The following is a 46,928-nucleotide window of genomic DNA, read 5'->3' on the forward strand; positions in this document are numbered from 1 at the left end:
CGGAACAAGTCCGAGGCCGGGGATGTCAACATATCTGGCGTTGACTTTTGGCACGCTGTTGAGTTCTCAAGGAACGGACACTTCCTTCGGACCGCCTTCCAGCGGACCCTCCGGGCGTTTCGCTCTTCGTGTTACCAGCTTATCAGATGTTTTCCGCCCCGTTTTACCGGAGACTTTTTCATCGGATTTGCTTTTGCCTTTCGGCGCTCCCGAACTCTATCAGAGTTCCTCCGCCGCATTTCCCGCTCCGAACTGAATTCGGAGGAGGTCTGCCCGGCGGTGGGGCAACTCGGAGAACATTACGCACCGAGTCGCCCCACGTCAAACCGGGGCCGGGCGGACGGGCCGGGCGGGTGTCAGACCTCGACGACGACCGGCAGGATCATCGGCCGGCGGCGGTAGTTGTCCGCCACCCACTTGCCGATGACCCGGCGCACCATCTGCTGCACCTGGCGGACCTCCAGCACGCCGTCGCCCGCGGAGCGCGTGAGCGCCTCCTCCAGCTTGGCGACGACGGGCACGAACGCGCTGTCGTCGATGCCGGAGCCGCGGGCCTGGATCGTCGGGCCGCTCACGATCTTGCCGTTGGTGGAGTCCACCACCACGAAGACCGAGATGAAGCCCTCCTCACCGAGGATGCGGCGGTCCTTGAGCGAGGCCTCGGTGATGTCGCCGACCGACGAGCCGTCGACGTAGACGTAGCCGGCCTGCACCTTGCCGACGATCCGCGCGACACCGTTCTCCAGGTCGACGCAGACGCCGTCCTCGGCGATGACCGTGCGCTCCTTCGGGATGCCGGTCTTGATGCCGAGGTCGGCGGCGGCCCTCAGGTGGCGCCACTCGCCGTGCACGGGCATCAGGTTGCGCGGGCGGCAGATGTTGAAGAAGTACAGGAGCTCGCCGGCCGAGGCGTGGCCGGAGACGTGCACCTTGGCGTTGCCCTTGTGCACGACGTTGGCGCCCCAGCGGGTCAGGCCGTTGATCACGCGGTAGATCGCGGTCTCGTTGCCGGGGATCAGCGAGGACGCGAGGACGACGGTGTCGCCCTCGACGATGCGGATCTGGTGCTCCCGGTTGGCCATCCGCGACAGGGCGGCCATCGGCTCGCCCTGCGAGCCCGTACAGACGAGCACGACCTTGTCGTCCGGCAGGTCGTCCAGCGTCTTCACGTCGACGACGAGGTTGCCGGGCACCTTGAGGTAGCCGAGGTCGCGGGCGATGCCCATGTTGCGGACCATCGAGCGGCCGACGAACGCCACCTTGCGGTTGTGCTTGTGGGCGGCGTCCAGCACCTGCTGGATGCGGTGCACGTGGCTCGCGAACGAGGCGACGATGATCCGGCGCTTCGCGCTGGCGAAGACGGTGCCCAGCGCGGCGGAGATGTCCCGCTCGTGCGGGATGAAGCCGGGCACCTCGGCGTTGGTGGAATCCACCAGCAGCAGGTCCATGCCCTCCTCCGCCAGCCGGGCGAAGGCCGGGAGGTCGGTGAGCCGGCCGTCCAGCGGCAGCTGGTCCATCTTGAAGTCGCCGGTGGCGACGACCATGCCCGCGGGCGTGCGGACGGCGACGGCCAGGGCGTCCGGGATGGAGTGGTTGACCGCGATGAACTCGCAGTCGAAGGGGCCGATGCGCTCGCGCTCGCCCTCCTTGACCTCCAGCACGTACGGACGGATCCGGTGCTCGGCGAGCTTGGCCTCGATCAGGGCGAGGGTGAGCTTCGAGCCGATCAGCGGGATGTCCGGGTTCTCCCGGAGCAGGTACGGGACGGCACCGATGTGGTCCTCGTGCCCGTGGGTCAGGACGATGCCGTCGATCTTGTCGAGGCGGTCCCGGATGTACGTGAAGTCCGGGAGGATCAGGTCGACGCCGGGCTGCTCGTCCTCGGGGAAGAGGACGCCGCAGTCGACGATCAGGATCCGGTCGCCGTACTCGAAGACGGTCATGTTGCGGCCGATCTCCCCGAGGCCGCCGAGCGGGGTGATGCGGAGGGCGCCCTGCTTCAGGGCAGGGGGCGCGCCGAGTTCGGGGTGCGGGTGGCTCAAAAGACTCTCCTCACGACGCACGCCATATGCCCGGAAGGTCCTCCCCCGGAGACATATGGCGTGCATCCATCGTCGGTTTCCTACGTACCAGGTGCCTTCGCGCCTTCGGTCCGGTCCAGCGGCAGGCCCTCGGGGGCCCGGCGAGCCGGGGCGCGCACGTCTCTGTCTGCTACAGGTGTACCCCGCCGGCGGCCAGATCCTGCTTCAGTTGCGCAATCTCCTCGGGCGTGGCGCACACCAGGGGCGGACGCAGCGGGCCGACGGGGTGTCCCTGCAGCTCCAGTGCGGCCTTGGTGAGGATCACGCCCTGGGTGCGGAAGATACCGCTGAAGACGGGCAGCAGGCTCTGGTGGACGGCGGTGGCCTTGGCGGTGTCCCCGGCGGTGAAGGCGTCGACCAGGGCCCTCAGCTCGGGGGTGACGAGGTGGCTGACCACGCTGACCACGCCGACGGCTCCGACCGAGAGCAGCGGCAGGGTCAGGATGTCGTCGCCGGAGTACCAGGCGAGCCCGGAGCGCGCGATCGCCCACGAGGCGGCGCCGACGTCGCCCTTGGCGTCCTTGTTGGCGACGATCCGGGGGTGCTCGCCGAGCCGGACCAGCGTCTCGTGGCTCAGCGCGACACCGCTGCGGCCCGGGATGTCGTACAGCATGACCGGCAGCCCGGTGGCGTCCGCGAGGGCGACGGTGTGCCGGTACAGGCCCTCCTGCGGGGGCTTGCTGTAGTACGGCGTGACCGAGAGCAGGCCGTGGGCGCCGGCGGCCTCGGCCTGGCGGGCGAGCTCGACGCTGTGGCGGGTGTCGTTGGTGCCGACGCCGGCGATGATGTGCGCGCGGTCCCCGACCGCCTCCACCACGGCGCGGACCAGCTGGGCCTTCTCGGCGTCGCTGGTGGTCGGGGACTCGCCGGTGGTGCCGTTGAGCACGAGACCGTCGTTGCCGGCATCCACGAGGTGGGCGGCGAGGCGCTGGGCGCCGTCGAGGTCGAGGCCACCGTCGGCGGTGAACGGGGTGACCATCGCGGTCAGGACCCGGCCGAAGGGCGTCTGGGGGGTGGAGGTCGGAGCCATGTGTCCAAAACTACTCGTAGGCCACTGGGGGGCGGTCACGCCGGTCCACGGTTCGGACAGAATCCGGGGCGGCCGGCGGCGGGCCGAAGGGGTTCGAGCATGGGATTCCGGTACTGCCCGCTCGGGGGTTCGGGCAGCACCGGAATCCGTGTTCCGAGCGTAGGGAGCGCCCGGAATGCCCGCAATCCGGACATGCCGGGCGCACCGCCCGTATGCCTATCGTCCCAGGTCAGGGGGCGACCCGGCCGTGCTTCTCGAAGGCCGCATGGGTGAGCGGCATGAGCTCGGCCCACTTCGCCTCCATCCGCTCGGCGACCATCTCGATCTCCCGCTGCGGGAAGGACGGCACCGTCGCGTTGTCCCGCTTGGTGCGGAGCGAGAGGAAGTGCATCAGCGAGCGTGCGTTGCAGGTCGCGTACATCGACGAGAACAGGCCGACGGGGAGCACCGCGCGGGCGACCTCGCGGGCCACGCCGGCGTCGAGCATCTCCTGGTAGGCACGGTAGGAGGCGCGGTACGACTCCTCCATCGCCGCGCTGGTCACCCGGTGCTGCTCGGGGGTGCCCTCCACGAACTCGTACCGGCCGGGGCGGCCCTGCTGGACGAGCTTGCGCCCGGCGTCCGGCACGTAGAAGACCGGCTGCAGCTCGCGGTAGCGGCCGGACTCCTCGTTGTACGACCAGCCGCTGCGGTGGCGGTGGAACTCGCGGAACACGAAGATCGGCGCACTGATCAGGAAGGTCATCGAGTTGTGCTCGAACGGGGTGCCGTGGCGGTCGCGCATCAGGTAGTTGATGAGGCCTTCCGAGCGCGCCGGGTCCTGGCCGACGGCCTCGATGGACTGCTCGCCCGCGGTGGAGACCCGGGCCGCCCAGAGCACGTCGGTGTCGGTGGCGGCGCTGCGGACGAGTTCGACCGTGACGTCGCTGCGGAACGTGGGGGCGGTGCCGTCGGTCACGCGGTGCTCCTCGTGTCGAGAGTGGTGCTGTGCAGCTTGATGGCGTGGTGCATGGCCTTGCGGGCGCGCGGGGTGTCCCCGGCGTCGGCGTAGGCCACGGCGAGGCGGAAGAAGACCCGCCAGTCGCCGGGGGCGGCCTCCGCCTCGTCCTTGCGGCGGGCGAAGACCTCGTCGGCGGAGGCCCGGTCGATGCGGCCGCCGGTGGTGCGGCGGAGCTCGTCGACGGGGAGGCCGCCCTCGGCCTCCAGCTCGCGTGCGAGCTGCTCGCTCGCCCGGCCGAAGCGGACGGTCTGGAGGAGGAACCAGACCCCGATCGGCGGGATGACGAAGGCGCACACGCCCATGCCGATGCCGAGCGGCTCGCCGGTCGCGAGGAGCTGGACGCCCTCGCCCACGCAGAGCAGGGAGACCAGCAGCAGGGCCGCGGCGAGCAGGAAGAAACCTGTACGGGAGGTCATGCGGGGCTCACAGGTCCAGGAAGTGTTCGAGGCCGAGGGTGAGCCCGGGTGTGTCGACGACCTTGCGGACACCGAGCAGGATGCCGGGCATGAAGCAGCTGTGGTGCAGCGAGTCGTGCCGGATGGTGAGCGTCTCGCCGGCGTCGCCCAGCAGCACCTCCTGGTGCGCGAGGAGGCCGCGCAGCCGTACGGAGTGCACCGGGACGCCGTCCACGTCGGCGCCGCGGGCGCCGGCGAGGCCGTGGGTGGTGGGGTCGGCCTGCCGGGGCAGGCCTGCGGCGTCGCGGGCGGCCGCGATGAGCTGGGCGGTGCGGGTCGCGGTGCCGCTGGGGGCGTCGGCCTTGTTGTTGTGGTGCAGTTCGACGACCTCGACGGTCTCGAAGTACTTCGCGGCCGCCTGGGCGAACTGCATCGACAGCACGGCGCCGATGGAGAAGTTCGGGGCGATCAGCAGGCCCGTGCCGGGCGCGTCGTCGAGCAGGGCGCGCACGGTCGCGAGGCGCTCGTCCGTCCAGCCGGTGGTGCCGGTGACGACGTGCAGGCCGTTGCGGAGGCAGAAGTCCAGGTTGCCCATCACCGCGTCGGGGTGGGTCAGCTCGACGACGACCTGTGCCCCGGCGTCGGTGAGCTCGGTGAGCTCGGACTTGCTGTTCAGTGCGGCGACCAGCTCCAGATCGGCGGCGGCCCCGACGGCCCTGACGGCCTCCGAACCGATCCGGCCGGTGGCGCCGATCACGGCGACGCGCAGAGTCATGCGGTTTCCTCCTGGGCGAGCTGGGCGGCGATCGCGGCCGCCCGCTTGTCGTTGACCGGGCCGATCAGGGCGAGCGACGGCCGGTACGCCCCCAGCACATCACGGGCCACCGCGTGGACGTCCTCCAGGGTCACCGCCGCTATCCTCCCGAGCATCTCGTCGACGGAGAGGTGGGCGCCGTAGGCGATCTCGGCCTTGCCGATGCGGTTCATCAGCGAGCCGGTGTCCTCCATGCCGAGCACGGTGGAACCGGAGATCTGGCCGATGGCGCGCTGCAGCTCCTCCTCGGTGATGCCGTCGGCGACGACCTTGGCGAGCTCCCGGCGACAGATGCCGAGCACCTCCTCGACCCGCTTGGGCTGGCAGCCGGCGTAGATGCCGAAGATGCCGCTGTCGGCGTACGAGGACGAGTACGAGTAGACCGAGTACGCGAGGCCGCGCTTCTCCCGGACCTCCTGGAAGAGCCGGGAGCTCATGCCGCCGCCCAGGGCGGCGTTGAGGACGCCCATGGCCCAGCGGCGCTCGTCGTGCCGGGGCACGCCGGGGACGCCGAGCACGAGGTGGGCCTGCTCGGTGGGACGGTTGAGCACCTCGGTGCGGCCCGCCGTGCGCACGGTCTTGACGCCGCGGCGCACCTCGGCGGGGTGGCCCTCGGACTTCGCGAGGACGGCGGCGAACGCCTCCTCGACGAGCTTGACGACCTTGCGGTGGTCGAGGTTGCCGGCGGCGGCGACGACCAGGTGCTCCGGCTTGTAGCGGCGGCGGTAGAAGCCGGCGATCTGGTCGCGGGTGAGGTTGGTGACGGTCTCCTCGGTGCCCAGGATGGGGCGGCCGAGCGGGCCGGTGCCGTAGATCACCTTGGCGAAGAGGTCGTGCACGACGTCGCCCGGGTCGTCCTCGGCCATCGCCATCTCCTCAAGGATGACGCCGCGCTCGGCATCGACGTCCTCGGGGCGGATCAGCGAGCCGGTGAGCATGTCGCAGACCACGTCGATGGCGAGCGGGAGGTCGGTGTCGAGCACCCGCGCGTAGTAGCAGGTGTTCTCCTTGGCGGTGAACGCGTTCATCTCGCCGCCGACCGCGTCGAGCGCGGCCGAGATCTCCAGGGCGCTGCGCCGGGCGGTGCCCTTGAAGAGCAGGTGCTCCAGGTAGTGGGTCGCGCCGTTGAGGACCGGTGTCTCGTCCCGGGAGCCGACGCCGACCCAGATGCCGAAGGTCGCGGAGCGGACCGTCGGGAGGGTCTCGGTGACGACCCGCAGGCCGCCGGGGAGGACGGTGCGGCGGACGGTGCCGGCGCCGTCGACGCCCTTCAGCAGGGTCCGGGTCGTGCCGGGGCGCTGCTTCGCCGCGGGGGCCTGAGCCACCAGGTGTACCTCTCAGATCGGGGAAGAACAGGGCGCGGCCCGCACGCCGCGAGGGGCGTGCGGGCCGCGGGCTGACCTAGTGCGTCACTCGGACGCGGCGGCGTCGCCGCCCTCCTCGCCCTCGACCACGGGGATCAGGGAGAGCTTGCCGCGCGGGTCGATCTCGGCGATCTCGACCTGCACCTTGGCGCCGACCGCGAGCACGTCCTCGACGTTCTCCACGCGCTTGCCACCGGCGAGCTTGCGGATCTGCGAGATGTGCAGCAGACCGTCCTTGCCCGGCATGAGCGACACGAACGCACCGAAGGTCGTGGTCTTCACCACGGTGCCCAGGTAGCGCTCGCCGACCTCCGGCATGGTCGGGTTGGCGATCTGGTTGATCGTGGTGCGGGCGGCCTCGGCGGCCGGACCGTCGGAGGCACCGATGTAGATGGTGCCGTCGTCCTCGATCGTGATCTCGGCGCCGGTGTCCTCCTGGATCTGGTTGATCATCTTGCCCTTGGGGCCGATGACCTCGCCGATCTTGTCCACCGGGATCTTGATGGTGATGATGCGCGGCGCGTACTGCGACATCTCGTCCGGGGTGTCGATGGCCTCGTTCATCACGTCGAGGATGTGCAGGCGCGCGTCCTTGGCCTGCTTCAGCGCGGCGGCGAGCACCGACGCCGGGATGCCGTTCAGCTTGGTGTCGAGCTGGAGGGCGGTGATGAAGTTGCGGGTACCGGCGACCTTGAAGTCCATGTCGCCGAACGCGTCCTCGGCGCCGAGGATGTCGGTCAGCGTGACGTAGTGCGTCTCGCCGTCGATCTCCTGCGAGATGAGGCCCATCGCGATGCCGGCGACGGCGGCCCTGAGCGGCACACCGGCGTTCAGCAGCGACATGGTGGAGGCGCAGACCGAGCCCATCGAGGTGGAGCCGTTGGAGCTCAGCGCCTCGGAGACCTGGCGGATCGCGTAGGGGAAGTCCTCGCGGCTCGGCAGCACGGGCAGGATCGCCCGCTCGGCCAGCGCGCCGTGGCCGATCTCGCGGCGCTTGGGCGAACCCACGCGGCCGGTCTCGCCGACCGAGTACGGCGGGAAGTTGTAGTTGTGCATGTAGCGGCGACGCGTCTCGGGGGCGAGCGTGTCGAGCTGCTGCTCCATGCGGAGCATGTTGAGCGTGGTGACACCCAGGATCTGGGTCTCGCCGCGCTCGAAGAGGGCCGAGCCGTGGACGCGCGGGATGGCCTCGACCTCGGCGGCCAGGGTGCGGATGTCGGTGACACCGCGGCCGTCGATGCGGACCTTGTCCTTGATGACGCGCTCGCGGACGATCTTCTTGGTCAGCGCGTTGTAGGCCGCGCCGATCTCCTTCTCGCGGCCCTCGAACTCCGGGAGCAGCTTGTCGGCGGCGATCGCCTTGATGCGGTCGATCTCGTTGTTGCGCTCCTGCTTGCCCGCGATGGTGAGCGCCTGGGCGAGCTCGTCCTTGACCGCGGAGGTCAGGGCGTTGAGCACGTCGTCCTGGTAGTCCAGGAAGACCGGGAACTCGCCGGTGGGCTTGGCGGCCTGGGCGGCCAGCTGGGCCTGGGCGGCGCAGAGCACCGTGATGAACGGCTTCGCGGCTTCGAGGCCCGCGGCGACGATCTCCTCGGTGGGGGCCTCGGCGCCGTCGGCGACCAGCGCGATGGTCTTCGTGGTGGCCTCGGCCTCGACCATCATGATCGCGACGTCGCCGTCCGGCAGCGCGCGGCCGGCGACGACCATGTCGAAGACGGCGTCCTCGAGCTCGCTGTGGGTCGGGAACGCGACCCACTGGCCCTTGATCAGCGCGACGCGGACGCCGCCGATCGGGCCGGAGAAGGGCAGGCCGGCCAGCTGGGTGGACGCGGACGCGGCGTTGATCGCCACGACGTCGTACAGGTGGTCGGGGTTGAGCGCCATCACGGTGACGACGACCTGGATCTCGTTGCGCAGGCCCTTGACGAAGGACGGGCGCAGCGGGCGGTCGATGAGGCGGCAGGTGAGGATGGCGTCCTCGGAGGGCCGGCCCTCGCGACGGAAGAACGAGCCGGGGATCCGGCCCGCGGCGTACATGCGCTCCTCGACGTCGACCGTCAGCGGGAAGAAGTCGAAGTGCTCCTTCGGCTGCTTGGAGGCGCTGGTGGCCGACAGCACCATGGTGTCGTCGTCCAGGTAGGCCACGGCGGAGCCGGCGGCCTGACGGGCCAGACGGCCGGTCTCGAAGCGGATGGTACGGGTGCCGAAGCTGCCGTTGTCGATGACGGCCTCGGCGTAGAACACGTTCTCTTCCACCTGGAAGATCTCCTCTTTCGTACGTGTCCGGCGGAGCGTCCCCTGCGTCTGCCTGCCCGGCCCTGCGGGCCGGTCTTCGATCGAAGCCTCCGGGTGTCGTCGAGGACTCCCGGCGGCCACTACCGAGGACCGGCGCCTTTCGGCTGCCTGGTCGGCGGTCGCGTGTGGACGCTCCCCCGGATGCGGGCGGCCTCCGTTTGAAGCCTGCGGCCCGCGCGTGGTGTGGGTGCTGCCCGGTGCCGTCCGCGAGACGCGCGGTCGGGCATCAACCCGGGCATGCCCTCCACCTTACAAATTCACACCCTACAGAGCGCGCCATTACCACGCGTGTGGCTGCGGTTATCTCCTGTGAGGCGTTGCCGCGGCTGCGAGGCCGCGGCGGATGCGCCGAAGGGCGGCTCCCCTGAGCAGGGGAGCCGCCCCACGGAGCGGTGTCAGCGAGCGCCGCCCGCGGCGCCGCGGCGGATGCCGAGGCGGTCGACGAGGGTACGGAAACGCTCGATGTCCTTCTTGGCCAGGTACTGCAGCAGCCGGCGGCGCTGGCCGACCAGGATGAGCAGGCCACGACGCGAGTGGTGGTCGTGCTTGTGGGCCTTGAGGTGCTCGGTCAGGTCCGAGATGCGGCGGGAGAGCATGGCCACCTGGACCTCGGGGGAACCGGTGTCGCCCTCCTTCTGGCCGAACTCGGCGAAAATCTGCTTCTTGACGTCGGCGGCGAGAGCCACGGCATCTCCTTCAGGGGTGGCCGAGCGATCCCGGTAGACGACACAGGATCTGACAGAACTCGGACTGCCCAAGCGTACCAGCGCCCGCCGGCGTCCCCTGTCACGGGGCGCGGGCGGGCGGCGGAGGGGGTGCGCGGGGTCAGCTGGTGGCGCCGCGGACCAGGGCGTAGACGTTCAGCACGGCCAGGGCCAGCGGGACGAGCGACATCAGCATGAGGCTGTCGACCATGTCCAGGATGCGGCCCCAGAACGGGGAGACGCCGACCCGCGGGACGATCAGGGCGATCGCCGTCAGCAGGGCCGCGCCGACCGCGATGGACGCCGACAGCCAGACGGTGCGCAGGTCGAGCGAGCTGCCCGCGCCGCCCTGCTGCAGCTGCTCCAGGATGAACAGCGGGGTGTGCAGCGACAGGCCGAGGACGAGCAGGGCGAGGCCGGCGAGGCCGGCAATCGTCAGGCTGAAGACCTGCGCGGTGTAGCGGAACAGCCGGGCCCGCAGCATGGTCGAGATGCCCACGGCGAGCGCGAGCAGCTCGGCGGGGACGGAGTCGCTGAAGCCGAGGACGGCGCAGGCGCCGACGACGGTGGCCGCGCAGCCGCCGACGAGGCCGACGAGGACCTCGTGGCCGCGGCGGGCCTGGTGGGCGATCCGCTCGTACTGGACGGCCTCGGCGCGGCTGGTCTCCTCGCCGTAGCCGGTGCCGCGGGTGCGGGTCTGGCCGGGGGCGCTGAAGCCGACGGGCAGCCGGGCGAACCGCGCCGACAGGGCGGGCAGGAAGCCGACCACGGCGACGGCGGCGACGCCGGTGACGGCCGCGATGTGGGTGGCCGGGGTGCCGTCGAGGAGGACGGCGGCGAAGGTCGAGAGGGTGCCGGCCGCGGTGAGGAAGGAGGAGGCGACGAAGATCGAGTCCTTCTCCGGGAGCAGGCCGACGAGCAGCACGGAGGCGACGAGCGCCGCGACGCAGCCCACGAGGAACTGCAGGCGGCCCGGGCCGTCGCCGAGGGCGACCGGCACGGCGCCGGAGCCCGCGATCAGCGCGTGCGGGAGGGCGCCGAGGCCCAGGGCGAGGCCGGCGGCGTGGTCGTCGTACACCCGGGCGCGGACACCGGCGAAGGTGACCAGCACGATCGCGGTGACGCCGGAGAGGATGCCGGGCAGGCCGTGCATGTCGTGCCGCAGGTCGGAGTACCAGAGGGCGAAGCCGAGCAGGGTGAGCAGCACGGCGGCGCCGATGAGGCCGAAGGCCCGCATCAGGTCGGGGCTCCAGAAGCGGCGGTCGGCCTCGACCGCGCTCGCGATGGCGTCCGCGACGTCGTCGTAGACGGCCGGCGGGAGCGACTCGGAGAACGGGCGCAGGCTCAGCAGGTCGCCGTCGCGGACCTGCTGGGCCGCCAGCGGCATGCCGCTGTCGAGCACGGTGCCGTCGCGGCGCACCAGGTGGAAGCCGGTGGGCGTGCCGTCGACCTGGGTCTGGCCGGTCAGGCGCAGCACCTCGGGGTAGATGTCGGCGAGCGGGACGTCCTCCGGCAGGGCGACGTCGATCCGGCTGTCGGGTGCCACCACGGTGACGCGGCAGAAGCCGGTGGTCGCGTTGGCGCTCATGCGGTCACCTCGCACCGGTCGGCGGGTGCTCCCCGCAGGGCGCGCCCCGTCCCTGTCCGCTCGCTACGCTCGCTCACCGGCGCTCCCCCTCGTTGGATGTGCCTGTTCGTCAGCTTCTGTTCTGCTGTGCGCCGCTGCAGGGATCGGGACCGACACGATCCGGCCGACAGGCGGCGCGGCGTTACCCTACCGCCCGCCGGGGGTGGTGGGTGCGCCGGGGGCGGGGGCGTCCGGGCGGTGCGGGCGGCGGGTCGTCCGGGCCCGGCCGACCGGGCCCGGCCTGCGTCCTTCCGGTTCAGCGGTCGGTGGTGGCTGTGCGGTCGTGCCGGTCGTGCCGGTCGAGGCTGTCGCGGACGAGCTGGGCCAGGTGCACCGCGCTTCGGCCGTCGCCGAGTTGGGCGATCTGGACGCGGCAGCCGTAGCCGTCGGCGAGGACGGTGGTGTCGGGGGCGGCGGCGCGGACGGCGGGCATGAGGACGCGTTCGGCGGCGGCCACCGAGACGTCGTAGTGGCCCTGTTCGAAGCCGAAGTTGCCGGCGAGGCCGCAGCAGCCGGAGTCGAGGACGGTGTTGTCGAGGCCGAGGGCGGCCTCGACGCGGCGGTCGGCGGCGGTGCCGAGCACGGCGTGCTGGTGGCAGTGCACCTGGGTGACGGCGCGGCCGCCGAGGTGGGGCAGGTCGGTGCCGTCCTCGTCCAGGAACTCGGCGAACGTCCTGACGCGGGACGCGAGTTCGCGGGCGGCCGGGTCGGTGGTGCCGAGCAGGCGGGGCCACTCCTCGCGGAGCGCGGCGGTGCAGCTGGGTTCGAGTCCGACGATCGGCACGCCGGGCGGCAGGGCGGCCAGGCTGCGGCGGGCGACGGCCCGGGCGACGCCGAGCTGGCCGGTGGAGATCCAGGTGAGGCCGCAGCAGACCGGCCCGTCGGGGAGCCGTACGTCGTGGCCGAGGCGCTCCAGCACCTCGACGGCCGCTCGGGCGGCGTCCGGCTGCAGGTAGGCGGAGAACGTGTCCGGCCAGAGGATCACCGGGGTGGTGCCGGGCCGGGCCGGGCGGGTGGCCCGGCGGCGCCGGAACCACGCGGTGAAGGTCTCGGCGGGCAGGGCCGGGAGATCGCGGCGGGGGTCGATGCCGCCGAGGCGCTTCAGCAGGGCGGCCGCCGGGCGCAGCCGCAGCAGGGCGCCGGCCGGCCGTGGGGCGAGTGCGGCGGCGCGCAGCCAGAGCGGCAGCCAGCCCATGGACCAGTGGGAGGCGGGGCGCAGCCGGTGGCGGTAGTGCTGGTGGAGGAACTCGGTGCGGTAGGTGGCCATGTCGACGTGGGTGGGGCAGTCGCTGGCGCAGCCCTTGCAGCCGAGGCAGAGGTCGAGGGCCTCGCGGACCTCCTCGGACCGCCAGCCGTCGGTGACGGCCTCGCCGCGGAGCATGTCGGCGAGGAGCCGGGCGCGGCCGCGGGTGGAGTGGCGTTCCTCGCCGGTGGCCATGTAGCTGGGACACATGACGCCGGTGGTGGTGTCGGTGCACTTGGCGACGCCGACGCAGCGGTGGACGGCGTGGAGGAGGCTGCCCCGGTCGTCGTCGTAGGGCTGGGCGAGGGGCAGGAGGTCGCGGCCGGTGAAGCGGAGGTCGGTGTCGAGGGGGCGCGGGTCGACGATGTTGCCGGGGTTGAGGAGGTTGCCGGGGTCGAGGATCCGCTTGAAGCGGGCGAAGAGGTCGATGATCTCCGGGGGGTACATGCGGGGCAGGAGTTCGGCGCGGGCCTGGCCGTCGCCGTGTTCGCCGGAGAGCGAGCCGCCGTGGGAGACGGCGAGGTCGGCGGCCTGTTCCATGAAGGCGCGGAACTCCGGGAGGCGCCGCGGGTCGGTGAGGGGGAGGTCGAGGCGCAGGTGGACGCAGCCCTCGCCGAAGTGCCCGTAGGGGATGCCGCGCAGGCCGTGGCGGCCGAGGAGGCGGCGCAGGTCGCGCAGGTAGCCGCCGAGGTGTTCGACGGGGACGGCGGAGTCCTCCCAGCCGGGCCATGCCTGGGTGCCGTCGGGGAGGCGGGTGGCGGTGCCCGCTCCGGCCTCGCGGACGGCCCAGAGCCGGCGCTGTCCGGCGGGGTCGGTGACGACGGAGGTCGCGGCGCGGGCCTGGCGGCGGGCGGTGGCGGCGAGGTCGTGGGCGGCGTCGAGGGCTTCGCGGGGGGTGTCGCCGCCGACCTCCAGGAAGAGCCAGCAGGCGCCGTCGGGGAGGTGGTCGAGGGCGGCGGGGCGGGGGCCGGCGGCGAGGAGCGCCGCCACGAGGTCGGCGGCCATGCCCTCGACGGTGAGCGGGCGCAGCGGCAGGAGTCCGGGGACGGCGTCGGCGGCGGCGCCCTCGTCGGGGTAGCCGGCGACGACGAGGACGCGGGCGGCGGGTTCGGGTACGAGGCGGACGGTGGCGCCCAGCAGGACCGCGCAGGTGCCCTCGGTGCCGGTGAGGGCGCGGGCGAGGTGGTGGCCGCGTTCGGGGAGCAGCGCGTCGAGGGGGTAGCCGGAGCCGCGCCGCGGCAGGTCGGGCATGGCGCGGCGGAGCAGGGCCAGGTGGTCGCCGGCGAGATCCTGGAGGGCGCGGTGGAGTTCGCCCGCGCGGCCGGGAAGGGTGCGCAGGCGGGCGCGGGCGGCGGTGTCGAGCGGTCCGCCGGCGGTGAGTTCGGTGCCGTCGGCGAGGAGCAGGTCGAGGGTGCGGACGTTGTCGGAGGTGCGTCCCCAGGCGACGGAGTGGGAGCCGCAGGCGTCGTTGCCGATCATGCCGCCGAGGGTGCACCGGCTGTGCGTGGACGGGTCGGGGCCGAAGCGCAGGCCGTACGGGCGGGCGGCGCGCTGCAGGTCGTCGAGGACGGTGCCGGGCTCGACGACGGCGGTGCGGGCGTCGGGGTCGACGGACAGCACCCGGCCGAGGTGGCGGCGGAAGTCGAGCACGACGGCGCCGGGGCCGATCGCCTGGCCGCCGATGCTGGTGCCCGCCCCGCGCGGCACGATCGGCACCCCGGCCTCGCGGCACAGGGCGACGGCCGTCCGGACGTCGTCGGGGTCGGCCGGGTGCACCACGCCGGCGGGCAGCTGGCGGTAGTTCGACGCGTCGTAGGCGTACACGACGCGTTCGGCGGTGCCGAACCTCACCTCGCCCCGCAGGGCGGCGGCCAGCTCGTGCGCGAGGTCGGCCGTGCGGGGGTCCGCCTGGGTCATCGGGGTTCTCCGGCTGCGGTGCGGGCGGGTGCGGGCGGGTGCGGGGCGGCGGGCCGGGGTGGGCCGCCGTCCAGTCTCCAGGATGGCGCGGCGGGCGGGGCCGGGCGCGCCGGGCCCCGCCCGGGGCACCGGTGCCGCCGGTGCCGCCGGTGTCTCTGATGCTTCTGGTACCTCTGATGCCGGCGATGCTTCCTATGCCTCTGATGTCGCGTCATCATGCGGCCCTGTCCCGCCGGGCCGCCCGCACGGGCGTTCGCCGGTGCGCGGGGAGGGCGGCCCTGCCCGCACGCCGGGAGCCCGCCGATCCGTGGCCGCCGCAAAGCCAACCCTCGTCCCCGAACCGTCCAGCCGGACCAGTAGGATCGGCGCTTGCGCAAGGCGCACGGGGGCGGGCACGATGCGGCGGCCCCGCGCCTGCGGTCGGCGGAGCGGGGGCGGCGTCATCCATCGGAGCGCCCGGACCCGTGGACGTATTGGGTTGCGTGAGGGTTGGTGCCAGTGAGCGAGCGGGCGGAGCGAACCGTCACGAGGTGCGTGTTTCGCACAGCGGCCGCCGCGCGGCGGGCTCGCGTCCTGACAGCGACGGACGGGGAAGAGGCGGTCGCATGAGTGTGGTGACGGTGAAGCGTCCGGCGCGGGCATATCCGCCCGCGGTGCCGGACGAACCGGTGGAGCTGGTGGCCCCGCCCGAACTCCCGCGGTCGGGCGGCGAGGACTGGATGATGTCCCTGCTGCCGCTGCTGGGCATGGGTGGTTCGGCGGCGTTCTTCTTCTCCCCGGGCGCGCAGGGCCCGATGAAGATCATGGGTGTGCTGATGGTCGCCTCCACGGCGGGCATGGCGGTCGCCCAGATCGTGAAGGCCCGCCGCGGCGGCAGCGCCGGCACCGCCGACGAGCGCCGCGACTATCTGAAGTACCTGCAGCAGATGCGCCGACAGGTCCGCCGGACCGCCGAACGCCAGCGCGGCGCCCTGCTGTTCACCCACCCCGAGCCCGACCAGCTGTGGTCGATCGTCGCCGAGGGCCGGCGGCTGTGGGAGCGCCGCCCGACCGACAACGACTTCGCCCAGGTGCGGCTCGGCCGCGGGCCGCAGCAGTTGTCGACACCGATCGTCGCGCCGCAGACCGCGCCGATGGACGAGCTGGAGCCGCTGGCCGCGGAGGCCATGGGCACCTTCATCAAGGCGCACGGCACCCTGCAGGACCTGCCGCTCGCGGTCTCGCTGCGCGCCTTCTACCACATCACCGTGTGCGGCGACCCGGACACCGTGTACGGCACCGTCCGGGCGATGATCGCCCAGCTGACGACGCTCCACTCCCCCGACGACCTGATGGTCGGCGTGGCCGCCGCCCCCGGTGCGATCGACGAGTGGGAGTGGGCCAAGTGGCTGCCCCACACCCAGCACCGCAAGGAGAACGACGGCGCCGGTGCGCGCCGTCTGATCGCCGCCGGGCTGGGCGAGCTGGAGGAGCTGCTCGCCAAGGAGCTGGAGGGCCGCAAGGGCTTCTCCCGCGACAACGTGCCGAGCGCCGACAAGCCGCACCTGATCGTCGTCATGGACGGCGCCGCGGTGCCGCAGGACTCGGTGCTGGCCGGCGCGGAGGGCGTCGAGGGCGTCACCGTCATCGAGGTGGTCCCCGGCGACCTCGACGAGCCCAGCGGCCACCTGGTCATCACGGTCGGCAAGGACGACCTGCTGCTGGAGTCCGCCTCCGGCGCCTCCTACTCGGGCAGGCCGGACACCCTGTCGTCCTGGCAGTCCGAGGCGCTCGCCCGCCAGCTGGCCCCCTTCCGGGTGTCGGCGGGCGGCGACGACGGCGACCCGTCGCTCGTCTCGATGGACTTCACCGAGATGATGAACACCGGCGACCCGGGCTCCTTCGACCCGGCCCGGCACTGGCGGCCCCGCCCGATGGCGGAGAAGCTGCGCGTGCCGCTCGGCGTCGGCACCAACGGCGAGTACGTCTGGCTGGACATCAAGGAGGCGTCGCTGCAGGGCATGGGCCCGCACGGCATGTGCGTCGGCGCGACCGGCTCCGGCAAGTCCGAGGTGCTGCGCACCATCGTGCTGGCCCTCGCGGTGACGCACTCCTCCGAGGTGCTCAACCTCGTGCTCGCCGACTTCAAGGGCGGTGCCACCTTCGCCGGCATGTCGGAGATGCCGCACACGGCGGCCGTCATCACCAACCTGGAGGGCGAAGCCACCCTCATCGACCGCATGCGCGACGCGATCGAGGGCGAGATGAACCGCCGCCAGGAGCTCCTGCGCGCGGCGGGCAACTACGCGAACATCAACGAGTACGAGCGGGCCCGCGCCGCCGGTGCGGCGCTCGACCCGCTGCCCTCGCTCCTGATGATCATCGATGAGTTCTCCGAACTGCTCACGGCGAAGCCGGACTTCATCGACCTGTTCATCCAGATCGGCCGCATCGGCCGGTCGCTCGGCATGCACATGCTGCTCGCCTCGCAGCGTCTGGAGGAGGGCAAGCTCCGCGGCCTGGACACCTTCCTCTCCTACCGCCTCGGTCTGCGCACCTTCTCCGCGGCCGAGTCGCGCGCCGCGATCGGCGTCCCCGACGCCTACCACCTGCCGCCCATCCCCGGTGTCGGCTACCTGAAGTTCGGCTCCGACGTCATGGAGCGGTTCCGGGCCGCGTACGTCTCCGGCCCGTACCGGCCGCCGGGCCAGCAGCGCACCAGCGGCGGCCAGGTCATCACCGCGCAGCCGGTGCTCTTCACCGCCGCCGAGGTCGCGATCGTCGAGCCCGTCGTCGAGGAGGTGTACGAGGAGGTCGAGGAGATCGACGACTCGCTGCTCGACACCATGCTCGACACCTTCGTGCACCGCATGATCGGCCAGGGCCCGCCGGCCCACCAGGTGTGGCTGCCCCCGCTGGAGGAGGCGCCCAGCATCGACGGCCTGGTGCCACCGCTGCAGGCCACCGCCGAGCGCGGCCTGACCTCGCCGGAGTACGGCGCACTGGGCCGCCTGGTGGTGCCGGTCGGCATCGTCGACAAGCCGCGCGACCAGCGCCGCGACGTGCTCTACCAGGACTACTCGGGCGCGGCCGGCCACGGTCTGATCGTCGGCGGTCCGCAGTCCGGCAAGTCGAACATGGTCCGGGCCCTGGTCTCGGGCTTCGCGGTCACGCACACCCCGGTCGAGACGCAGTTCTACCTGCTCGACTTCGGCGGTGGCGCGTTCGGCGCGCTCGCCGGCCTGCCGCACGTCGGCGGGGTCGCCGGACGCCTGGACGTCGAGAAGGTCCGCCGCATGGTCAGCGAGGTCCACGGCGTCCTCAACCGCCGCGAGGAGCTCTTCCGGGCCACCGGCATCGACACCGTCACCACCTACCGCACCCGCCGCGCGGCGGGTCAGCTGCCGGACGAGCAGTTCGGCGACGTGTTCCTGATCATCGACGGCTGGCTGACCTTCAAGCAGGAGTACGAGGCCCTGGAGCCGGTCATCTCCGACATCGCCCAGCGCGGTCTGACGTACGGCGTGCACGTCGTCGTCACCGCCGCGCGGTACGCGGAGGTGCGGCCCGCGCTCAAGGACCTGCTGCAGAACCGCACCGAGCTGCGGCTCGGCGACTCGATGGAGTCGGAGATCGACCGCAAGGTCGCGGTGAACGTGCCGGCCGGCTCCCCGGGCCGCGGCATCACCGCGGGCAAGCTGCACTTCCTCTCCGGCCTGCCCCGCCTGGACGGCTCCTCGTCCACCGTCGACCTCTCGGACGGCGTCGCCGACCTGGTCGCCCAGATCGACGCGGCATGGACGGGCCCGCGCGCCCCGCAGGTGCGCATGCTCCCCGCCGTCCTCGACGGCCAGGCGCTGCCGAAGGGCTTCGAGCACCCCGAGCTCGGCATCTCCTTCGGCGTGGACGAGGTCGAACTGGCCCCGGTCTTCGTCAACTTCGAGACCGACCCGCTCTTCATCGTCTTCGGCGAGAGCGAGTCCGGAAAGTCGGCGATGCTGCGGATGCTCATCAAGCAGATCACCGAGCGGTACACCCCGGAGCAGGCCGGCATCGTGGTCGGCGACTTCCGCCGCTCGCTGCTCGGCGTGGTGCCGCAGGAGTACCTGGTCGAGTACGCGGCGGCCGCACCCGCCATGTCGGCGATCGTCGAGATGCTCCGCGGCGCCTGCTCGCGGCGCCTGCCCGGTCCGGACGTCACGCCGGAGCAGCTGCGCAACCGCAGCTGGTACAGCGGCAAGGACATGTTCGTGATCGTGGACGACTACGAGCTGGTCGCCACCGGTTCGGGCAACCCGATGGCGCCGCTGGCGGAGTTCCTGCCGTTCGCGCGCGACATCGGCCTGCGCATCATCATCGCCCGCAACGCCGGCGGTGCCGGCCGGTCGCTGTTCGAGCCAGTCATGCAGCGCATGCGCGAGCTGGGCGGCCAGGGCCTGCTGCTCTCGGGCGACAAGAACGAGGGCGCCCTGCTCGGCACGGTCAAGCCGCAGCCGCTGCCGCCGGGCCGCGGCGTGTTCGTCTCCCGCCGGATCGCGGCGGGCCAGACGGTGCAGACGGGCTGGCTCCCCACCCTGTAGCAGTGACCCTGCGTGACCACAAGGGCCGGACTCCTCGGGAGTCCGGCCCTTGCCGCATCCCAGGCCGCGGACGGTGCCAGAACGTTACCTGTCTTTTTTCCGCCGCCGGCTGCGGTTCCCGTAGGCCCCCGGCCCGCCCCGCAGTCCGCGGAGGGCCACCTGCACCCCGCATAGTGAATCGACACGTCTCCTTCGATACACATGCCGTTTACCGGGGTTAACCTTGGAATCAAGGTCGACTTGCCGGAGTTGACAAGACGGACAAAGGCGAATATTGCCGCACGTGACCATCGGATCGCATGCCCATGCGTCGGAGCGCAACGGATTCCGAAGCAGATCGCGCGTTGACGTGGGCAAATCCCCACGGTTCCATGGCCACTCGGGAGCGATCGAACACCATGCCCGTCAACGCCCATCGGAGGCGATACCGCTCCCTCCCCCAAGCTCCGCACAGCCGATCGGATTCCCATGACCGACACGCTTCGCCCGCCACTCGCCGTAGCCGAGACCGCGGCAGGTACGGGCACTCCCAAGAAGCTCACCCGTTCGATCGGTGTCGTGGGCGGCACGCTGCTCACCCTCTCCTGCGTCACGCCGGCGTCCTCGCTGTTCGTGATCGTGCCGGAGCTCTTCTCCACGATCGGCACCTTCACGGCCCTGTCGATCGCGATCGGCGCGCTCATCTGCATCGCGGTGGCGTTCTGCTACTCCGAGCTCGGCACGCTCGTCCCCAGCGCCGGCGGCGAGTACGCGATGGTCGGCACCCTCGCCGGCCGCTTCGCGGGCTGGCTGGTGTTCATCCAGTCCCTGATCGTCGTCATGATCGTGCCCTCGCTGATCGCCATCGGCACGGCCGACTACCTGGCGCCCATCGTGCACATGGACGCCCGCTGGGCCGGCGCCGCGGTGATGCTCGCCGCCACCGTGGCGGGCCTCCTCGACCTGCGCGCCAACGCCTGGATCACCGGCATCTTCCTCGTGCTGGAGGTCATCGCCTCCGCCGTGGTCGCCTTCCTGGGCTTCGGCCACGCCGAGCGCGGCGTCGGCAGCATGCTGCACGGCTCCGTCGTCACGGACGGCGCGACCAGCGGCGTCGGCATCGCCGCGATGCTCGCCGCGATGGGCACCGCGCTCTTCGTCACCCAGGGCTTCTCCACCGCCATCTACCTCTCCGAGGAGCTGGAGAACCCCCGCCGCAACGTCGCCCGCACCGTGCTGTGGACCCTCGGCCTGTCGGTCGTCGTCATCCTCGTGCCGGTCGTCGCGATCACCATGGGCGCCCCCGACCTCGCCGCGCTGAGCGCCGGCGACATCTCCGCGCTCGTCGCCGGCTGGAGCAACTCCGCCGTCGGCACCTTCATCAGCCTCTGCATCGCGCTGGCCATCATCAACGCCGGCATCGTCATGGTCATCCAGAACTCCCGGGTGCTCTTCGCCTCGGGCCGCGACAAGGCCTGGCCGGAGCCGGTCAACAAGGCCTTCGGCACCCTGAACCGGTACAGCGCCCCCTGGGTCTCCACGCTGGCCGTCGGCGTCCCCGGCGCGGTGCTCTGCTTCGTCCCGCAGGACCAGCTGACCAACATCACCGGTGTCGCCGTCGCCGCGCTGTACCTGCTGGTCGCCGTCGCCGCGCTGTTCTCCCGCAAGGGCCACCACAAGCACGCCCCGGCCTGGCGCCAGCCGATCTGGCCCGTCCTGCCGGTCCTGCTGATCGTCGGTCTCGGCTACCTGCTGACCCAGCTCGACGTCACCGCGCTGCTGTGGACCGCCGGCATCACCGCCGCGGCCAGCCTCTACTGGCTGCTGTACCTCCGCCCCCGCCAGGACAGCCGCTGGGTGATCACCCTGCCCGAGGACGAGCAGGTCTGACCCGCACCCGCACGTGCAGGAGGCCCGGCACCCCGAGGGGGGGTGCCGGGCCTCCTGCGTCCGACAGGACCGCTCAGTCCTCGCGGCGGCGGCGGAAGTCCCGCAGCACCACCGAACCGCCCGCCAGCGCCGCCACGGTGAGCGCACCGCCGCCCAGCACGAACGTGCCGGTACGGCGGTCGCGGTCGGCCTGGGTCTCGGCGAGGCCGAGCGGCTGCGCGACGACGGGCACCCGGTCGATCGTGACCTTCGCGTCCTCGTGCGGCTCGTCGTCCTGCTCCCCGCCGCCCTGCACGGCCTTCACCGGGTCGACGACGCCCCAGCCGACGAACTTGTCCGGGCCGCGCTGGGTGCGCTGCGCGGTCTGCATGATGCGCGCCCGGATCTGCGCCGGCGTCCAGTCCGGGTAGGCGCCCTTCAGCAGGGCGGCCACCCCCGCCACGTACGGCGACGAGAAGCTCGTGCCGTTGTCGACGCACTGCCCGCCGGCCGGCACGGTCGAGAGCATGTCGACGCCCGGTGCCGCGATGTCGACGAAGGCGCCGTACTCGGAGAACGGCGCACGCTCGTTGTTGCGGTCCGAGGCGCCCACGGCCAGCACGGTGAGGAAGGCCGCCGGGAACGTGTCGCCCTCGCGCCCGTCGTTGCCGGAGGAGGCGACGATCACCACGCCCTTCTTCTCGGCGCGGTCGACGGCCGCCTGCAGTTCCTTCTTCTTCGGGAAGTCGGCCTGGTCGCCGTCCGCCCGGACGTCCTGCGAGATGTTGATGACGTCGGCGCCCTTGCCCAGCGCGTCGTCGATCGCCCGGATCAGGCTGTCGACGGATCCGCTGCCCTGGTCGTCGTTCTGCTTCAGCGAGAGGATGACCGCGTCCGGCGCGAGGCCGACGAAGCCCGTGCCGTTGAGCGGCCGGGCCGCGATGATGCCGGCGACCTTGGTGCCGTGGCCGACGGTGTCCTTCCGCCCGCTGTCCTTCTCCCCGCCCGGCTGGTCCGCGAGGTACGAGCCGCCGTCCTCGACCTTGTCGCGCAGCTGCGCGTTGCGGTCGTCCACGCCGGTGTCGATCACCGCCACCTTGACCGGGGTGTCCTTCTTCCGCCCCGGCACGTCCTTGGCGAACTTGCCGGTGCGGCCCTCCTTCCACAGCTCGGTCAGCAGGACCCGCTGGAGCGCCCAGGGCATGCCCTGGACGTTGGCCGACGGGAACGTGCACTCACCGGCCGCGGCGATACCGATGGGCGACCAGTGCGCGGAGCCGTTCGCACCGGACGGCGAGGCGGACGGCGACGCCGCGTACGCCGGGGCCGCGGCGAGCGCCCCGACCACCCCCAGCACCACGGACACCGCGGCTGCCCCGCGGAACGTACCCAACGACACCTGAACTTCCCCTCTGATCCCCGGATGCCGTGCGCGTCAGTGACGCGCGGAGGGCGGGCGCCCCCGGACGCCCGCCCTTCTCGGAAGAACCGTGCCGCGCGGCGACCGGCTCAGCTCCAGACGCTGGTGTTCTTCTGCTCGGTCGACTGGTAGCTCTGGGCCGCGTTGTCGAGCGAGGTCGAGATCTGGCCCAGGACCTGCTGCAGGTCGGCGGCCTTCGCGTCCCACTCGGCCTGGCGGGCGCGGTAGCCCTCCTGCGCGGCACCCTCCCAGCTGGAGGCGATGCGCTGCACGCCGGCCTTCAGCTCGTCCAGCTGCGACTGGATGCGCTGCGCGGTCTGACGGATCTCCGAGGACGCGTTCGTAATGGTGGAGAAATTGACGAGAATGTGGTCGGACATGATGTCTCCTTGTCGATGGAATCGCCAAGACCCGGCACGCGGGCCCGAATCGGCTGCGGCCTACGAACCCGCGAGGATCAGAAAGAGCCGCCGAGACCGGACATCGAGGACTGCTGGTCCTGCTCGGTCTGCGCGTACAGCTTGGTGGTCGCCTCGATCGCCTGCTTGATCTCGTCGAGCACCCGGTTGAGCGCCGTGGCGTCCTCGTTGAAGCGGGTCTGCATCTGCCCGTAGGCCTGCGCCGCCTGACCCTGCCACCCCGCCTTGATCGAGTCGACCAGCGAGTTGAGTCGCTGGATCTCGCCCTGAACCTGAGCGTTCACCTCGCCGATGCGATTGGCGAAGGAGCTCATTTCCTCAGCGGTAGTCCTGAACTGACCAGCCATGATCCACCGTCCCCCATGAGACAGACATTTGTGTTCGGATAGTCCTGACACGGCCTACCCGGGAACGCCGCGATGCGGTGTCCCCCAGCACTGTAGCCGCCACCTGCAAGCCACCCAACACCGGGCGCCGTACAGTTACCAGACCATGACAGTGCGGCAAAGAGCGCATTCTGACAGACCGTCACGCAGTCTGCGCGGTCTCCGCGGCCTTCGTGCTCAGCGCTCCGCCGGCCGGCACGAGCACCGACCACGCCAGCGGAACCCTGCCCGGCGTCACCGACTTGTAGCCGAGACGTGCCTGCGCACCGCTGTCCTCCGCACCGGCCTGCTGCTGACCCGCCGCGGGCGCCGGGGAGGCGCCGGTGCCGCCGTCGCCGTTGGCCTGCAGCGAATAGCGCAGCCCCGTCTCGGTGATGAGGAACGTCGTGCCGGAGGTGTCCTGCTCGCCGGGAGTGGTCTGGCCGTCCACGGCGCGGTACAACAGGCCGTGCCCGGGCGTCACATGGGCCGAGGCCGACCCCAGCGACACCTTCGCCGGGTATTCGGTGTGCGCCCACACGGTGCGCTTCACCGCGCCCTCGACATAACCCTCGAAGGTGCTGCAGATCACCGAACGGGTGCCCTTGGGACCGGTGTTGAGCGGCAGCGCGGGCTTGGCGTCGGGCAGGTCGCCCTTGTCGAGCATGGTCGTGTCGACGTTGCCGGCCAGCTCCGCGTTCTCGGCGGGCGACAGCTCGGCGGCCTTCGGCGTGGCACCGTCGTACGGCACCTTCAGCCTGGGGTCGTTGCGGATCACCTCGGCCTGGAACGGCGTCACCGCGTACAGCCGGTCCTTGCCCACCACGTAGTAGGTGTTCTGGAAGAACATCAGCCGGCCCACGTACGCCTGCTTCTTGTCGGTCAGGGCGACGGTCGACCTGACCTTCGTGCTGCCGAGGTCCTTGATCTCCGGGAAGTCGATGATCTCGCCGGCCTCCAGGGTGTCCAGCCAGTCCTTGGTGACCTGCTGCGGCTGCACCTTGTCGCCGAACAGCCCCGACTCCAGCGCGGACCGTTCGATGCCCTTCAGGTCGGTCTGGCCGACGGCGTGCTTCACGCCGTTCATGTCGACGAGGAACTTGCTGCCGACGTCGCCCTTGCTCAGCGGCGGCGCCTGCACGAACAGGTCCTGGCCCTCCTGCAGCACCAGGTCCTTGCGCTCCAGCTCCTTCGCCTCGTCGCCCGCGGCGATGAAGACGGCCTGGTTGATGCCGGCCTGGGTGCCCTCGGCGCCCGGGCGGTCGCAGACCGACCACTTCTTCGTCTCGCCCGCGTCGGCGGCGGACGGCAGCTTGTCCGGCGCGTACGGGATGCCGATCGTCGCGCCGTGGTTCTTGTACTTGTCGAGCACCTTGTCGGCGACCGGCACCACCTTGGAGCCCGCGGGCAGCAGCAGCCGCGCCGAGGACATGTTCAGGACCTGGTGCAGCACCTTCTCGTGGGTCTCCGGGTCCTCCAGCACGACGTAGCGGGTGGTGGAGTCCTTGCCCTGGATAATGTTCTTGCCGTCGTCCCAGTTGAGCGGCGCACTGGGCTTGATGACGCCCCACATGCCGAAGCCGGCGACCACCACGGCCGCCACCACGAAGCTCGGCAGCACCGCGCGGACCGGACGCGGCGCGTCCTCGTCGTTGCCACCGCCGCCGGGCTGGAGGAACGCACCGACCGTCCGCTTGCGGGCGAAGTTGTACGCGTTCAGCTCGTCCCTGCGTGATGCCATGCTCGTCCCCGTCTCCCCTGTGTGACCGCGTCTGTCCGGCCGTCAGCGCACGTTCGCCGTGCGCGAGTCTGCCAGCCTCCCCCGGCCCCGGGCCGAGGCACCCCCGAGGGCACCGGACGTACTCAACCCTCTACGATGCGGCAGCAGACGGTGAGTACGGTAACGGGTACGGTACGCCGACCGGCCGACCGGGCCGTGACATCAGAGCAGAGAGGTCCATCGGGGGATGCCAAGCCAGACCGCTCCAGCCCGACGCAGCGCTCCGCACGGCCGCAGGGCCGGCGGACGGCGCCCCGACCCGGACGGACGCCGCAGCCGTCCCGCACCCACCTCGCCGGTGGCCGTGAAGGTGCATCCCCGGCCCGGCCTGCTCGGCAAACGCCTGCGGCTGCAGCAGCTGGTGCTGCTGGAGGTCGCCGCGGCACTCGTCGCGGTCGGCTGGACGATCGACCCGGCCATGGCCGGCGCCTTCGCCGTGCCCGCCGCCCTCCTGGTGATCGTCGGCCTCGTCCCGCTGCGCGGCCACACCCTGCCGGGGGCCCTGCGGGTGCGCTCGGCGATGAAGGCCCGCCGCCGCGAGGCCCAGTACAACGTGCCGCCGCCCGGCACCGACCCCGCCCTGGCGCCCGCGCTGGAGGTCGAGCCCGCGCTGCGCACGTACACCCACGCCACCGAGACCGACCTCGGCGACGGCCGGCCGATCCGCCGCGAGACCGGCATGGTCGGCGACGGCACCTTCTTCACGTCGGTGCTGCTCGTGCAGGCCAAGGACCTGCCGCTGCGGCCCGTCCGCACGGCCCTGCCGCTGCCGCTCGACGTGATCTGCTCCGCCCTCCAGGTCGACGACATCGGGCTGGAGTCCGTGCAGCTCGTGCAGCACACCCAGCCCGCCCCGGCGCCGCACCTGCCGGACCAGTCGCTCGCGGCCCGCGCCTACCACCAGCTCCAGGACGGCCCCGCCACCCCGGCGCTCCGGCTCACCTGGGTGGCGCTCAAGCTGAACCCGGAGACCGCGGCCACGGCCGTGCTCGCCCGCGGCGGCGGCGAGGAGGGCGCCCGCAAGACCCTGCAGCGCGTCACCGACCAGCTCGCCGGCCGGCTGAACGCCGCCGGGTTCACCGCCACCGTGCTCGACGAGCGCGAGCTGATCGCCGCCCTGGCGATCTCGATCTGCGCCAACCCGGTGGCCGTGGCCGGCCGCCAGGGCAGCGGCGGCGGCGGCGCGGCCGCGGCCCGCCGCACCCAGGAGAGCAGCAAGTTCTGGCGGATCGACGACCGCTGGCACAGCACGTTCTGGATCTCCAAGTGGCCGCAGCTCAGCCGGCCGGGCGGGGCGCCGGGCCGGATCTCCGCGCCCGACCTCGTCAACCTGGTCACCGGCACGCCCGCGCTGGCCAGCACCTTCAGCCTGACCGCGAGCCGCGGCACCGGCGGATCGGTCGCCGTCAGCGGCCACGTGCGGGTCACCGGCCGCAGCGAGAGCGAACTCGCCCAGGTCGGACGGCTCGTGGAGTCGCGCGCGCACAACGCCGGGATCGGCCTGACCCGGCTCGACCAGGAGCAGGCACCCGGCCTGCTCGCCACGCTGCCCCTGGGAGGGACTTCCTGATGGCCTATCAGTCCTACCCCACCCAGGCCGCGCAGCCCGCCGCCGAACCGGCCCGCCCGGCCCGTGTGCGGCCCGGCTTCGGCCTGCGCGGCCCGCGCCGCGAGAAGCACGTGCTCACCACGGAGGACCTCGGCGCGCTGTCCTTCCCCGTCGGCGACGACGGCGTCGTCATCGGCGTCGACCCGCAGCAGCAGCCCGCCGTGATCGGCCTCTTCCGGCCGAACCCGTACGACGTGGTGCTGGTCGGCGGCATGTGGACGGCCCAGGTCATCGCCCTGCGCGCGGCCGCGACCGGCGCCCGGGTGGCCGTCGAGACCGGCCGGCCCCAGGCGTGGGCGCCGATGGCGCAGGCCGCCGGCGGCGGCCAGCCGTGCGTGACCGTGCACCAGACCGGCCGGCTCGGACCGCAGGGCGCGTCGGTCGCCTCGCCGGTGCTGGTCGTCCGCGACCTCGGCGCACGTCCGCCGCGCAGCCGGCTCTCCGCCGCCCCGTGGCAGACCACGCTGACCCTGCTGCCGTACCTCGGCCCCAACGCCGGCCGGGTGCTCAACGCCGCCGACCTGGTCGGCGTGCAGCGGATCTCCCCGCAGGAGACGGAGATCGTCGCCCGCATCCTGTCGCTCGGCGACCACGAGGTCGCGGCGCTGCCCACGCTCGGCGAGAACATCACGCTGTGGGCGACCCGCATGCAGCGCCAGTACGTGATGACCAACCCCGGCGAGGCCGAGGCCCAGGTGCTGGGCGGCCCGCGCCGCATGGACTGAGCACCGTCCCGGGGCCGACGGGTCCGCGGCGGCAGCTGCCGCCGCGGACCCGTGTCCGTGACCGCCCGTTTCGGGCCGCCCGTGCAGGGGACGGGGAAGAGAGGGTGAACGTCTCGGCGTTCACCCTTCAGGTGGTTCTGCGGGCGGCGCACCGCCGTGCCCGCAGCGGTACCGCATCCGGTACCGCCTTCAGGTGACCGCGGATCACGTCCTAGTCTTGGTGCCCGACCCACCGCGAACAGCGGCGACGAAAACGAGGGAGCCCCAGTGAGCAGCGATCGGGACGGCGTCTACGTCGGCGACAACGCGGCGGAGGACGACGACGACTGGTCCGACGAGCCCGACTACGCTCCCCCGTCCTGGTACACGCAGAGCGCGGGTGCGCCCGAGCAGGCGGCCCCGGCGCCGGTGCCGGCCCCCGCCGTGCCGCAGAACTCCACGGCACCTCCGCCGACCCCGGCCCCCGGGCCTGCTCCTGTCCCGGCGCCCGCTCCCGCGCCGGTGCAGAGCCATGTCCCGGCACCCGCTCCCGTCCCGGCTCCTGCTCCCGTCCCGGCCCCGGCGCCCGCTCCCGCGCCGGTCGTCGCCGCGCCGGCTCCGGTCGTGCACGAGCAGCCGCCCGCCGTCGAGCAGCCGGCGCCGGTGCCCGCGCCCGCGCCCGTCCCGGTGGCGGAGCAGATCGCGCCGGTGGCGGAGCAGCCCGCGCCGGTGGTCGAGGTGCAGGCCGTGCAGCCCGCCCCGGTGCAGGAGCAGCCGGCGCCGCAGCCCTGGCCGCCCGCCCAGGAGCAGGCCGTGCAGGCCGCTCCGGCTCCCGTGCAGCCCGCGCCGGTCCAGCAGGCCCCCGTGCAGCCCGTGCCCGTGCAGCAGCCCGGCCCGCCCGTGCCGCCGCCGGGCCCGGTGCCGCCGTACCAGCAGTACCAGCCGCAGCCGCAGCCCGGTCCGTGGCCGCCCCAGCCGTACCCGAACGCCGGGCCCGGACCCGGCCCCGTGCAGCCCGGGCCCGTGCAGCCCGGCCCGCCCGGTCCGCCGGTCGACCCGCGGACCGGCGGCTGGCCGCAGGCCCAGCAGCAGCAGCCGCCGCAGCCGCAGCAACAGCAACAGCAGCCCCAGCCGTACCAGCAGGGCTACCCGCAGCAGGGCGGGGTGCCGCAGGCTCCGGTGGCGTTCCAGCAGCCCGGCCCGCAGCAGTCGACGGCGCACGGCGCCGCGCTCGGCTACACCGCGGCGGTGGAGCTCTCCTCGGACCGGCTGCTGAAGGGCCAGCCGAAGGTGCAGCGGCAGCAGCCGCGGTTCCAGTTCGGCGGCAAGCAGGCGCAGGCGGACCGGGCGCGCCGGCTGGAGATCATCCGCACGCCGGTGATGAGCTGCTACCGGATCGCGGTGATCAGCCTCAAGGGCGGTGTCGGCAAGACCACCACGACGACGGCCCTCGGTGCGACGCTCGCCAGCGAGCGCCAGGACAAGGTCATCGCGATCGACGCCAACCCGGACGCCGGTACGCTCGGCCGCCGGGTGAAGCGCCAGACCGGCGCGACCATCCGCGACCTGGTGACCGCCATCCCGCACCTGCGCAGCTACATGGACATCCGTCAGTTCACCTCGCAGGACCTCAACTCGGGCCTGGAGATCCTGGCGAACGACGTCGACCCGGCGGTCTCGACGACCTTCGACGACTCCGACTACCGCCAGGTCATCCAGGTGCTGGGCCAGCACTACCCGATCATCCTGACGGACTCCGGCACCGGTCTGCTCTACAGCGCGATGCGCGGTGTGCTCGACCTCGCCGACCAGCTCATCGTCGTCTCCACGCCGAGCGTGGACGGCGCCTCCAGCGCCTCCACCACGCTGGACTGGCTCTCCGCGCACGGCTACGCCGACCTGGTGCAGCGCAGCATCACGGTGGTGTCCGGGGTGCGCGAGACCAGCAAGATGATCAAGGTGGAGGACATCGTCGCGCACTTCCAGACCCGCTGCCGCGGTGTCGTCGTGGTGCCGTTCGACGAGAGCCTGGCGGCCGGCGCCGAGGTCAACCTCGTGATGATGCGGCCCAAGGTGCGGGACGCCTACTTCGAGCTGGCCACCCTGGTCGGCGAGGACATCGCCCGCGCGCAGCACGCCCAGCAGGCCGCGTGGGCGCAGCAGCAGGGCTACCAGCCGATGCCGCCGCAGCCGCAGCACCAGCAGCCGTACCCGCCGCAGCAGGGCTACCCGCAGCAGGGCGGCTACGCCGGGCAGCCCGCACCGGGCGCGCCGTGGGCGCAGCCGGGCCAGGCCCCGCCGCCCGGCTACGGGCAGCAGCCGCCGGCCCAGCCGGGCGGGCAGCAGCTGCCGCAGGAGTGGCAGCAGGGCGGGCAGCAGGGGTACGGCTACCCGCCGCCGCAGGAGGGGCAGCAGCCCCCGCCGCCCGGCTACGGCTACCCGCCGCAGCACTGAGCGGAACGCCGCAGGCCCCCGACGCCGGACGTCGGGGGCCTGCGGCGTGCGTGCGGCCGGTCAGCCGGCGGTGTCGGTGAGCTCGCGGGCCTGCTTCACGTCGTCGGCCATCCGCTCCAGGAGCGCGTCGATGGAGTCGAACTTCTCCATGCCGCGCAGGTAGGCGAGGAAGTCGACCGCCACGTGCATCCCGTAGAGGTCGAGGCCGACCCGGTCGATGGCGTACGCCTCGACGGTGCGCGCGGTGCCGTCGAACGTGGGGTTGGTGCCCACCGAGATCGCGGCGGGCATCCGCTCGCCGTCGGCGGTGAGCCAGCCCGCGTACACGCCGTCGGCGGGGATCGCGCTGTGCGGCACCGTCTCGACGTTGGCGGTGGGGAATCCGAGCTCGCGGCCGCGCTGGGCGCCGCGCACCACGATGCCCTCGACCCGGTGCGGGCGGCCGAGCACCTCGGCGACCCCGCCGAGGTCGCCGGCGGCGACGAGCCGGCGGCACAGGCTGGAGGAGAACGCCTCGCCGTCGCCCGCGGAGCCGGTCACCTGGAGGTCGAGCACCTCGACCTCGAAGTCGTCGGCGGCCCCGAGCTCGGCGAGCAGGGCGACGTTGCCCGCGGCGCGGTGGCCGAAGCGGAAGTTCGGCCCCTCGACGACGCGCTTGGCGCGCAGCGCGTCGACGAGCACCTGCTGCACGAAGAACTCCGGCGACTCCTGGGAGAACTCCAGGGTGAACGGCAGTACCAGCACCGCGTCGACGCCGAGGGCCTCGATCAGTTCGGCCCGCCGGGGCTGCGGGGCGAGCAGCGGCGGGTGGCTGCCGGGCCGCACGACCTCGCTCGGGTGGGGGTCGAAGGTGACCACCACGGCCTTGGCGCCGACTTCGCGGGCGCGCTCGACCACCCGGCTGATGATGAGCTGGTGGCCGCGGTGCACACCGTCGAACGATCCGATGGTGACGACGCTGCGCCCCCAGTCCCCGGGGATCTCCTCCAGGCCACGCCAGCGCTGCACCTGACCGCTCCTTGTCCCTCTGCCGCGCCCCCGCAGGGGCACTCGAACACTCAACCCGAACCCCTATAGCGTGCCATGCGCCCGTCCCTGCTCCGGCACCGGAATGGCCTCGGCGCGGTCCGTGGCCGCTCCGGGGCCGGCCACGGGGTGCTGCGGGTCGCCTCCGGAGGCCGTGCGGGGCCGCCGGCGGGCGGTGTACGGGCCGTTGGGGAGCGGCGCGGCGGTGTCGGGCCACTCGGCGAGCAGCCGGGAGAAGGCCGCGACGCGGTCGGCCGTGCGGGTCAGTGCGGTGTCCGCGCCGGGCCAGCGGGCGGCGATCCGGCGGACGACCTCGCGGGTGCGTTCGGGGCGGGCGGCGGCGCAGGTGTCGGCGATCCGGTCGAGCACGGCGGCGAGCACTCCGGGGTCGCGTTCGGCGGCGAGCAGGGTGTCGAGCAGCCGGTCGCGGCCGGGGTCGTCGGCGGTGGCGAGCACCGGGGCGAAGACCTTGCGGACGGGGGCGGGCGCGGTGACGACCGCGGCGACCAGCGGTCCGGCGTCGTGCCCGGCGGCCAGCAGCGCGTCGAGGTGTGCGGCCAACTGCCCTGCCCGTTCGGGGTGTTCGCACAGCTGGTCGGCGGCGACGAGGACGCCCTGGCGGGCGACCCGCGGGTCGCGGGCACCGGCGAGCAGGCGCAGCGCGTCCGCGACGGGTGCGGCGGGGCCCGCGAGCCTGCGCCGTACGGCGCCCACCACGGCCGCGGGGTGGTCGGCGAGGGCGGGGGCGAGCGCGTCGGCGTCGACGAAGGGGTCGTCGGCGGCGTACGCGGCCAGGGCGCGCGGGAGGTGCTCGGCCCGGCTCTCCGGATCCCGGACGAGCACGACGAGCGCGGCGCCGTGCAGGGCGGGTTCCTCCGTGCGGGCGAGCAGGGTGAGGGCGGTGTGGCGGAGCAGCCGCAGGCCGGCCGGGCCCGCGTGCGGGGCGGCCCGCACCGCGTGCACGGCGGCGGCGACGTGGCGTTCGGGCCGCGGGTCGTGGCTCCAGCGGTCGACGGCCCGGCAGAGCGCGGACGGCTCGTCGGCGGCGAGTTCGGCGAGCAGGGCGTCGGCCCGCGGATGGCCGGCGGCGGCCAGGGCGTCCGTCAACTCGTCGAGGGCGAGCAGGCGGTGGGTGTGCAGGAGGTCACGGGCGAGGTCGGCGACGGTGGCGCCGGTGCCGTCGCCGAGCGGCCCGGCGTCGGCGAACCACGTGCAGAGCAGCGGCATCGCGGTGCGGGGGTCGGCGGTGAGCAGGGCGGCCGCGGCCGCGCGGTACGGGCGTCCGGGCGGGTCCGTGCGCACGAGGCGGCGCAGCAGGGCGAACCGGTCGGCCGGGGCGAGCGGCAGGGCGGCCCACCAGTCGGGCCCGAAGGCGGGGTGCCGGGTGAGGTGGTCGAGCAGCGGGCGGTGGGCCGCGGGGTGCGGGAGGTCCGGCAGGACGGCGGCGAGGAGGGCTGCCGCCCACCATGCGGCGGCGCCGTCGGGCGGGGCGGTGTCGAGGGTGCGGCGGAGCCGGTCGAGGCGGGTGGCGAGGGCGGTGCCGCCGTCCGTGGGGTGGGGCGGGCGCAGGGCGGCGGCCACGGTCGCGAGGCGGTGGCGCGGCACGGCGGGGCAGGCGGCGGCGGAGGCTGCCCCGGGGTGGTCCGCGGCGGCCGGGTCGGGGGTGGCGCCCGGGGCGGGAGTGGCGCCGGGGGTGGCGCCGGAGGGCAGGAGGAGCAGGTCGAGCGCGCGGTCGACGTCGAGGTGCCGGCCCTGCAGCCGGTCGGCGTGGTCCTCGCGGGCGAGCCGGTAGCCGTCGCCCGCGCGGGCGAACAGGCCCTCGGCCAGCACGGCCCGCCGCCAGCCGCCCGCTGCGGGGAACAGCCCGTCGAACTCTTCGGCGGTCAGCGCCGCGTGGCCGGTGGCGAGGAGCAGCCGGGCGGCCTCGTGGACGCGTCCGGCGATGCGGGCGGCGGTGCGCCGCAGCCGGCTCGCGTCCTCGCCGCGCGGCGGGGGCGCGCCGCGGCGGTGGGCCCCGCGGGGGCGGTCGTCGTCGGCGGTGGTCCGGCGGGCGATGCGCAGGCACTGGAGGTCGAGGTGGGCCGCGTAGAGGGCGTCGCGGTCGGCGGGGGCCGCGGTCAGCCCGGCCGTCCGGAGTTCGCCGGCCGTGCGCAGGGCCTGCGGGTGGCCGGCGTCGGCGGGCGGGAGCTGCGCAGGGTCGGCGCCGTGCCGCCGGGCGACCTGCCGGGCGGTGTCGGGCGGCAGCGGGCCGAGGTGGAGGACGGGGCCGGGGCCGCCCGGGCGGCTCTCCGGGCGGCATGCCAGCAGCAGCCGTGCGCCGTGCGCGGCGAGCCAGTGCCGGGTGGCGGTGTGCCAGGCGGCGGCCGGCGGTGCGGGCGCCTCCTCGGGGGCGTCGAGCAGCACCAGCAGGGGGCGGTCGGCGGCGGCGCAGAGCCGGGCCGTCTCGTCCGGGGCGGGGGCGGGGACGCCGAGGGTGCGGGCGGCGGCGGCGAGGGCGCGGTGGAGGGCCTCGGCGAGGGAGCCGTCCGCGGGTGCGAGGTCGGCGCCGCGCAGCCAGAGCGTCGGCAGGGGGTGCGGCCGGGCGGACCGGCGGGCGGCGAGGGCGGCGAGTTCGGTGCTGCGTCCGCTGCCCGCGGCGCCCTGCAGCACGGTGAGCGTGGCGGTGGGCTCCTCGCCGGTGAGGCCGTCGGGGCGTTCGACCCGGTCGGCGGCGAGTGCCGCGACCGGGCAGGGCCCGGCGGTGGCGGAGGCGAGTGCGACGGCGGCGAGCGCGAGGACCCCGCCGAGGTTGAGCGCCGCTCCGAAGGCGGGGGCGCTCTCGGCGTTGCGCAGCAGCAGGTCGGCGGGCAGGGCGTGGGCGAGCGGCAGGGCGGCGGCGGTGTCCGCGCGGGCACCGGTCAGGCCGGGTGCGAGGAGGGCGACGACGGCGCCGGTGGCGGTGTCGACGACGGGCGCCCCGGCGGCGGGCGGTACGGCGGTGGCGGGGAGCCTCAGCAGCACGGCTGCCGGGGCGTGGAGCCGCCCGGCGGGGGTGCAGGGCAGGAGCACCGGGGCGGCGTCCGGCGCGGGCCGGTGCAGGACGGCCAGGGCCGCGTCCTCGCGGAGGGCGGCGACCGCCGGGTGCGGGCCGTCGGTGCGGCCGGGCCGCTCGGGCCCGTCGGGCTGTGCGGGCTGTGCCGACCGGTCGGGCGGTGCGGTGTGCAGCAGGGCGAGGCCGGACGTGCCGAGGGCGTGGACGCTGCCCGGGGCGAGGGTGGCGGTGCGGCCGCCGGGCAGGTGCAGGACGGGCCCGTCGGGGCCCGTCAGGGCCTCCAGCGGGGCGGCCAGGGTGCCGTGCCGGTCGAGGGGCAGGGCGAGGCCGGTGGGGTGCCCGTGCACGTCGGTGACGGCGACGGGTGCCCAGCCGGGCCGCCCGGGCGGAGCGCCGTCGCCGCCGTGCGCCGTGCCGCCGTACTGGTGCCTGCCCGCCATGGGTGGTGCCCCCTCCCGCCGGCCGGGGAAGGAGGCCGGCCGCGTACCTGCCGCCGGGAGGGTGCCCTGGGTGAGGGGCGTGCCACCGCGCACACGCCGTTCACCACGTCCGTTCACCTCGCGCGCTCGCCCGTACGGGTGAGAACGCGGGCGGGCGGACGTCGCCCGGAGGAGGGACGTCCGCCGAGGACGGGTGTCACCCGGACGGGGAAGGGACGGGGGTGGTGGCCGTCAGCCGACGAAGACCGCGACCGGCTTCGCGCTGGCGCCGCGCTCCTCGACCAGGGCGAGGAAGCGTCCGTCCGGGTCGAAGACCGCGATGGGCCCGTCCACGCCGAGGCCGGGCGCCGGCAGCTTCACACCGGTGGAGATCATCCGTGCCTGGTCGGCGTCGACGTCCCAGCGCGGGAAGGCGGCCGCCGCGGCCTCCGCGATCGGGAGCACCTCCAGCTTCTCCTCCAGCTGCTCCAGGGTGCGGGCGTGCTCCAGCCCGTACGGGCCGACCCTGGTGCGGCGCAGCGCGGTGAGGTGGCCGCCGACGCCGAGGGCGGCGCCGAGGTCGCGGGCGAGGGCGCGGATGTACGTGCCGGAGGAGCACTCGACGGTCACGTCGAGGTCGGTCACCGGGGTGCCGTCCTCCGCGACGGCGGCGCGCTGCGCGTGCACGGTGAAGGAGTGCACGGTCGTCGGCCGGGCCGCCAGCTCGAAGTCCTCGCCCTCGCGGACGCGGGCGTAGGAGCGCTTGCCGTCGATCTTGATGGCGGAGACCTTGGACGGCACCTGCATGATCTCGCCGGTGAGCAGCGCGACCTGGGCGTCGACCGCGTCGCGCGTCACCGCGTCGGCGGGGACGGAGGCGGTGACCTCGCCCTCCCGGTCGTCGGTGACCGTGGTCTGGCCGAGCCGGACCGTCGCCTCGTAGGTCTTGCTGGTGAGCATCAGGTGGCCGAGCAGGCGGGTGGCCCGCTCGACGCCGATCACCAGGATGCCGGTGGCCATCGGGTCCAGGGTGCCCGCGTGGCCGACCTTGCGGGTGCCGGCGAGCCACCGGAGTTTCGCGACCACGCCGTGCGAGGTGATGCCCTCCGGCTTGTCGACGACGACCAGGCCGTCGGGGCCGGTTCCCTTGCGCTTCATCGGTTCTCTCTGCAGGTGGACGGATCGGGGGCGGATCAGGAGGGCAGCGCGGCCCGGAAGCGCGCCACGGTGGTCTCGACGCCGTCGCGGACGGCGAATCCGGCGGCGTAGACGTGGCCGCCGCCGCCGAGTTCGGCGCAGACCGCGGCGACGTCCACGGCGCCCTTCGCACGGCAGGAGCCGCGCAGGGTGCCGTCCGGGTCCTGCTTGAGCACGAGTGCCACCTCGGCCTCGGCGGGACGGCGCAGCACGTCGATCAGGCCCTCGATCTCCTCGACGGTCACGCCGTGCAGCACGAGTTCCTCGTACGGCACCCAGGTCCAGACGAGGCCCAGGCCGCCGGCGGCGGCGGGCTCGTACACCGCGCGCCCGAGGGCGCCCGCGAGGACCTTGAGGTAGCCGAAGGAGGAGGTGTCCCAGAGGCGGCGGGAGATGAGGTCGTGCCGGATGCCGGTGGCCAGCAGCCGGGCGGCGAACTCGTGGGTGGCCGGGGTGGTGGCGGCGTACTTGAAGGAGCCGGTGTCGGTGGCGACGCCGGTGTACAGGCAGGTGGCGAGGTCCCGGTCGAGCGGCACGCCGAGGCGGCGCAGCAGTTCGTCGACGAGCACGGCGGTCGCGGGGGCGCCCGGGTCGATCAGCCGGTGCGTGCCGAAGCCGGGGTTGGAGGCGTGGTGGTCGAGGACGACCAGCACCGGTGCGGCGAAGGCCTTGTCGTGGAGCAGGCCGAGCCTGCTCTCGGAGGCCACGTCGAAGCAGAGCACCAGCTCGGGCACGTCGGGGACGGCGGCGGCGGGCACGATCAGCTCCTGGCCGGGCAGGAAGGCGAGCGACTCGGGGACGACCTGCGGGTCGTCGCCGAAGGAGACCCGGACCTCGTGGCCGAGGGCACGCAGCGCCAGGCCCGCGGCGAGCGCGGAGCCGAGTGCGTCACCGTCGGGGTTGATGTGGCAGATCAGGTCGACCGTGCCGGCCCGGCGGACGGCCGCGACCACCCGCTGCCACTCGTGCTCCAGGCCGGACGCCTCCGCGCGCGGGGCGGGAAGCGCCACGGGGGCAGCCTCCACCGTGCTGGTGGAAGCCGCCCCCGCGGTACCGGCCGCCATCGGCTCGCCGGTCATGGCTACTCGTCCTCGTCGTCGCGCTCGCCGGGCTGGCGGTACGGGTCCGCGTCGCCCGCGTACGCGGCGCCGGCGGCGGCGGTGCGTACCGCCGCGTCGGACTGCCGCGCCTTGTCCAGCAGGTCGTCGATGTTCTTGGCGTTGTCCGGCAGCGCGTCCGCGACGAACGTCAGGGTCGGCGTGAACCGGACCCCGGTCTGCCGGCCGACCTCGGAGCGGAGGACGCCCTTGGCGCTCTCCAGCGCCGCGGCGCTGGACTCCCGCTCGGTCTCGTCACCGTAGACGGTGTAGAAGACGGTGGCCTCGCGCAGATCGCCGGTGACCCGGGCGTCCGTGATGGTCACGTAGCCCAGTCGCGGATCCTTGATCCGGCGCTGCAGGGTCTCGGCGACGACCACCTGGATGCGGTCGGCGAGCTTGCGCGCCCTTGCGGTGTCGGTCACTGTGCCTCCTCGTGCGATGGGTCCGGTACCCGGGCCGTTCCTGCGCCCGGTGGGGCCCCAGCCCCAACGTACCTGCCCGCGCCCAGCCTTGTGGGCGCTCTCGGTCCTGATCGGTGTGACGGTCGCGACTTCCGCCGGCCGCCGCTCCTCATTCGTCGTCGTCATGGTGGTAGCGCCTCCGGGCGGAGAGCAGCATCACCTCGGGGCGGCCTGCGACGAGCCGCTCACAGCTGTCCAGGATGTCGGTGACGTACGCGGCGTCACCGGCCACCACCGCACAGCCGATCTCGGCCCTGCGGTGGAGGTCCTGGTTCCCGACTTCGGCAGCGCACACGCTGTACTTGCGCTGCAGCTCGGCCACGATGGGCCGCACGATCGAGCGCTTCTCCTTCAGCGAGTGGACGTCGCCGAGGAGGAGGTCGAAGGTGAGAGTTCCTACGAACATGTGTGTCAGGTCTCGCCGACCTGTGAGGCCTCGAAGGGTCCGTGGATCACCTGGACCCTACACAGCGAGACCGGGGCCGGTCGACGGGAATTTCCTCCCGCCGACCGGCCCCGGGCGACACCGTTACGCGCGCGGCTTCTCGCGCATCTCGTAGGTCTCGATGACATCGTCGATCTTGATGTCGTTGAACGAGCCCAGGGTCACACCGGCCTCGAAGCCCTCGCGGACCTCGGTCGCGTCGTCCTTGAAGCGGCGCAGACCCTCGATGTTGAGGCTCTCCGCCACGACCTTGCCGTCGCGCAGCAGGCGGGCCTTGGTGTTGCGCCGGATGACGCCCTCGCGGACGAGCACACCGGCGATGTTGCCGAACTTGGAGGAACGGAACACCTCGCGGATCTCCGCGGAGCCGAGGCGCACCTCCTCGTACTCGGGCTTGAGCATGCCCTTGAGGGCCGCCTCGATCTCCTCGATCGCCTGGTAGATGACCGAGTAGTACCGGATGTCGACGCCTTCGCGCTCGGCCGCGGTACGGGCACGCCCCTCGGCGCGCACGTTGAAGCCGATGATGATGGCGTCCGAACCCATCGCCAGGTCCACGTCGGACTCGGTGATGGCACCCACACCGCGGTGCAGGATCCGGAGCTCGACCTCCTCGCCCACGTCGAGCTTGACGAGGGCGTCCTCAAGGGCTTCGACGGAACCGGAGACGTCACCCTTGATGATGAGGTTGAGCTTCTCGATGCTGCCGGCCGCCAGGGCCGCCTCGAAGCCTTCGAGCGAGACACGGACGCGGCGCTGCGCGAAGGACGCGTTGCGGTCGCGGGCGGCACGCTTCTCGGCGATCTGGCGGGCCGTGCGGTCCTCGTCGACGACGATGAAGCTGTCGCCGGCGCGGGGCACCGAGGTGAGACCGAGCAGCAGCACCGGACGGGACGGACCCGCCTCGGCGAGGCTGTTGCCGTTCTCGTCGAGCATGGCGCGGACACGGCCGTAGGCGTCGCCCACGACGATCGAGTCGCCGACGCGGAGCGTGCCGCGCTGGACGAGCAGCGTCGCCATGGCGCCGCGGCCCTTGTCGAGGTGCGCCTCGATGGCGATGCCCTGCGCGTCCTGCTCCGGGTTGGCCCGCAGGTCCAGCGAGGCGTCCGCGGTCAGGACCACGGCCTCCAGCAGCTGGTCGATGTTCAGGCCCTGGCGCGCGGAGATGTCGACGAACATGGTGTCGCCGCCGTACTCCTCGGCCACCAGACCGAACTCGGTCAGCTGGCCGCGGACCTTCGTCGGGTCGGCACCCTCGACATCGATCTTGTTGACCGCGACCACGATCGGCACGTTGGCGGCCTTGGCGTGGTTGAGCGCCTCGATCGTCTGCGGCATGACACCGTCGTTGGCCGCGACCACCAGGATCGCGATGTCGGTGGACTTGGCACCACGGGCACGCATGGCGGAGAACGCCTCGTGACCGGGGGTGTCGAGGAAGGTGATCGGACGCTCTTCGCCGTTCACCTGCGCCGACACCTGGTAGGCACCGATGTGCTGGGTGATGCCACCGGCCTCGCCGGCCACCACGTTGGTCTTGCGGATGGCGTCGAGCAGGCGGGTCTTGCCGTGGTCGACGTGACCCATGACGGTGACGACCGGCGGGCGCGCCTCCAGCATGTCCTCGTCGCCCTCGTCGGCACCGAAGTCGATGTCGAACGACTCGAGCAGCTCGCGGTCCTCGTCGTCACGGCTGACGATCTCCAGGACGAAGCCCATCTCGTCGGCCAGCAGCTGGAGCGTGGCGTCGGAGACCGACTGGGTCGCGGTGACCATCTCACCGAGGTTGAACATCACCGAGACGAGCGCGGCCGGGTTGGCGTTGATCTTCTCCGCGAAGTCCGTCAGCGAGGCACCACGCGACAGGCGGACGGTCTGCCCGTTGCCACGGGGCAGCATCACACCGCCGACGGACGGGGCCTGCATGGCCTCGTACTCCTGGCGCTTCGCCCGCTTCGACTTGCGACCACGGGCCGGACGGCCACCGGGGCCACGGCCGAAGGCGCCCTGCGTGCCACCACGGGCACCCGGACCACCGGGACGGCCGCCGAAGCCACCGGGACGGCCACCGCCGCCGCCGAAGCCGCCGCCACCGCCGCCGCCGCCCGGACGCGGGCCGCCGAAGCCGCCGCCACCGGCCGGGCGCGAACCCGGGCCGGCCGGACGACCGGCGAAGCCGGGACGTGCGCCGCCGCCGCCGGGACCGGCCGGACGGGCACCGGGACCGCCGCCCGGGCGCGGGCCCGGACGCGGGCCGGGACCGGCCGGACGCTGCGGCATCATGCCGGGGTTCGGACGGGGCATGCCGGACGGGCTCGGCCCACCCGGACGCGGGGACGCCGGACGGGGCAGCCCGTCGGGACGCGGACGGTCGCCACCGGGACGCGGACCGCGCTCGGCGCCGGGGGCACCGGCCGGACGCGGACGGTCGCCACCGGGACGCGGACCGCGCTCGGCACCGGGGGCACCGGCCGGACGCGGACGGTCGCCACCCGGACGGGGAGCGCCACCGGCACCGGGGGCACCGGCCGGACGCGGACGGTCGCCACCCGGACGGGGAGCGCCACCGGCACCCGGACCGCCGGGACGGCGGTCGCCGCCGGGACGGGCCATGCCCGTGTTGCTGGACGTGAACGGGTTGTTGCCCGGACGCGGGCCGGCCGGACGCGGGCCCGGACGGGCCGCGGGGTTGGCCGGACGCGCAGCGGCCGGACGGGACTCACGGGGCTCACGGGCCTCGCCGGCCGGGGCCGGGGAGGAGAACTCGGCCGCAGGGGCGGCCGGGGCCGCCGGAGCGGCCGGAGCCACCGGAGCGGCAGGCGAGGCGGGGCGCGCCGCCGGGCGCGGGCCCGGGGTCGGCGCACCGGCGGAACGCGGTGCCGCGGGGGCGGCCGGAGCGGCGGGTGCCGCGGCGGCCGGGGCCTGCGTAGTAGGACGGGGGCCCGGCGTCACGGTGGGACGCGGGCCGGGGGTGGGGGCACCCGGCTTGGGTGCAGCCGCGCCGGAACCGGCGGGCTGGGGCGCCGCGGGCTTCCGCGGGCCAGGCTTCGCGGAGGAACCGCCGGAAGGCGGCGTAGCTCCCAAAGCGTCAGTCAACTTGCGAACGACCGGCGCCTCAATCGTCGAGGACGCCGACCGCACGAACTCACCGAGCTCGGTGAGCTTGGCCATGACGGCCTTGCTCTCCAAGCCAAGTTCCTTGGCAAGCTCGTATACCCGGACCTTAGCCACTTCGCTCCTGTCTAACTGTCCGGGGTGATCGTCCGCCGGACTGTCGCTACTTCATGGGCGTACTCATCGCGTACTCATCGAGTGCTCATCGCAATCTCGACCTACTTCCATCTCGCGAGGTACCTGACGTTTCGCACCGCACACGCGACCGCGTGTGCCGTGCAGTTCCTGCGGTGCTCCGCCGCGCCTGAGGCATCAGGACGCCGGGACACCACCCGACCGCTGTTCGACGTGGGCCCGCAGGTCATCGGTGTCGAGCGGACCCTGGAGCCGGAAGGCCCTGGGGAACGCCCGGCGGCGGACCGCGAGGTCGAGGCAGGCGGGCTCGGAGTGCAGATGTGCACCCCGACCCGGCAGTGCGCCGCGGACGTCGGGGACGCATGCGCCCTCGACCACCACGACACGCAGCAGCTCATGCTTGGCCGCGCGCTTGCGGCAGCCCACGCAGGTGCGTTCCGGGCATGCGCGGACATGCGTCCGGCCAGACAACCTCAAGTCTACCCCTCCGAAGGGACATGGCGCCGCCCCGCCGATCACGGCGGGCCTCGTGCACCACCGATCAGCGCGCTGCGGATTCCCCGTCCAGCACCTCGGTGTCGGGCCGGATGTCGATCCGCCAGCCCGTCAGGCGGGCGGCCAGGCGGGCGTTCTGGCCCTCCTTGCCGATCGCCAGCGAGAGCTGGTAGTCGGGCACGATCACCCGGGCGGAACGCTGCGCGTAGTCCACGATCTCGACCTTCGTCACCCTCGCGGGGGACAGTGCGGCAGCGACCATCTCGGCCGGGTCCTCGGAGAAGTCGACGATGTCGATCTTCTCGCCGTGCAGTTCGGCCATCACGCCGCGCACCCGCATGCCGTTCGGGCCGATGCAGGCGCCCTTGGCGTTCAGGCCCTGGCGGCGCGACCACACCGCGATCTTGGTGCGGTGACCGGCCTCACGGGCGATCGCCGCGATCTCCACCGACCCGTCGGCGATCTCCGGCACCTCCAGCGCGAAGAGCCGCTTCACCAGGTTGGGGTGGGTCCGCGACAGCGTCACCGACGGGCCGCGGACACCGCGGCGCACGCCGACGACGTAGCAGCGCAGGCGGGTGCCGTGCTTGTACTCCTCGCCGGGCACCTGCTCCTGCGGAGGCAGGATCGCCTCCAGCTTGCCGATGTCGACCAGGATGTTCTTGGGGTCGTTGCCCTGCTGGACGACACCGGTGACGATGTCGCCCTCCTTGCCCGCGTACTCGCCGAAGGTCTGGTCGTCGGCGGCGTCGCGCAGGCGCTGCAGGATGACCTGCTTGGCCGTCGACGCGGCGATCCGGCCGAACCCGCTCGGGGTGTCGTCGAACTCCTTCGGCTCCACGCCCTCGTCCAGCTCGGCCGCGTCCTCCAGTGCCCACACGGTCACGTGGCCGGTCTTGCGGTTCAGCTCCACCCGCGCCCTGCGGCGCGAGCCCTCGGTGCGGTGGTACGCGATGAGGAGCGCCGACTCGATCGACTCGACGAGCAGGTCGAACGGAACGCCCTTCTCGGTAACCAGCCCACGCAGGGCGCTCATGTCGATGTCCACGGCTACGCCTCCTCTTCTCTCTTCAGGTTCATGATCGGGGTCGGGAACGGACTACGCGTCGTCGTCAGCGTCGTCGTCGGCGTCCGCGACCTCGTCGAGCAGCGCCTCGTCCTTGCGGTTGAACTCGACCTGCACGCGGGCCTTCGCGACCTCCGCGAAGGCCAGGCGGCGCTCCTTCGGGCGTCCGCGGCCCTTCACGGGCTGCACCTCGACCAGCGCGCCGTCCTCGTCGCTCTCCAGGATGCGGGCGGTGATCTCGCCGCCCTCCACCAGCTGGATCAGGGCGAGCCGGCCCTCGGCGCGAAGCCAGTGGCGCGGCTGCAGGAGGGGGCGCTCGGCGCCCGGCGAACCGACCTCCAGCAGGTACGCGGCACTGCCCATGAGGTCGGAGTCGTCCAGGGCCTGTCCGACCAGACGGCTGAACTCGGCGATCGCGTCGAGGTCCACCCCGCCGTCGGCGTCCACGTCGACCTGCACCTGGCGGCGGTTGCCGGCCTGGGTGACCTTGACGTCCTCCAGGTCGAGGCCGGACTCCGCGGCCAGCGGTTCCAGCAGGGCACGCAACCGATCGGTCTGGGGGGTGCTCATCCGGGTGACTCCTCGGCCGCGTCTGCTGTTGTCAGGTGCTAACTCCTCGCGCAGCCTATCCGGTCACCCCCGCAACCGCCGATTCCGACCGTGCCGCCCGCCCGGGTGACAGCGTCCGCCGAGAGCAAGGTCACACCCGAACGACCCGCCCCGCGCCCGAGGACCGTCCGGAGCCGGGTGCCATGATGCACCGAGACCGGGGGGCGCCGCCCCTCACCGAGCGAGCGGGAGCCCTGCGATGCCGTCCCCCACCCGGCGGACCGTCCTGGCCCTCGGTGTGCTGACCGGCACGCTGCTGGCGTCCGGCTGCACCGACGACCACCGGGATCCCGACCGCGCGGACCGCCCCGATCCGGACCTGCCGCTGCGGGCCCGCGCCGTCGCCGCCACCGACACCCTGCTCGCCGGCTACGACGCCGTTGCCACGGGGGCGGACGCGGCTGCGACGGCCGTCCTGCGGAGGCAGCGGGCGGAGACCGCCGCGCACCGGGCCGCACTCGCCGAGGGACTGCCGGCGGCATCGCCGTCCGCCTCCGTCCCCGCCTCGCCGTCCGCCTCCCCCTCGACCGTCGCCCCCTCGACCGCCTCGCCGTCGCCGTCGCCGTCCGCGAGCGGGGCGGTGGCGACCGTCGCCGCGCTCGCCGCCGCCGAGCGCCGGACCGCGGGCGCCCGGCTGGCCGACCTGGAGGCCGCCTCCCCCGCCCTGGCGGAGCTGCTGGCCGCGGTCTCCGCCTCCGGCGCCCTGCACGCGGCGGCCCTGGGCGACACCGGCCCCGTCACCCCGCCGACCACGGCGTCCCCGTCGGCGTCCGTGTCCGCGTCCGCATCCGTGTCCCCGTCCGCGTCGGTGACCGCACCCGCGTCCCCGTCCCCGTCCCCTGGCTCCGCCACGGCCCGGCCCGCCTCCGGGTCGGCCTCCGGCGGCTCCGCCGCAGCCTCCGCGGCGGCGCCGACCGCCGCGGTCGTGGCGCTGCAGGCGGCCCTCGGCGCGGAGCACGCCGCCGTCTACGGGTACGGCGTGGTCGGCGCCCGCCTCACCGGCCCGCAGCGGGACGACGCCCGCACTGCCTACACCGCGCACCAGGCCCGGCGGGACGGTCTGGAGCGCCGCATCACCGGCACGGGCGCCTCGCCCGCCGCCGCCGCCGCGGGCTACCGCCTGCCCTTCGCCGTCACCGACGCGGCCGCCGCCGGACGCCTCGCCGCCCACATCGAGACCCGGCTCACCGCCGTCTACGCGGACGCCGTCGGCGCCACGACCGGCGAGGCGCGGCAGGCGGCCGCCGCGGCCCTGCGGGAGAGCGCCCTGCGGGCCGCGCACTGGGGTGCCGTGCTCCCGGCCCTGCCGGGCCTGCCCGACCCCGCCGCGGACACCACCCCCTCCGCGGACGCCACCCCCGGCACGGGCGCGGACACGTCCGCGGGCGCCTCGCCGCGCAGCTGACCGGCAGCCCCCGGCCGATGCCCGACAATGAGCGGGCGGCCCGTCCCGGGCGCACCGAGCGAGAGGCCAGCATGTCGGCGATGCCAGGGCAGCAGATCACCATCCCCGCGCGGCTCGCCGACACCGTCCAGGCGTGGGAGGGCGAGGCCGGACGGGCCTGGCTGGCCACCCTGCCGGAGCTCGTCGCCACCCACCTCGACCGCTGGGGACTCACCCTGGAGCGGATCGGCGACCCGGGCGGGCAGATCAGCCTGATCTGCCACGTGCACCGGGACACCGACCTCTCGCCCGCCGTCCTCAAGGCCGGGCTCGTCACCGGGGAGACGGTGAACGAGCACGCCGCCCTGCAGCACTGGGCCGGCCGCGGCGCCGTCCTGCTGCTCGACGCCGACCCGGCGACGGGCGTCCTCCTGCTGGAGCGGCTGCACGGCGACATCCCGCTGCGCTCGCTCGCCGAGGACAAGGCCATGCTGGAGGCGGCGAGCCTGCTGCGGCGCCTGTGGGTGCCGCCGGCGGACGGCCATCCGTTCCAGGCGGTGCCGGACCGTGTCGCCGGGATGTCCGCGCATCTGCGGGAGCACCGGGCCCTGCCCGGCGCCGAGGACGTGCTCCCGCTCGTCGACGAGGCCCTGGAGACCGCGGCGGGCCTCGCCGCCTCCGAGCCGGAGCAGTTCCTGCTGCACGGCGACTTCCACCACGGCAACGTCCTCGCCGCCGACCGCGCGCCCTGGCTGGCCATCGACCCGAAGCCGCTGGTCGGCGAGCGCGCCTACGACCTCGCCTGGCTCGTCCAGGACCGGATGGACACCCTCGTCGGGTCGCCCGGTCCGCGCGCGGCCGCCCGGCGCCGCCTGGGACGCCTGTCGGAGGCCGTCGGGGTCGACCGCGACCGGCTGCGCGGCTGGACGCTCTTCCGCACCGTCGCGGCGGGCCTGTGGAGCCTGTCCGTCGGCGACGGCGACGCCGCCGAGCTCTACCTGGAGTTCGCCGCCGGGCTGTGAGCGGCCGCCAGCGGCAGCGTCGCGCCCATCACCGCGTACGGGCGGAACGTGTTGGGGAAGCGCACCGCCCGGGCGAGGTCCCGGTAGCCGAGTGCGCGGTAGAGCCGCCGCGCCGGGGTCTCGGCGTCGATCGCCGACAGGATGCTGCGGTCCTTGCCCGAGGCGTCGCACAGGCCGCGGATGAGGGCGCTGCCGAGGCCCCGGCCCTGGTGGTCGGGCAGGACGTGCAGCTCGGTGACGGCGAAGACGCCGTCCAGCCAGTCGCCGTACCCGCCGGCCTCCAGGTAGGGCTGGATCACCGTCGACCACCAGTGCTCACGGGAGTTCGGCATGCCGTAGCCGAAGCCGACCAGCCGCCCGGAGTCGAAGGCGCCGAGGGCCCGCACGCCGGGCTGGTGGGCGTGCCGTCCGACGATGTGCAGCCGGACGGCCACCTCCTCGGGCGTCAGCCCGAACGCCACCGCCTGCACCTCCAGTGCGTACGGCGCCCAGGCGGCCAGGTCGATGGCCTCGATCGTCACCCCGGTGTGCTGCTCCATGGCGGGAATGTACTCCCCCGGTGCCCCGTCGAGTGATCGTTCCGCGCGTCCGGCACCGGCCTGCTGCCCCGGACGGGCGCCGCGGCGGCCGGACGGCAGGGCGCCGGGATCAGAACAGCACGCTCATGAACGCCCCGACCTCGCGGAAGCCGACCCGGCGGTAGGCGGCCCGGGCGCGCAGGTTGAAGTCGTTGACGTACAGCGACACCACCGGCGCGACCTCCGCGAGGGCGGTGGCGAGCACGGCGGCCATGCCGCTCTCGGAGAAGCCGCGGCCACGGTGCTCCGGTGCGACCCAGACACCCTGGATCTGGCAGGCGCCCGCGGTGACGGCGCCGATCTCGGCCTTGAAGACGACCTCGCCGTCGTCGCCGAACCGGGCGAACGAGCGGCCGGCGGAGACGAGTTCGGCGACCCGGGCCTGGTAGAGCAGGCCGCCGTCACCGGCGAGCGGGGAGATCCCCACCTCCTCGGTGAACATCGCGACGCAGGCCGGCATCACCGCCTCGACCTCGTTGCGGCGCACCCGCCGGACGAGCGGGTCGGGCGCAACCTCGGCGGAGGGCGTGGTGGTGGCCATCAGCGGCTGGTGCGCGCGGACGTCCCTGGCCGGCCCCCAGCTGCGCTCCAGCAGCGCCCAGAGCGCCGCCGTGGGCCCTGACGGGCCCACGATGGAGGAGCAGCGGCGGCCCTGGCGCCGGGCGCGCTCGGCGAAGGCGTGGACGGCCTCCGGGCCGGCGTCGACGAGCACGAGGTTCGCGCCTGCGTAGCAGAGCGACTCCAGCCGGCCGTCCTCGTCGTGCCAGCCCCACAGCTCGCCGCCGAGGCGCCACGGGTCGAGCCCGACGGCCTCCACGCGGGTGGCGACGAAGGCGTTGGCCACCGGATCGCGACGGAGCACGTCCAGGGCGTCGTCGAGGTCGGAGGCGTCGAGCACCCGCGTGGCCGCCAGGGCCCGCGCGACCTGGAAGGGGCCGGGGAGCATCACACCTCGATCGAGCACGGGCACCTCACTTGGGGACTCCTGCCGCACCCTACTCCCCCGGCGGTCGCGGCAGGGACCACGGGGGCCGTCCGTACACCCTCCCGGGAGGGCGGCGGACGGCCCGTGGCCGGTCTGCGACGGGATCAGTCGGCGGCGACGACGACCGGGGCGCCGGACTCCACGCCCTCGGCCTGCATCTGCTCGGCGAGCTTGAGCGCCTCCTCGATGAGGGTCTCGACGATCTTCGACTCGGGAACGGTCTTGATCACCTC

The 46,928-nt window shown here is 73.6% G+C and carries 33 protein-coding genes and 1 pseudogene; 7 read left to right on the top strand and 27 right to left on the bottom strand.

The window, feature by feature from the left end:
• Nucleotides 1-356: 356 nt before the first annotated feature.
• The 10 genes from SNE206_RS35290 to SNE206_RS35335 form a co-directional block, all read right to left on the bottom strand.
• Nucleotides 357-2,042 (bottom strand): ribonuclease J, encoded by a 1,686-nt coding sequence (locus tag SNE206_RS35290; RefSeq protein ID WP_407917661.1) that lies wholly within the window; start codon nucleotides 2,040-2,042, stop codon nucleotides 357-359.
• A 169-nt stretch (nucleotides 2,043-2,211) separates the two neighbouring features.
• The gene (gene dapA / locus SNE206_RS35295) at nucleotides 2,212-3,111 is read right to left on the bottom strand and encodes a 4-hydroxy-tetrahydrodipicolinate synthase (RefSeq protein WP_407917662.1); all 900 of its coding nucleotides are present in this window, start codon (nucleotides 3,109-3,111) and stop codon (nucleotides 2,212-2,214) included.
• Nucleotides 3,112-3,340: 229 nt separating this feature from the next.
• Nucleotides 3,341-4,069: an FAD-dependent thymidylate synthase gene (gene thyX, locus SNE206_RS35300; protein ID WP_407917663.1), complete on the bottom strand. Its 729-nt coding sequence runs from the start codon at nucleotides 4,067-4,069 to the stop codon at nucleotides 3,341-3,343.
• A complete protein-coding gene (locus tag SNE206_RS35305) occupies nucleotides 4,066-4,527 on the bottom strand; it encodes a hypothetical protein (RefSeq protein ID WP_407917664.1) in 462 nt (153 codons plus the stop codon). The genes thyX and SNE206_RS35305 overlap by 4 nt, the downstream gene beginning before the upstream one ends.
• 7 nt (nucleotides 4,528-4,534) lie before the next feature.
• The gene (dapB, locus tag SNE206_RS35310) at nucleotides 4,535-5,281 is read right to left on the bottom strand and encodes a 4-hydroxy-tetrahydrodipicolinate reductase (RefSeq protein ID WP_407917665.1); all 747 of its coding nucleotides are present in this window, start codon (nucleotides 5,279-5,281) and stop codon (nucleotides 4,535-4,537) included.
• Entirely contained in the window at nucleotides 5,278-6,648 is a 1,371-nt protein-coding gene (locus SNE206_RS35315) for a M16 family metallopeptidase (RefSeq protein ID WP_407917689.1), read from the bottom strand. The genes dapB and SNE206_RS35315 overlap by 4 nt, the downstream gene beginning before the upstream one ends.
• An 81-nt stretch (nucleotides 6,649-6,729) precedes the next feature.
• On the bottom strand, nucleotides 6,730-8,940 hold the full coding sequence (locus SNE206_RS35320; protein ID WP_407917666.1) for a polyribonucleotide nucleotidyltransferase: 2,211 nt from the start codon (nucleotides 8,938-8,940) through the stop codon (nucleotides 6,730-6,732).
• A gap of 434 nt (nucleotides 8,941-9,374) precedes the next feature.
• Nucleotides 9,375-9,665, bottom strand: a complete 291-nt coding sequence (rpsO, locus tag SNE206_RS35325) for a 30S ribosomal protein S15 (protein ID WP_405013279.1) — start codon at nucleotides 9,663-9,665, stop codon at nucleotides 9,375-9,377.
• Between the two features lie 139 nt (nucleotides 9,666-9,804).
• Nucleotides 9,805-11,271 (bottom strand): type VII secretion integral membrane protein EccD, encoded by a 1,467-nt coding sequence (gene eccD, locus SNE206_RS35330; protein WP_407917667.1) that lies wholly within the window; start codon nucleotides 11,269-11,271, stop codon nucleotides 9,805-9,807.
• Between the two features lie 295 nt (nucleotides 11,272-11,566).
• Nucleotides 11,567-14,470, bottom strand: coding sequence for an FAD-binding and (Fe-S)-binding domain-containing protein (locus SNE206_RS35335; protein WP_407917668.1), 2,904 nt, complete (start codon nucleotides 14,468-14,470; stop codon nucleotides 11,567-11,569).
• Nucleotides 14,471-15,075: 605 nt separating this feature from the next.
• On the opposite strand from SNE206_RS35335, the gene eccCa reads away from it, so the two are divergent.
• Entirely contained in the window at nucleotides 15,076-19,029 is a 3,954-nt protein-coding gene (gene eccCa, locus SNE206_RS35340; RefSeq protein WP_407917669.1) for a type VII secretion protein EccCa, read from the top strand.
• 468 nt (nucleotides 19,030-19,497) lie between these two features.
• Nucleotides 19,498-20,898, top strand: coding sequence for an APC family permease (locus SNE206_RS35345; RefSeq protein ID WP_407917670.1), 1,401 nt, complete (start codon nucleotides 19,498-19,500; stop codon nucleotides 20,896-20,898).
• Nucleotides 20,899-20,971: 73 nt separating this feature from the next.
• On the opposite strand, the gene mycP is transcribed toward SNE206_RS35345, so the two are convergent.
• From mycP to SNE206_RS35365, 4 genes are all read right to left on the bottom strand, one after another.
• The gene (mycP, locus tag SNE206_RS35350) at nucleotides 20,972-22,276 is read right to left on the bottom strand and encodes a type VII secretion-associated serine protease mycosin (RefSeq protein ID WP_407917671.1); all 1,305 of its coding nucleotides are present in this window, start codon (nucleotides 22,274-22,276) and stop codon (nucleotides 20,972-20,974) included.
• Nucleotides 22,277-22,386: 110 nt separating this feature from the next.
• The gene (locus SNE206_RS35355) at nucleotides 22,387-22,677 is read right to left on the bottom strand and encodes a WXG100 family type VII secretion target (RefSeq protein WP_407917672.1); all 291 of its coding nucleotides are present in this window, start codon (nucleotides 22,675-22,677) and stop codon (nucleotides 22,387-22,389) included.
• A gap of 77 nt (nucleotides 22,678-22,754) precedes the next feature.
• A complete protein-coding gene (locus SNE206_RS35360; RefSeq protein ID WP_405013272.1) occupies nucleotides 22,755-23,063 on the bottom strand; it encodes a WXG100 family type VII secretion target in 309 nt (102 codons plus the stop codon).
• Between the two features lie 181 nt (nucleotides 23,064-23,244).
• The gene (locus tag SNE206_RS35365) at nucleotides 23,245-24,822 is read right to left on the bottom strand and encodes a type VII secretion protein EccB (RefSeq protein ID WP_407917673.1); all 1,578 of its coding nucleotides are present in this window, start codon (nucleotides 24,820-24,822) and stop codon (nucleotides 23,245-23,247) included.
• Nucleotides 24,823-25,165: 343 nt separating this feature from the next.
• On the opposite strand from SNE206_RS35365, the gene eccE reads away from it, so the two are divergent.
• The 3 genes from eccE to SNE206_RS35380 all read left to right on the top strand — a co-directional run bounded on the left by eccE (nucleotide 25,166) and on the right by SNE206_RS35380 (nucleotide 29,628).
• Nucleotides 25,166-26,431: a type VII secretion protein EccE gene (gene eccE, locus SNE206_RS35370; protein ID WP_407917674.1), complete on the top strand. Its 1,266-nt coding sequence runs from the start codon at nucleotides 25,166-25,168 to the stop codon at nucleotides 26,429-26,431.
• The gene (locus tag SNE206_RS35375) at nucleotides 26,431-27,195 is read left to right on the top strand and encodes a hypothetical protein (RefSeq protein ID WP_407917675.1); all 765 of its coding nucleotides are present in this window, start codon (nucleotides 26,431-26,433) and stop codon (nucleotides 27,193-27,195) included. Before eccE ends, SNE206_RS35375 begins: the two co-directional genes overlap by 1 nt.
• A 267-nt stretch (nucleotides 27,196-27,462) precedes the next feature.
• Nucleotides 27,463-29,628 carry an AAA family ATPase gene (locus tag SNE206_RS35380; RefSeq protein ID WP_407917676.1) on the top strand — a complete coding sequence of 722 codons (2,166 nt, stop codon included), beginning with the start codon at nucleotides 27,463-27,465 and terminating at the stop codon, nucleotides 29,626-29,628.
• Nucleotides 29,629-29,688: 60 nt separating this feature from the next.
• On the opposite strand, the gene SNE206_RS35385 is transcribed toward SNE206_RS35380, so the two are convergent.
• The 10 genes from SNE206_RS35385 to rimP all read right to left on the bottom strand — a co-directional run bounded on the left by SNE206_RS35385 (nucleotide 29,689) and on the right by rimP (nucleotide 42,687).
• The gene (locus SNE206_RS35385) at nucleotides 29,689-30,636 is read right to left on the bottom strand and encodes a bifunctional riboflavin kinase/FAD synthetase (protein ID WP_407917677.1); all 948 of its coding nucleotides are present in this window, start codon (nucleotides 30,634-30,636) and stop codon (nucleotides 29,689-29,691) included.
• Nucleotides 30,637-30,699: 63 nt separating this feature from the next.
• Entirely contained in the window at nucleotides 30,700-34,125 is a 3,426-nt protein-coding gene (locus SNE206_RS35390; protein ID WP_407917678.1) for a serine protease, read from the bottom strand.
• 231 nt (nucleotides 34,126-34,356) lie between these two features.
• Nucleotides 34,357-35,262 carry a tRNA pseudouridine(55) synthase TruB gene (truB, locus tag SNE206_RS35395; protein WP_407917679.1) on the bottom strand — a complete coding sequence of 302 codons (906 nt, stop codon included), beginning with the start codon at nucleotides 35,260-35,262 and terminating at the stop codon, nucleotides 34,357-34,359.
• Nucleotides 35,263-35,297: 35 nt separating this feature from the next.
• Nucleotides 35,298-36,380, bottom strand: coding sequence for a DHH family phosphoesterase (locus SNE206_RS35400; RefSeq protein ID WP_407917680.1), 1,083 nt, complete (start codon nucleotides 36,378-36,380; stop codon nucleotides 35,298-35,300).
• A gap of 2 nt (nucleotides 36,381-36,382) precedes the next feature.
• Nucleotides 36,383-36,823, bottom strand: a complete 441-nt coding sequence (gene rbfA / locus SNE206_RS35405) for a 30S ribosome-binding factor RbfA (protein WP_407917681.1) — start codon at nucleotides 36,821-36,823, stop codon at nucleotides 36,383-36,385.
• Nucleotides 36,824-36,971: 148 nt separating this feature from the next.
• Nucleotides 36,972-37,268 (bottom strand): DUF503 domain-containing protein, encoded by a 297-nt coding sequence (locus SNE206_RS35410; RefSeq protein ID WP_407917682.1) that lies wholly within the window; start codon nucleotides 37,266-37,268, stop codon nucleotides 36,972-36,974.
• 123 nt (nucleotides 37,269-37,391) lie between these two features.
• A complete protein-coding gene (gene infB, locus SNE206_RS35415; protein WP_407917683.1) occupies nucleotides 37,392-40,538 on the bottom strand; it encodes a translation initiation factor IF-2 in 3,147 nt (1,048 codons plus the stop codon).
• A 195-nt stretch (nucleotides 40,539-40,733) separates the two neighbouring features.
• Entirely contained in the window at nucleotides 40,734-41,027 is a 294-nt protein-coding gene (locus SNE206_RS35420) for a YlxR family protein (protein ID WP_407917690.1), read from the bottom strand.
• 70 nt (nucleotides 41,028-41,097) lie between these two features.
• Nucleotides 41,098-42,099 carry a transcription termination factor NusA gene (gene nusA / locus SNE206_RS35425; protein WP_407917684.1) on the bottom strand — a complete coding sequence of 334 codons (1,002 nt, stop codon included), beginning with the start codon at nucleotides 42,097-42,099 and terminating at the stop codon, nucleotides 41,098-41,100.
• A gap of 51 nt (nucleotides 42,100-42,150) precedes the next feature.
• Entirely contained in the window at nucleotides 42,151-42,687 is a 537-nt protein-coding gene (gene rimP / locus SNE206_RS35430) for a ribosome maturation factor RimP (protein WP_407917685.1), read from the bottom strand.
• A 238-nt stretch (nucleotides 42,688-42,925) separates the two neighbouring features.
• Between rimP and SNE206_RS35435 the strand changes: the two genes are divergently transcribed.
• Entirely contained in the window at nucleotides 42,926-44,131 is a 1,206-nt protein-coding gene (locus tag SNE206_RS35435) for a ferritin-like domain-containing protein (protein WP_407917686.1), read from the top strand.
• Between the two features lie 80 nt (nucleotides 44,132-44,211).
• Nucleotides 44,212-45,132 (top strand): aminoglycoside phosphotransferase family protein, encoded by a 921-nt coding sequence (locus tag SNE206_RS35440; protein ID WP_407917687.1) that lies wholly within the window; start codon nucleotides 44,212-44,214, stop codon nucleotides 45,130-45,132.
• On the opposite strand, the gene SNE206_RS35445 is transcribed toward SNE206_RS35440, so the two are convergent.
• From SNE206_RS35445 to SNE206_RS35455, 3 genes and pseudogenes are all read right to left on the bottom strand, one after another.
• Nucleotides 45,105-45,671 (bottom strand): N-acetyltransferase family protein, encoded by a 567-nt coding sequence (locus tag SNE206_RS35445; RefSeq protein ID WP_407917688.1) that lies wholly within the window; start codon nucleotides 45,669-45,671, stop codon nucleotides 45,105-45,107. The genes SNE206_RS35440 and SNE206_RS35445 overlap by 28 nt on opposite strands.
• 109 nt (nucleotides 45,672-45,780) lie before the next feature.
• Entirely contained in the window at nucleotides 45,781-46,656 is an 876-nt protein-coding gene (locus SNE206_RS35450; RefSeq protein WP_407917691.1) for a GNAT family N-acetyltransferase, read from the bottom strand.
• Nucleotides 46,657-46,799: 143 nt separating this feature from the next.
• Nucleotides 46,800-46,928: pseudogene (locus SNE206_RS35455) on the bottom strand (4-hydroxy-3-methylbut-2-en-1-yl diphosphate synthase); the annotation flags it as partial.

Source organism: Kitasatospora sp. NE20-6, assembly GCF_045862635.1.

Coding starts and splice junctions, on each gene's coding strand:
- eccCa (WP_407917669.1), top strand. CDS start 15,076: ATGAGTGTGGTGACGGTGAAGCGTCCGGCGCGGGCATATCCGCCCGCG.
- truB (WP_407917679.1), bottom strand. CDS start 35,262: ATGAAGCGCAAGGGAACCGGCCCCGACGGCCTGGTCGTCGTCGACAAG.
- dapA (WP_407917662.1), bottom strand. CDS start 3,111: ATGGCTCCGACCTCCACCCCCCAGACGCCCTTCGGCCGGGTCCTGACC.
- SNE206_RS35360 (WP_405013272.1), bottom strand. CDS start 23,063: ATGGCTGGTCAGTTCAGGACTACCGCTGAGGAAATGAGCTCCTTCGCC.
- SNE206_RS35440 (WP_407917687.1), top strand. CDS start 44,212: ATGCCAGGGCAGCAGATCACCATCCCCGCGCGGCTCGCCGACACCGTC.
- SNE206_RS35375 (WP_407917675.1), top strand. CDS start 26,431: ATGGCCTATCAGTCCTACCCCACCCAGGCCGCGCAGCCCGCCGCCGAA.
- dapB (WP_407917665.1), bottom strand. CDS start 5,281: ATGACTCTGCGCGTCGCCGTGATCGGCGCCACCGGCCGGATCGGTTCG.
- SNE206_RS35435 (WP_407917686.1), top strand. CDS start 42,926: ATGCCGTCCCCCACCCGGCGGACCGTCCTGGCCCTCGGTGTGCTGACC.
- SNE206_RS35365 (WP_407917673.1), bottom strand. CDS start 24,822: ATGGCATCACGCAGGGACGAGCTGAACGCGTACAACTTCGCCCGCAAG.
- rimP (WP_407917685.1), bottom strand. CDS start 42,687: ATGAGCACCCCCCAGACCGATCGGTTGCGTGCCCTGCTGGAACCGCTG.
- SNE206_RS35410 (WP_407917682.1), bottom strand. CDS start 37,268: ATGTTCGTAGGAACTCTCACCTTCGACCTCCTCCTCGGCGACGTCCAC.
- SNE206_RS35345 (WP_407917670.1), top strand. CDS start 19,498: ATGACCGACACGCTTCGCCCGCCACTCGCCGTAGCCGAGACCGCGGCA.
- SNE206_RS35335 (WP_407917668.1), bottom strand. CDS start 14,470: ATGACCCAGGCGGACCCCCGCACGGCCGACCTCGCGCACGAGCTGGCC.
- SNE206_RS35450 (WP_407917691.1), bottom strand. CDS start 46,656: ATGCTCCCCGGCCCCTTCCAGGTCGCGCGGGCCCTGGCGGCCACGCGG.
- SNE206_RS35390 (WP_407917678.1), bottom strand. CDS start 34,125: ATGGCGGGCAGGCACCAGTACGGCGGCACGGCGCACGGCGGCGACGGC.
- SNE206_RS35445 (WP_407917688.1), bottom strand. CDS start 45,671: ATGGAGCAGCACACCGGGGTGACGATCGAGGCCATCGACCTGGCCGCC.
- SNE206_RS35305 (WP_407917664.1), bottom strand. CDS start 4,527: ATGACCTCCCGTACAGGTTTCTTCCTGCTCGCCGCGGCCCTGCTGCTG.
- SNE206_RS35400 (WP_407917680.1), bottom strand. CDS start 36,380: ATGACCGGCGAGCCGATGGCGGCCGGTACCGCGGGGGCGGCTTCCACC.
- eccD (WP_407917667.1), bottom strand. CDS start 11,271: ATGAGCGCCAACGCGACCACCGGCTTCTGCCGCGTCACCGTGGTGGCA.
- SNE206_RS35355 (WP_407917672.1), bottom strand. CDS start 22,677: ATGTCCGACCACATTCTCGTCAATTTCTCCACCATTACGAACGCGTCC.